Source organism: Pontibacter sp. H249, assembly GCF_037892465.1.
Lineage (GTDB): Bacteria > Bacteroidota > Bacteroidia > Cytophagales > Hymenobacteraceae > Pontibacter.
In genome coordinates this window covers 1-50,184 of sequence record NZ_JBBKTR010000024.1, presented here as the reverse complement: position 1 = coordinate 50,184, position 50,184 = coordinate 1, and the positions used below count along the sequence as shown (strand labels likewise).

Below are 50,184 nucleotides of genomic sequence, written 5' to 3'. Positions count from 1 at the left end.
TACAACATTAACAAAAGAGCCACTCCAAGGAGTGGCTCTTTTGTTAATTTCTTCTTTTTTGACGTTTCTTCAACTGCTTCTTATCACGTTTGTGCTTTTTCATCATCTCCTCTTCCTTCTTGAGGATATCCTTCATCTTCTTGCTCTTCGCAATTTTTCTCTTATCAAAAGATTTGCGGCGGCTGCCTCTTTCCTCATATTCATTAAATCTTTTATCGAGGCCCTGCCCTCTCCTACCCACAGCATCCACGGAGCTTCCCTTTGTCTCTACTTTAGAAGTACCCCAAAATTCATCTTTAGAATTACTGCTGCTCTGTGCAGAAGATTGCGCCTTTGCCTCAGAAAAAGCCAAGAAACAACCAAAAGTCAATATCAATAAGCACAATTTCTTCATACTAACTGCTTGTGTTTTGTATTACAACGCATAAAAGCTTGTAAGGTATATATTAATCAGCAAACAAAGTATAAATCACCAAAAGTTCAGCTATTTAAAACTGTAAGATAAACCGATACCTAGTGTTTGCTTTACCTGCAGGCGTGGTCCCTTTTTATCGGGCAGCCCTGCTTCTTCCTGTGGTATATTGATATTGATATCATCATCATAGATCATGTGCACAAACAAGCTGGCAGAAATTAATTTATTCACTTTAAAGTTGACTAAGTTCTCCCAGTTAACGTCTACATTTTGTGGGTTGCGAAGGTAATTTGAGAACAGGTCTAGCTTAGACTGAAAAATAACGTTTTGTAAGATTTCTTCTCTGTACCGAATGTTCACAAAGCCGCCAAACTCTTTACGAAGTCGCTCACCGGTACCAGGTATACGTCGCCCTTCTACATCAATAGCAGCAGGCTCCACACCAAAAGCACCGAGGTCAGCGAGGCGCTGGCTACGCACTATTGTAAACTTACCTGTTACCGGCGAAATAAAAATGGATAACTTATCATTGGGTTTATAGTCCATACCTAAAGAGGCAAGCACAAAAGCAGGAACGAAAAAATCTGAAAGTATACTGTCTCGCTCAGGAGTGTATGTTGGGCTTAACTGTGTTCTCAAGTTTAGCTGCCCGGTATAAAACCATTTTTCTGAAGCTTGATGGCCGTACTTTAAATTTAGCTCAAGTTTATCATCACTTTTTCGGAAGCGCTGATTCTCCAGTTTAAGCGTACCATAGGTAATATCCAGAGAGTTATTCCAAGTGTTATGCCCTTTAGAATAATTTGCAAAGACGTTGGCAATACCTAACACTGACACAGAACTCTGTCCTCCAGCTGCCCAATTGCTTAAGCTTACCTGACTAAAGTTTACAGTGCCGGTTCCGCCAAAATTCCAATCTTTAAGAGTATCGGTTGGTGCTAAATCCTGAGCAAAGGAAAAAGGAAGTATAAAAAAGAAAAGTATAAGGGTATTAGGAACAAGCTTGAGTAAAAATCTTATCATATAAATAAACGTTGTATTGCTGCTTCAACAGCAGTATTAAAAAAATTAGAGTTGGTTTATACTTGCTTTGGCGCTGGAGTATTCACAGAATCATCATTTTTAAGGATATCGCGAATCTCGGCTAACAGCACCTCTTGCTTATTAACAGGCGGAGCCGGCTTGGCTGCTTCTTGCTCACGCATACGGTTAATAGTTCTGACAAGCAGGAAAATGGCAAAGGCAATAATCATAAAGTTTACCACAGCCTGAATAAAATTGCCGTAGTTTATAGAAACAGCCTGCTCCACAACAGTACCATTTTCAACTACAGCTTCTTTAAGCACTAGCTTTAGCTGCGAGAAGTCTACCCTGCTTATAAGCAAGCCAAGAGGAGGCATGATCACATCATCAACCAATGATTTTGTTACTCCGCCAAATGCAGCACCTATTACCACACCAACGGCAAGATCAATTACATTACCCTTAACGGCAAATTTCTTAAACTCCGAGAGAAAACCCATTAATTAAATTTATTTAGAAGTGAATAAAACTTTAGACATACATTATACATATACACAGGAGCAAATTCAGCACTATCCGCACCTTACGTAGCAATATGTTTAGATGGCTAATTTGCTACCCGGTGATTTAACTAAATTACTATATTTGTGCTGAAAATTAAGAATAGAAAAGGCGAAAAACCTATGGCTACATACGAAAACCTGCTGCTTGACCTGAACAACGGCATCCTGACAATTACGATTAACAGAGCAGATAAGCTTAATGCACTAAATATCGAAACCATTCGTGAGATCAAAAACGCTATACAGCAGGTGTATGACGACGAGGATGTAAAAGGTGCTATTTTTACAGGAGCAGGCCAGAAAGCGTTTGTTGCCGGCGCTGATATTTCTGAGATAGCAGAGCTAAGCGAACTGAATGCCCGCAGCTTTGCAGAAAGAGGCCAGGAAGTTTTCGCCATGATAGAGCGCTGCAATAAACCTGTGATTGCAGCAGTAAATGGCTTTGCCCTTGGCGGCGGGTGCGAACTGGCTATGGCGTGCCACATGCGTGTAGCCAGCGAAAATGCACGCTTCGGTCAACCGGAAGTAAACCTGGGTGTAATACCTGGCTATGGTGGCACACAACGCATGACTCAGCTAATTGGCAAAGGCAAAGCTATGGAGCTGATGATGACAGGCGACATGATTACGGCAGAAGAGGCTAGAGCTCTAGGGCTTGTAAACCATGTAGTACCGCAAGAAGACCTGCTGCTAAAGTGCAACGAGATACTTGGTAAGATTATGGGAAAAGCACCTCTTTCAATCGGCCTTGTTATTGAGTGTGTAAACGCAGTGTTTAACAAAGACGAGAACGGTTACCAAACCGAGGCAAACTCTTTTGCACGCTGCTGCTCATCAGAAGACTTTGTAGAGGGCACTACCGCTTTTCTAGAGAAACGTAAGCCAGCGTTCAAAGGCTTATAGACATATCAACCTTCAAACCCGACCCTTTTAAAGTATGAGTATAGCCAAGAAATTGGTCGGGCAGACTGCTGCCTATGGTTTGAGCAGTATAGTAGGCAGAGCCCTTAATTACCTGCTTGTTCCAATTTACACCGATGTATTCTTACCGGAGGAGTATGGTGTTTTTTCTTACCTGTATGCTTTTGTAGGCTTTTTAAACGTGCTGTATACTTATGGCATGGAAACAGCCTTTTTTCGTTTTGCCAATAAGCCTGGCGCAGACAAGTATAAATTGTATAACCAGGTTTTGAGCGTTATCCTGAGCAGCAGTGTCATACTTTCGGGTATACTTATGTTGCTCTCCGGGCCAATTGCAGATTATAAAAACTTTACCGCACAGGAGCAGAATTACATTCTCTGGCTAGCAGCCATACTTGCCATAGATGCCATCGTAGCCATACCTTTTGCCTGGCTCCGGCTCCAGAACAAAGCAATTAAGTTTGCTTCTATTAAATTGGCTAACATACTTTTAGTTATAGCTGCAAACTTGTTCTTTCTGGTGCTGTGCCGCGATATTTACAATGGCGACTATCTTCAGTCCCTACGCCCACTTATTACATCCATCTATAATCCTGATCTTGGTATAGGCTACATTATTTTGATCAATTTGGCAGCAAATGCTTTACTGATTCCGATGCTCTGGAGGGAGTTTAAAATCTTACGGTTTGAGTTAAACCCAGAGCTGCTGCGCCCTATGCTGGTTTATGCCTATCCGCTTATGCTGATGGGGATGGCCGGAATGGTGAATGAGCTGATAGACCGTATACTTTTAGAAGAATGGCTCCCGGAGAACTTTTACCCGGGCCATAGCAATTATGCAGCTGTAGGTATTTACAGTGCCTGCTACAAACTTTCTATTTTCATGACACTCACACTGCAGGCGTTCCGTTATGCAGCAGAGCCGTTCTTTTTCTCACAAGCAGAAAATAAAGAATCCCCTAAGACCTTTGCGCTCATTATGAAATGGTTTGTAATTGCCTGTGCCTTTATATTCCTGTTCATCTCGGCAAACTTAGATGTTTTTGCACATTTTTTTCTTCGTAAGCCGGAGTACCACGAAGGTCTAATGGTGGTACCTATATTGTTGTTGGCAAACCTTTTCCTGGGTGTATACTATAACCTTTCGGTGTGGTTTAAGCTTACTGATAAAACAAAGTATGGCACCTACATCAGTTTTGGCGGCGCAGCGGTAACCATTCTTTTCAACCTGCTGCTGATACCCGTACTCGGCTACATGGGCTCGGCTATAGCCACGTTTATCTGTTACTTTGGCATGGCCCTTTCCAGCTACCTTTTGGGCAATCGCCACTACCCTATTCCCTATCCAGTAAAAACCATAGCAGCCTATATTTTATTGGCGGTGGGGCTAGTTTGGTTGGTTTTAGGCATAGAAATCGATAACTTCTGGCTGCGTCACGCGTTCCAGTTGGCTGTGTGTGCTGTCTTCTTGGCAGTAGTATGGCTACGAGAGCGTTCCCGCTTACTTACATTTTAACCTTTTTTTGATAAGATGAACAACAAGAACCTGAAGGTTAACGTCATTAACCAATCTAAGCACGCGCTTCCGTCTTACCAGACCATACATTCGGCTGGCATGGACCTTAGAGCGAACTTAGAGGCACCTGTTACACTTAAGCCTTTACAGCGTGCCCTTTTACCAACTGGCCTTTTTATAGAATTACCAGAAGGGCACGAAGCACAAATTCGCCCTCGCAGTGGCTTGGCATACAAACATGGGATTTCTATCGTTAACAGTCCGGGCACTATTGATGCCGATTACCGTGGCGAGATAAAAGTGCTGTTAGTTAACCTGTCGGACCAGGATTTTGTAGTAGAGGACGGTGAGCGTATTGCCCAAATGGTAGTAGCCAAGTATGAGCGCGTTGAGTGGGCCGAGGCGGAAGCCTTAACCAATACTGAGCGAGGCGCCGGCGGCTACGGCAGTACAGGCACGAAGTAAGTGGTTGCTCGTTGTTCGTTTATGATATAAAGCTTTATACTTTACCAGATCAGCGAGAAGCGAAAACTTAACAATGAAAGATAAATACTGCGGCAGAGGCTGCAATTAAAATTATACTTTGAACCATAAAAAATAGCTATGAGGATAATAATACCGATGGCAGGTATGGGCAAGCGCATGCGCCCACACACATTAACGGTACCTAAACCACTAATCCCTATCGCAGGCAAGCCAATTGTACAGCGCCTGGTGGAGGATATTGCAAAAGTATGCCAAGAGCCTATCGAGGAGGTAGCTTTTATCATTGGTCGCTTTGGCGATGCAGTAGAGGCAGACCTTAAAAGTATAGCCGAACAGATTGGTGCAAAAGGCAGCATCCATTACCAGGACGAAGCATTGGGTACAGCCCACGCCATTATGTGCGCGAAGGATGCTTTAACTGGTAAAGTGGTAGTAGCCTTTGCCGACACCTTGTTTAAGGCAGACTTTAAATTGGACACAAACGCTGATGGCACTATCTGGGTGCAGCGCGTAGATGATCCCCGCCCATTTGGTGTGATTAAGTTAAACGATAGCAACGAGATCACTGATTTTGTAGAGAAGCCGCAGGAGTTTGTTTCTGATCTGGCTATTATCGGTATCTATTATTTCCGTGATGGGGAGTACCTGCGCCAGGAGCTACAGTACCTCCTCGACAACGACATCAAGGACAAAGGCGAGTACCAACTAACCAATGCCTTGGAGAACATGAAGAACAAAGGCACGAAGTTTATACCTGCCGTTATCTCTGAATGGTTAGATTGTGGAAATAAAAATGCAACAGTTTATACTAATCAACGCTATTTAGAGTATATAAAAGATGAAGAGGGACTGGTAGCCTCAACGGCAAAGCTGGAGAACACAGTAATTATACCTCCTGTATACATCGGTGAGAATGCGCAGATCACAAATTCTGTGATTGGTCCGCATGTTTCCATCGGCAACGATACTAGCGTATTAAACTCTGTAGTTAGCAACTCCATTATCCAGGAGAATACTGGCATCAAAAACAGCAACATTGCAAACTCTATGTTAGGCAATTTTGTTGTGTATGAAGGTCGTCAGTCTGATCTCAGCCTCGGCGACTACAATACGCTTATAGACTAGATTACCATGAATACATTCAGAAACATACTGCTTGCCACTTGCTGCTTTACTGTAGTGGCAGCAGCAGAAGCCAATGCACAGTCTTCTAAGAAGAAGGCTAAGGCAGCAAAAGAAGCTGCCGCTGCACAAACCTCGGTGGTTAACGAGCCGTCGGAACAGGAAAGGCAGATAAGCGAGGCTTTGTTTCTGGATGGTCTGAAATATTTTGTGCTGGAGGACTATCAACAAGCCCTCCAGCTTTTTCAGAAAGCCCATAGCTTAACTCCAAATAATGCGGCGCTTAACTATAAAGTAGCTGAAACATACCTCTTCCTGAAAAACCCGGTTTCTGCCGTACCATTTGCTCAGGCCGCTATCGCACAGGATAACAAAAACGCTTATTATTATTTGTTGTTGGCACAGCTGCACACTGACCAAAAACAGTTTGATGCTGCCGCACAGGCTTATAACGATCTGCTTCGCAACGTACCAAAATCTGAGGAATATCTGTTTAACTTAGCCGATTTATACTTGGCACAGGCCCGCTACGATGATGCTCTAAAGACGTATGAGCGTATCGAAAAGCAGTTTGGGGAGTTAGAGCAGCTAACTGTTAGCCGCCAGCAAATTTACCTGCGCCAGAAAAACATGGAGAAGGCTATTCAGGAGGGAGAAAAGTTAATTGCTAACTACCCAACTGAGCCGCGTTACTTCCTGGCACAGGCAGAACTTTATAACGCAAGTCAAAAGACAGACCAAGCAATTGTCGTACTCGACAAAGCCCTCCGTCTGGATCCGGACAACCCGTTTGCACACCTGATGCTTTCCGACCTGTATCGCCAAAAAGGTAACCTTGAAGAATCAGAGAAAAGAGTAAAAAAAGCTTTTGGCAGCGCTGAGCTTGATATAGACACTAAAGTGCGTATTTTGGTTGATTTTATTCGCCAGTTGCCTAACCCTGCTATAGAACAAGTATCGCTTGATCTGGCGAAGCTAACTATAAAAAACCATCCTGAAGAAGCAAAAGCCTATGCCGTTGCCGCTGACCTGCAGACAATTGTCGGGCATCGGGAAGAAGCGCGTAATAATTACTTAGAGGCAGTAAAGTTAGATGATTCTCATTTCAAAATCTGGCAACAGATAGTACTGCTTGATGCCGAACTCGCACAGGCTGATTCGTTGGTGGTACACTCAGAAAGAGCATTGGAGCTTTTCCCAAACCAAGCAGTGTTCTGGTTTTACAATGGCACCGGCCACATGATAGAAAAGAATTTTACCAAAGCAGTAAAAGCTTTGGAGCAAGGCAAACGTTTATCTACCGGTGACCTCGAACTTGTGGCGCAGTTTAACCTGCAGTTAGGTGATAGCTATAACTCGCTTAAGGATTTCAAGAAATCAGATGAGGCATACGAAGCTGTGTTGTCGCATGACGCTAACAATGCGCATGTACTAAATAATTACAGCTATTACCTGTCGTTGCGCGGAGAAAACATGCAAAAGGCAAAAGAAATGTCAGAGCGTCTTGTAAAGCAGCATCCAACTAACCCAACATACCTGGATACCTATGCTTGGGTACTTTATAAGATGGGCGAATACACAGAAGCACGCAAATACCTGGAGCAGGCAGTAGCCATCTCAGATGATGCTACTATTGTAGAGCATTATGGAGATGTATTATATAAACTAGGCAAAAGGGAAGAAGCTTTGAGCCAATGGCAAAAAGCTAAGTTAAAAGGAGAAGCCTCTGCCTTTATCGATAAGAAAATAAAAGACAAAAAACTTTATGAGTAAACACCTTCTGGTGGGCCTCCTGTCTATACTACTGCTGGCAGGCTGCAAAAAAGAATCGCTTCCATCTACAGCCTCTGAATCTACTGAAACCATTGGTCGTGTTACTGTAAACAACCTGGATTTTACCTACCTTAACTCAAAGGGCCAGATCACCTTCGCAGATAACAATGATAACCTGTCTTCAGGCATTACACTCCGCATGAAGAAGGATAGCATTATTTGGGTTTCTGTACAACCTGGCTTAGGGATTGAGGCAGCTCGCATGAAACTGACCCAGGATTCTGTTTACATGATCAATCGCCTGCATAAAGAATATGCTGCTACTGATTATCGCTTTCTGAGAAGCAAATTAAATGTAGATGTAAACTTTGATGTGGTTCAGTCTATTCTGCTGGGCAATTATCAGGCCCAGGGCACAGAAAAAATAATGGTAGCTGAAAACATGCAGCACATACAGCAAATTCGCCAAAGCCTGCTGTTCGATTATTTCATTGGCCTGGACAACAGTAAGCTACAGCAACTCAACGTGCAGGATAACAGTAACGGTAATTCTATCACAGTAAAGTATAATACTTTTAACAAGGTAGGTGCAGTTCCGTTCGCTCATGATATGGCAGCACAGGTATTACAAAAAGGGCAAGTTACCGACTTTACCCTGAAACATACGCGCATCTCTATTACAGACGCCTCTTTGGAGTTTCCGTTTTCTGTTCCAAAAGATTATAAACGCCTTACTTTTAATTAAATCTGTTTGCCTGTTGGTACTTCAGTTATAGTTTTGCCATATTTGTAGGCTGAGTACAAACCAACCTATAGTTTAATGAAGGCCCTTTACAGAATTATCTTTTTACTGTGTTTCCTGTCTCTCCCCCTGTTTGCTCAGGCTCAAAAAGGGAAATCCAAAGCACAGCTTGAAAAAGAGAAAAAGGAAAACCTTAACCGCATTAAACAAGCCAACAAAATACTCCAGCAAACCAAGAAGGAGAAAGCAGCTTCTATTGGCCAACTTAATGCCATCAAAGAAAAAATTGATGTACAGAAGGGAGTAATAACCAACATTTCTAAAGAAATAACTTTTATAGAGTCTGATGTACAGACAACCGAGGGAATAGTGCAGGCTCTGCAAAAAGACCTTGAACAGTTGAAGGCAGAATATGCTACTATGGTTTATGCTGCCTCTAAAACGGCTAATAGTTATAACAAGCTAATGTTCCTGTTCGCATCAGAGTCTTTTAACCAGTTTGCTATGCGCCTGCGCTATCTGCAACAATATTCAGAAGCACGACAGAAACAAGTAGAGCAAATAAATAAAGTACAGACTGCCCTTACTGGCCAAATAAACATACTTGAATCCAAACGAAAACAAAAGCAGGGCCTGTTAAGCAAGCAAATAGCTGAAAGCAAAAACCTACAAACATTAAAAGTACAACAAGATAGTGTGATTAACCGCCTAAGCAAGCAGGAGACAAACCTAAAGCAGGAAGTGGCGCAGCGACAGCAGGCAGTTAAAAAATTGGATAAGTTGATTGCGGATATTGTGCGTGAAGAAATAGCCCGTGCAGCACGTGCCGCACGTGAGGCAGGCAAAGCATCAAGTGGCAGTAGCACCAAAATGACACTTACACCTGAGGCAGCATTAATCTCCTCATCATTTGCCGGAAACAAAGGCAGATTAGCATGGCCTGTAGAACGTGGCTTCATCTCCCAAAAGTTTGGCCGCCATAATCACCCGGTGTTAAAGGGAGTAGTAGTAGAGAATAGGGGGGTTGATATACAAACAGCACAGGGTGCAACAGCTCGTGCCATTTTTGAAGGTACCGTTTTAACAGTTGCCTCTGTACCAGGTATGAACAATATTGTAATGGTGCAACACGGCGAGTACTTCACGGTTTATGCTAAATTAAAGTCTGTAAATGTTACTACGGGGCAAAAGATAAACATCAAAGATGTGATCGGAACAATCTATACTGATGCAGACGGCACGACAGAACTACAGTTCCAGGTGTGGAAAAACAGCAGCAACATGAACCCTGAGGTCTGGCTCTCCAGAAAATGATATTTAGTTAGTCTATTAATGGGAAACTCACGGTGCAGGCCGTGAGTTTTTTGCTTTTAAAGCTGTCAACATAACTTCATACACTTTTTGAAGGGTAATAAATATGCCGCATTAAAAAGTAGCATTAATTAAATATGGGCATAAAACAAAAAAACACCCTACAGTGCAGGGTGCCTTTCCAAGCTATGAAAACAAACTTAATATTTTATATTGAAGTACATCTTCGGGTTTCCAAATCATGTACTCTTATATTCTAACTCTAAATTACAACCTGAAGTTCAAAACTGCAAGTAGTAAGCAAATTATTCAGAAATTTTAAGAATAACTGTATAGCTATACTACTATTTAAGTACTTTTGTTACTAAATTATATATCTTTTTTTTAAGATACTGGTTTCCTTGATTAAGGAAAACATGTATAGCACAGAAAAGCTTATTGATTACCTCTTAGAGGTTTTGCAGGATATAATTTTATCACTAAAGCCGTCTACTTCAAAACTATATTATCAAGCTTGGTGCCAAAAAATACAAAGCACGCCAATACATTAATAATCAACACATAGCGCGTACAGCCACCTTTCGAAATTTCCCAAACAAAGAAAATAACATAACACACATTCCCATATTTGGAAATAATAACAAATTCCAATATGCCCAATTAGAGATTCACAAAAGCCTAAGATCCCTGCTATCTGGCAACGAAAAAATATAATCTATTCATAACTACTTAACTCATAGCTGAATGAAAAACTTATTAGAGCTATTTTAGCTATACACTGCAGTTATTAAACTTATCTCGTCTGTTGTGGGTTTATTTAAAATATTAACCCTAATTTTGCGGTATACATTTTAAATTTAATAACATGGAAATCACTAACATTTTCCTATTTATTGGTGGTCTTGGCGGCACAGAAGTAATCCTTATTTTAGTAGTTATTCTTTTACTTTTTGGCGCTAAGCGTATCCCTGAGCTTGCAAAAGGTCTTGGCCGTGGCATCAGAGAGTTTAAAGACGCTACAAAAGAAGTGAAGAGCGAGATCGAATCTTCTGTAAAAGACGACGAGCGTAAGTAATAGCTACTATTAGCCCTTATTTAAGGCTATGTGCTTAAATACGATATTCCTTTTTCTAGGGGACCTGGGAGGAGGAGAATTGCTTGTTGTAGTAACAGCAATCTTAGTATTGTTTGGCGCAGATCGCATACCCGGCATTGCCCGCTCCTTTGGCCGCGGCATGCGAGAGTTTAAAGATGCGACTAACGAAATTAAATCTGAATTAGAGCGTTCTTTCGAAGACGAAAAGAAGTCAAAATAGATTGAAACAGTATAACTCGCTACAAGACATTCGCACCAACCTTGCCGATGGGCAACTTACGTGCCGCCAGCTGGTGGACCATTACATCCACAACATCAAAGAAAAGGCTGAACTAAATGCATTTCTGGAAATCTTTGAGCAGGAAGCCTACACACAGGCCGACATCATAGACCATAAGTTAGCTAACGGCACTGCCGGTAAACTGGCAGGCATGGTTATAGGCATTAAAGATGTGTTGGCTTACGAGGGCCACGCCCTGCAGGCATCCAGCCAGATTCTGAACGGATTTAAGTCGTTATACACAGCTACTGCAGTACAGCGACTAATTGCCGAAGATGCTATTATTATAGGCCGCCAGAACTGTGATGAGTTTGCGATGGGTGCTTCGAACGAGAATTCTTCCTTTGGACCTGCCCTGAATGCCGACGATACCTCTCGTGTACCGGGTGGTTCATCGGGTGGTTCTGCAGTTGCTGTCCAGGCTGATTTGTGCCTTGCCTCCATTGGTTCCGACACAGGTGGCTCTGTACGTCAGCCGGCGTCTTTTTGCGGTGTAGTAGGATTAAAGCCTACTTATTCACGCATTTCACGCTACGGCCTTATTGCATATGCCTCTTCTTTCGACCAAATTGGCATTATATCTAAAAGCGTGTCGGATGCGGCACTATTGCTGGAAGTAATGGCTGGCAAGGATGAGTACGACAGCACTGTTAGCCAACGTGAAGTGCCTGCCTACAGCGAACAGCTTTCCTCTAATAAAAAGTATAAGATCGGCTACATCCGTGACTGCTTTGAAAGCGAAGGCTTAGATGCAGAAGTAAAGGATGCCATACTTGGCGTGAAAGACATGCTGAAAGAAGCGGGACATCAGGTAGAGGCTGTGGAATTCCCATATCTCGACTATATGGTGCCTACTTATTATATTCTTACCACGGCAGAGGCTAGTTCAAACTTGGGCCGCTACGATGGTGTGAAGTATGGCTATCGTTCTGAAAACGCCACAGATCTTACTTCTCTTTATAAAAAGACAAGAGCAGAAGGTTTTGGCCCTGAAGTTCAGCGCCGCATCATACTTGGTACATTTGTGCTAAGTGCAGATTATTATGATGCATACTATACAAAGGCACAACGCGTTAGAAGGCTAATTAAGGAGAAGACAGATGAATTGCTTCAGTCTTACGATTTTCTTATCTTGCCTACAGCTCCTACTACAGCATTTAAATTAGGAGAGAATACAGCGAATCCATTGGCTATGTATTTAGCCGATATCTTTACTGTACAGGCCTCTTTAGCGGGCGTTCCGGCCATTTCTATACCAATTGGTCGCGATACCAACGGCCTTTCCATCGGGTTACAACTTATGACCCGCTCATTCGAGGAGCCGCAATTGCTTGCTTTTTCGAATTATATCCTGGATAAGATAACCGTTGAAGCATAAATATTCATGACATATTTCAGACTATTTACTGTAATAGCTACCGTAATTGGCAGTTTGTGTGCTATAGGCACGCAGGCTGCCAATTACGGTTTAAATAAGCCTCATCTTCTTCTGGATACCCTGAAGCCTCAGCTTGATACAAACTTTATAACAGAGGAGGATCTGGCGCTGCTGGTGGAGCTCATTCCCAATGAGCCTGACGAGGTAATTCAGGACCGCTTAAGCTGTATAGAGTCTGACATCCCGCTTGAATTTAACAAAGCTGTAAGAGCACACATCGACTACTTCACGATCCGAAACAGAAAGTATACACGCACCATGCTTTCGCGTGAAAATGTATACTTCCCTATTTTCGAAAAATACCTGGAGAAGCATGATATGCCGCAGGACATGAAGTATCTTGCTATTGTGGAATCAGGATTAAACCCTAAAGCAGCATCATGGGCAAAGGCTGTAGGTTTATGGCAGTTTATACCTGTTACAGGTAAAGAATATGGCCTGGAGCAGAACCAGTACATTGATGAACGCATGGACCCAGAGAAGTCTACAGATGCAGCACTGCGTTTCCTGAAAAGGCTTTACAAAACCTACGGAGATTGGGAACTGGCTATGGCAGCCTATAACTGTGGTCCTGGTAATGTAAATAAGGCTATACGCAGATCAGGCGGTAAACGTACTTTTTGGGAGATCTACCCATACTTGCCACGCGAAACGCGCAACTACATCCCGTCCATGACGGCAGTTATCTATGCTATGAAATATGCCCCCGAGCATAATATTTTCACTGACTCTGTACTCTATACTCCTGAAACTGCTTACCTGGAGCTCAATAAAGAAGTTGACCTGGAAAAGCTTGCAGAAGAACTGCACCTTACAAAAGAAGAGCTATTAGCACTTAACCCGGAGTTAAAGAAAACCAAGATTCCGGAGCACATGCTTAACTATAGAATCAAGATACCTGCTCAGTCTGCTAACTTGGTAGCAAGTATAGTTGATAAAGAGTGTGTACTTATGGCTGCGGCTCCTATAAAGCAAGCAGAACCAGAAGCGCCAGTTCTTGAGCCCGCAAAAACACCAGCACTATTAGCTAACACTACCAGAAGTAAAGAGGAGAAGTCAGAACAGAAAGAAACTGGTTTGTCATCGAAAGCCACTTATACTGTGCGCCGTGGCGATAACCTGTCTGTTATAGCCCAAAATCACAATGTAACCGTGGAAGAGCTTAAAGAATGGAATAACCTTAAGGGCAATAGTATAATGGCAGGCCAAAAACTGGATATCTTGAAGCCTGAACTGGAAGCTGACACAAAACTGCTGGCATCCAATACAGAAACAACGGCACCGGCAAAGGCAGAGAAAGCAGCGACTCCATCAAGAACAATAAAAGTAAAGCAGGAAAGTCTAATCTATCATGTACAGCCCGGTGACACCCTCTGGACTATCTCACAGAAACACAATGGCCTAACAGTAGAGCAGATAAAGAAGCTTAACAAACTTAAGTCTAATGCTATACAGCCAGGCCAGAAACTAATCCTGAGCTAAAGCCTAAGAGAAACTATACTTTAGAGCACCTTTTCGAGCAGAGGGTGCTCTTTTTTTATACTTATAAGTTTTCATCGCAGCAGCAGGTGTAAATAATTGCAATTTCTGCTGCACAATGCCCTCAGAGCATGTATCTTTGAAGGCTCAGTTTTGGATTAACGCAAAAATCTTATGAAATTGGTCTTTAGCAAGATATAATTTGCAAAAAGCCTAAATGTGTTGTCCAAAATTTAGCACCAACAACACAAACAACAACGCATACCATGATCAAAGTAAACAAAGAAGACGCCCTAAACTACCACATGCAGGGTCAGCCTGGTAAAATTGAGGTAGTGCCTACAAAAATGGTAAGCACGCAACATGATCTTGCGCTTGCATACTCTCCTGGCGTTGCAGAACCGTGTAAAGAAATAGCCGCCGATAAAGACAATGTTTATAAGTATACAGCCAAAGGCAACCTGGTTGGAGTAATCTCCAATGGTACAGCAGTGCTTGGTTTAGGTAACATTGGTCCTGATGCATCTAAACCAGTAATGGAAGGTAAAGGCGTACTCTTCAAGAAATTTGCAGGTATCGATGTTTTCGACATTGAAATAGACTGCACCGACCCGGCAGAGTTTGTGCGTATTGTAAAGTCGCTGGAGCCAACCTTTGGGGGTATTAACTTAGAGGATATTAAAGCTCCTGAAAGCTTTAAGATAGAGAATGCACTGAAGGAGCAGATGAATATTCCGCTGATGCATGACGACCAGCACGGTACAGCTATTATTTCATCAGCGGCATTGCTCAACGCCCTGGAGCTTGCAGGCAAAAGTATAGGCGAAATAAAGATGGTAGTAAATGGAGCTGGTGCTGCTGCCATTGCCTGTGCCAAGCTTTATGTAGCCTTAGGTGTAAAGATGGATAACATCGTGATGTTCGACAAGGACGGCATTATACGTCCGGAGCGCGACGACCTTGATATCTACAGAGCTCAGTTTGTAACGCTGCGCAAAATAACTACATTAGAAGAGGCCATGCGTGATGCTGATGTTTTTGTTGGCTTATCGGCTGGAAACGTATTGCCTGCAGAGTATGTAAAGCTGATGGCTCCAAATCCTATTATTTTTGCCTTGGCTAACCCTGATCCGGAAATCCCTTACGAAGTGGCTATGGCTACACGCGAAGACCTGATCATGGCTACCGGTCGTTCAGATCATCCTAACCAAGTAAATAATGTACTAGGCTTCCCATATATCTTCAGGGGTGCTTTGGATGTGCGTGCCACCGAGATTAACGAAGAAATGAAACTAGCGGCGGTAAACGCGCTGGCTGCTTTGGCAAAAGAAGATGTACCAGAAATTGTACACAAAGCTTATGGCGACAATACCATTTCTTTTGGGCGCAAATACCTAATCCCAAAACCGCTAGACCCACGCCTGATCACAACAGTATCTCCGGCAGTAGCGAAAGCAGCAATGGCAAGCGGTGTGGCACGATTGCCTATCACTGATTGGTTAAAGTATGAGCAGGAACTACAAGAGCGCATCGGCATCGACCAAAAGCTGATGACGCGTATTACCAACCAGGCGAAAAAGAACCCTAAAACTGTAGTATTCGCAGAGGCAGACCACTATAAAATTCTGAAGGCTGCTCAAACAGTAAACGATCAGCGCATTGCCAACCCTATACTTTTAGGTAATCGCAAACGCATACAGGCCATAATTGAGGAAACCAACCTAGACCTAGACGGTGTGACGATTATTGACCCGTTTGAGGAAGATGCAAAACGCGAAGAGTTTGCGCAAATGTTGTACATTAAGCGTCAGCGTAAAGGCCTCACCTTGTTTGATGCACGTCGCTTGATGCGTGACAGAAATTACTTTGGCAGCATGATGCTGGAATGTGGAGACGCAGATGCGCTTATCTCAGGCCTAACCCGAGACTACTCTAAGACAATAGTGCCGGCATTGCAGGTAATCGGCGTTGAAGAAGGCATCAACAAAGTGGCGGGTATGTACATCATCCTGAACAAGAAAGAGCCATACTTCTTTGCAGATACCACTGTTAACGTAAACCCGACTGCTGACGAACTAGTGGATATTATTGGTTTGACGGCACGTGCTGTACGTTTTTTTGACCAGGAGCCACGAATGGCGGTGCTATCGTACTCAAACTTTGGTTCGGTGCAGGGCGATATTCCAAATAAGGGAGCTGAGGCTGTAAGAAAGGCAAAAGCAAAGTATCCAGAATTATTGATAGACGGTGAAATGCAGGCAAACACAGCCTTGAACCGCGACCTGCTGCGCGAGCACTACCCGTTCAGCGAACTGGCAGGCAAGGGCGCCAATACATTAATATTCCCGACGCTTACCTCAGGTAACATAGCTTACAAACTACTTCAAGAAATAGGTGGCGCAGAAGCCATAGGTCCAGTTTTGATGGGTATGCGTAAGCCGGTGCACATCCTGCAGCTAGGAAGCTCTATCAGAGAAATTGTAAACATGGTAGCCATTGCTGTCGTAGATGCACAGAACTACAACAATCAACATATATAGACATATATAAATGATAGCCTACATTGATGGCAAGTTAGCCCACAAAGATCCAACCTATGTTATCATCGACGTGAACGGCATAGGCTATCAGATCAAAATATCGCTAAGCACTTATTCTTCGCTGCCAGCTGGTGAACGTTGTAAGCTGCACACTTACCTGCACATAAAGGAGGATGCACATACGCTTTACGGCTTTACCACCGCAGCAGAGAAAGAAGTGTTTCTGCATTTGATATCAATTTCAGGCGTGGGCCCCAATACGGGGCTCATGATCCTGTCTTCCCTTTCTGTTGAGGAGGTGCAACAAGCCATTATCAGAGAGGATGTAAGAACAATACAGCAGGTAAAAGGTATAGGCGCCAAAACGGCTCAGCGAGTTATACTTGAGCTAAAGGATAAAATGAAAAAAGAGGCGCTTCTCTCGGACTCATTTGCTCCTGCTGCTGCACACAATACTAATAGAGCAGAAGCGTTATCAGCATTAGTTACGTTAGGCTTTGCCAAAAACGTTGCCGAGAAAACTTTAGATACCATCATCAAAAGGGAAGGCGGAAATCTAAGTGTAGAGGAGTTAATAAAGTTTGCCCTGAAAACATCTTAACAGGTATACCCAATTTGATCTGGAAAAGTAAAAAGAACAACCTGCTTCTGTTAGCGGTTGCAACTATCTCTATGCTGGCTTGGTTGTCGCAGGCGGGAGAATTGCGCTCAGGAAGCAGATTTAAGTATACTATTCTTAAAAATCTGCTATCCCCTCAGGATACGGTTAAAAAAGATACTGCTTACATCCCAAGCAGAAGACCTACTTTTGTGCCTAGCGACAGGCGCGGCAACCCTTTTAGTACACGCTCAAGCTCCTCTCCCCTGCTGCTGGGGCAGCCAAGTAACCTGCAGTTAAACGTAGAATTTGATGATACCCTGCAGCAGTATAATATAACAGAAACAATAGGAGACCTTAATTACCGTCCACCGTCTTCGATGTCGCTGCGACAGTTTTCTGAGTGGCAGCAGCGCGAGGCTATCCGTAACTACTGGCGTGCCAAGTCTGCAGGCCTGGATGGAGAGAGTGTAGTGAGCAGCAACAGGCTTATACCTAAAATTTACATTAGCCCGGCCTTTGATCGTATTTTTGGAGGCAACTATGTCGATATCCAACCCAACGGTAACGTATCGCTCAAATTTGGCGCGCGCTTTAACCGCAACCAAAATCCTACTATACCACTTAGGCAGCAGCGCACCGGCGATTTCGACTTTGACCAGAACATCTCCCTTAACCTAGTGGGTAAAGTTGGCGAGAAAATGCGCATCAACTTTAACTGGGACAATAACGCCAACTTCGACTTCGAGAACAACATGAAGCTGGATTACACCGGCTACGAAGAAGAAATTATACGTAAAGTAGAAGCTGGTAATGTAAGCCTTCCGCTTAATAACTCGCTTATTACAGGTGCGCAAAACCTGTTTGGTATTAAAACACAGCTACAATTTGGCCGCTTAGGTGTTACAACCATTGCCTCTAACGTGCGTGGCCGTAACGATGAGGTAATTATACAAAATGGCGCACAGAACAAGCCGTTTGAGATACGTGTAGACCAATATGACCGTGACCGGCATTTCTTCCTGTCGCAGTTTTTCCGGAACCGCTACGATCAGGCACTTGCAAAGCTTCCTCTTGTAAACTCGGGTATTGTAATCCGACGCCTGGAACTGTATGTAACCAACAACAACCGCTCAACAGAAAACCTCCGCAACATAGTAGCTTACATGGACCTTGGCGAAGCCGACCCTTACAGGGATAGGTTTGACACAAGGCCGCCTACTGCACCAGCTGATAACGATAATAACGCTTTATATGGCCTGCTAACTAACCGCCAGGCCCGCGACAACAATACCGTAACAGAATATCTGCGCGGGCAGGGGTTACAAAAAACTGTAGACTTTGAACATGTACGCGCACGTAAGCTGGACCCTAGAGAGTATAAGTTTAACCCACAGCTAGGCTACATCTCCCTGAACACAGCGCTGCTACCAGACCAAGTGCTTGGTGTGGCTTTCGAGTATACCTACAATGGCCAGACCTACCAAGTAGGTGAGTTGATTGAGGATTACCAGAACCTGGACGACCAGAAGGTGATCCATATGAAGTTGCTACGCGCCACTAACCCCGCACTGGAGTATCCTACCTGGGACCTGATGATGAAGAACGTCTATAGTTTAGATGCCACCCAAGTAAACCGCCAGAACTTCCAGATGCAGATCATTTACAAGGATGATGAGACTGGTGTAGACATCACAAGTATAAAAGAAGCTAGCCCTATCCAGAACATCCCTTTGGTAGAGGTATTAAACTTAGATAACGTTAACCCGAATAACGATAAACCGAGCGATGGCAACTTTGACTTTTTGCCAGGAATTACCATCGACACAGAAACCGGTCGTATATACTTTCCGCAGGTAGAGCCATTTGGCAGCTACCTGGCCCAAAAGCTGGAAGGCCGCCAGGAATTAATTGATCGTTATGTATTCCAGGAGCTGTACGAGCAAACACAGACGGATGCACAGCAAAATAATGTAAAGGCTAAGTTTTTCTTGAAAGGACGTTTGCAGGCAACCTCTGCCGACGAGATTACGCTACCAGGCTTTAGGATAGCAGAAGGATCGGTGGCAGTATACTCTGGCGGAACCCGACTTGTGGAAGGAACCGACTATCAGGTTTTCTATGACCTGGGCCGTATCAAGATCCTGAACCCAAGCTACATCAGCTCTGCCAGCGATTTAAGGGTGACTTATGAGAAAGCTGAGCTACTTAACATCCAACCACGTTCGCTGCTGGGTGCCAGATTTGATTACAGGTTAAACGAGGAAGTAAACATTGGTGCCACAGTACTGCACTTAGCTGAGCAACCATACATCAACCGCGTAAGTATAGGCGACGAACCGTCTAACAACACCATCTACGGCTTTGATGTAAACATTCAGAAAGAATCACGCTTCCTTACCAGAATGACAGATGCAATTCCGCTGATACAAACTAAGGTACCATCTTTAGTTTCGTTTAGTGGGGAATTTGCGCAGCTGGTACCAGCCAAAACTAAATCGGCAGTGAACGAGGATGGTGCTTCTTATATTGATGATTTTGAAGGAGCAGAAACCCCTTACAGCTTAGGAGGCTTTAACAATGCCAGCTGGCGCTTGGCTGCCACTCCTACCCCACTTGTGCCAGGCCTGGGTTTGGCAAATGCTTATAACCGTGCAAAACTTGCCTGGTATACTATCGATCAGATATTTTATCGGAATGCTGATGGCTTACGCCCTGATAACATCACGCGAGAAGAGCTGGAAAACAATTACGTACGGGGCGTTCAGCGAAACGAAGTATTCCCTGGACGCGACCCTGAGGTAGCTAATACGTTTGAGTATACTTTTGACCTTGCGTACTATCCAAGAGAACGTGGCCAGTATAACTACAATCCAAATCTGACACCGCAGGGCCAACTCGCCAACGACCCACGTGACAACTGGGGAGGTATCAGCCGCGACATCACTTTTGATACAGACTTCGACAATGCCAACATAGAGTATATCGAGTTTTGGTTAATGGACCCGTTCATTACCGGCCCTAAAGGCAGAAAAGACGCAGAAGGCAACTTAATAACAAGTAACGAAGGAGGCCAACTGGTGTTTAACCTGGGTAATGTATCGGAGGATATATTACAGGATGGCCGTTACTCATTTGAGAATGGTTTACCTACCTCTCCCGATAACCTGCAAAACATTCAGGAGTCTATCTGGGGCCGTATTACCACACAGCAGTTTTTAACCGATGCCTTTACAGGAGTTGCCGGTGCGCGCCAGTTTCAGGATATTGGTTTAGATGGTTTGAATGATGCAAGTGAGCGTACTTTCTTCCAGAACTCCTTCCTGGATCGTATTACAGGCACACCTCCTCAAACTGTACTGGATGACCCTTCGGCAGATAATTTTCTGCACCACCTGGATACACGTTACGATGCCCAGAATGCAGGTATACTTGCCCGCTACAAAAACTTTAACGGCATGGAGGGCAACTCTCCAGAGAACAGCCGCTTCTCCAGCTATGCCTTCCCTGATAAAGAAGACCTGAACCGCGACAATGTCATAAACGATGTAGAACAATACTACGAGTATAAAATAGACCTGCAGCCGGGCCAGCTTAACATCGGCCAAAATTATATTGTAGATGCCATTCAAAAAGGCGATGTAACCTGGTATCAATTCAGAGTGCCAATCAGGCAGCCAACGGGAAGTGTAGGCAACATCAATGGTTTCAAATCTATCAGGTTTATGCGGATGTACCTTACGCAGTTTGCCGATCCGGTAGTGATGCGTTTTGTGCAGTTCCAGTTTGTGGCAAACCAGTGGCGCCAGTACCTGCAGCCAATCACCGACGGTAACCCTTGCCTTAACTGTACCGACGAAGCCAGGTCCTTTACCATCTCTACAGTAAACATCGAGGAAAACGGAGAGCAGTTAGAAGGCACAATTCCATATGTGGTGCCACCTGGCATCCAGCGCCTCCGTGATTACGCTTCTACGAACGATCGTCGCCAGAACGAGCAATCGCTGCAGCTTTGCGTGGACGAACTGAAGGACTCTTTTTCTAAAGCTGTTTACAAGAACATCTCCCTGGATATGCTTATTTATAAGCGCCTGAAAATGTTTATACATGCACAGAGCCAGGAACCGGGAATCCGGGATGGGGACATGCAGGCCTTTATTCGTATCGGTACCGACTTTACCCAAAACTATTATGAGTATGTGGTGCCGCTGGAGATAACACCACAGGGAAGCGTTACCCCCGACGCCATTTGGCCACAGGGTAACCAAATAGATATTGCCCTTGAAGAATTTGTAAACGCTAAAGTATTACGTAACAGGCAGCCTGGTTTTGACCGTTTCAGGCCATTTGATGTAAACATCAATGGTAAAACCATACGCGTGGTGGGTAACCCAGACTTTAGCGAAGTACAGGGTATCATGATTGGTATCCGAAACCCATCGGATAACGGACAGCCACACTCTGTTTGCATGTGGGTGGATGAGTTGCGTGTAACAGACTTCCGTAACCAGACTGGTTGGGCTGCTAATGGCCGCCTTAACACGAAGCTTGCCGACTTTGCTAATATTACTGCTACAGGGGCCTATACTACTGTAGGATTTGGTGGATTACAACAGAAGATTGCACAACGTGCCCGTGAAAACACCGCCCTGTTTGACGTTAGTGCCAACATTGTGGCTGATAAATTCTTGCCAGAAAAGCTAGGTATTCGGGTCCCGGTATCGGTGCAGTATGGTACACTTAACAGCGAACCACAGTTCGACCCGCTTGATAAGGATGTGCCGCTGGAGCAGTCGCTGTCGAGGTTTGATGATCAGGATGCGAAGAAAGAATACAGGAAAGAAGTAACTACACGCGAAACCCGCAAAAGCATAAGCCTGCTGAACGTGCGTAAAGAGCGTACCGATCCGGAAGATAAGCCACGTCCGTATGATATTGAGAACTTGTCTTTCTCCTACTCTTACGCCGAACGCCTGTTTACCAACATCGAAACAGACAGAGACTTTACCAAAACTTACAACGGAGCTGTGGCTTATACTTACAACACTACGCCACGCAACATTACGCCGTTTGCCAAAACGGAAAGTATGAAGTCGCCGTACCTGCGCCTAATCAAAGACCTGAACTTTACGCCGCTTCCAAGCAGCTTTAATTTCAGAGCTGACCTGGACCGCCGCTACAACGAAACGTTTCTGCAGCGACGCGATCCGGAAACAGGCCTGATTACAACCAGAGGTATAAACCCAGTATTCCAAAAGTACTTTTACTTTAACCGTATTTACGATCTGAAGTGGGACATAACCAAAAGCTTGGCTCTAGACTATACTGCCACCAACAGAGCCATAATTGATGAGCCGAACAACCGCATTAACAAAGAGGTAGACTCGCTGGCATATAAGAACAAAATTATCTGGGACAACCTGAAAAACTTTGGCCGTAATACAAACTTTAACCAAACAGTTGCTGTGAACTATAAAGTACCACTGGATAAATTCCCGCTGGTAGACTGGATTGGCGCAGACACCCGGTACGCAGTTAATTACATCTGGACGGCAGGATCTACGGCTCTTAACCAAGATACCACCTTCAGGTTGGGTAACACGGTTGAGAACAACACCGAATTTAGCGTGAATGGTAAGTTTGATCTGGTGAAGCTGTACAACAAGGTAAAATTCCTGAAAGCTGTGAACACACCAGCTCCTGCAGGACGCCCTGTTGCACCAGCTGCCGGCGATACTACAGCTAAAAAGCCCGCTTCTGAAATGAAGTTTGCCAAGGCACTTGCCAGAACACTGATGATGACGCGCTCAATTAACTTTACATACCTGCAAAATCGAGGTACTTTGCTGCCTGGCTACCTGCCAAGCACACAGTTCTTTGGTTTTGACGATGACTTTGAAGCGCCAGGCCTGCCATTTATACTTGGCAAGCAGTACGACCTGGACAACCTATACTTTAGAGCAAAAGAGAACGGCTGGTACACTGATAGTAGCCAATACCTAAACACGCCGCTGAGTGGTATACTTACAAAAGATTTCAGGGCACAGGCAAACCTGGAGCCGTTCAGGAGCTTTAACGTTCAGCTGGATGTTCGCCGCAATAAGTCTACCATTGAGGAAATCTTCTACCGCAAAGAGTTTGATGATTTTGGTGATGTAGGAACCGTAGATCAGCGCCAGAACCCGTTCAATACGGGTGCTTTCTCTACTTCGTTTATGGCACTGGGCACCTTGTTCGAGTCTACGAGTGCGGGTACTTCGGATGCATTTGAAAACTTTATTCGCAACCGTTACGATGTGCGCGAGAAACTATCAGCGGCTAACCCGGCAGCAGTAACCGACTCATCTTATACTTTAAACTCGCAGGATGTGCTTATTAAATCGTTCCTGTACGCGTACCAGGGCCGCGATATAAATGGTTACAGTGCCAACGCCGACGAAAACCCGTTCAAGCGACTGCCTATTCCGAACTGGCGATTAGATTACAATGGTCTGTCGCAGCTGCCGTTCTTCCAGCAGTGGTTTAGCCAGGTAAATATTACGCATGCTTACAACTCAAGCCTGAACATTACCAGCTTTACTACCTCACTGCTGTACGACCAGGAGCCAGCCGGCTTCCCTACAGCAACGAACAACTTCGGTCAGCTGGTGCCATACTACATCGTTAACCAGCTAACAGTATCTGAAAGGCTGGCACCGTTGTTAGGCGTTAACTTCCGGACAAAGACAAACCTGACCGGCCGCATAGAGTATAAGGTGGAGCGTAACCTGTCGCTGAACCTGACCAATGCGCAGGTAACAGAAACCAACGTGAAGGACTATGTTTTTGGCTTCGGCTATGCGACTAGCAATTTTAGGATACCTTTCAGGATTGGTGGGCAGCGCCGTGTGCTAGAGAATGAGCTAACCATGCGCCTGGACTTTTCGGTGCGTGATAACCAGACAGTGCAACGCGCCATTGCTACCGACGAGGATGGCTTTGAAGTTAGCCAGAACCAGATCACGAACGGTACACGCCAACTACAGCTGCGCCCTACAATAGATTATGTGTTAAGCCAGCGCGTGAACATACAGTTTTATGTGCTCCGCACTGTTTCAGATCCTAAGATTTCTACGTCGTTCCGTAACAGTGTAACCGAGGGTGGCGTTCAACTACGAGTTAGTTTACAATAAAATTTTAGCATTGCGAAAAAGACTGTATTTTTGGGCAGCAATCTTAAACAGATATATCAAATGAACTTACCAGAAAACTTAAAGTATACCAAAGACCACGAGTGGATACGCATTGAAGGCGACGTAGCATATGTAGGCATCACTGATTTTGCTCAGAGCGAGCTTGGCGATATTGTTTATGTAGACATCGACACAGTGGACAAAGACATTAACCAGGAAGACGTATTTGGTACTGTAGAGGCCGTTAAAACTGTTTCTGATTTATTCAGCCCACTAAACGGTACAGTACTTGAGTTTAACGAAAAACTTGAAGGCAGCCCTGAGCTGGTAAACTCTGATCCGTATGGCGAAGGCTGGATCATTAAAATGTCTATTGCTGATGCAAGCCAGGTAGAAGGCCTTTTAACAGTAGACGGCTACCGCGAAGTTATCGGTCAGTAGTTAAAAAGTAAAGATTGAGCAGGTTTGATACTACGCTATAATCTTTTTACCATCATGTGGGCAGTAATGATCATGTTAACGACATTACTGCCCTCTTCTTCTATGCCCTCGCTCTCTATATGGGAGCTTTTTTCTTTTGATTCTTTTGCCCACGCTTTCCTGTTCGGGGTGCTAACCTTCCTGATGATCGTAGGGCTAACAAAGCAGTTTTCATACATCAAGCTTCGCCTTTATGCCATCAGAGCCAGCCTAATTATCAGCTTTCTGTTTGGGGTATTTGTGGAGCTAACCCAGCATTTCTTTATTCAAGGGCGACAGGGCGATTTACTGGATGTACTCGCCAACACCATTGGCTGCTTACTTGGTGTAGTGTTGTTTAAGTGGGTATACATCTGGTAGTCAAAACTCTACTTCTATTTTAAGAAATACCTGCTCAGGCAAAGTATACTTTTGCTGTGGTTCTTTTGGAGCAAGTAGCAATAAATAGTATCTTTCGTATACTACCTTATAAAGCAATCGCCTATGAAAACACTCAGCTTTACTTTTATACTTTTCCTTTTCTCAGCAGCAGGGTTTGCACAGGCACCTCAAGAGCCACTAAAACACCTGCCACCAATCAAGAAAAAGCCACTTAACCTAAAGTATCTAGGTAACGACTCCGGCTCTGTAATGGAACGTTTAAAAGATGTGCCTCCTAAAGCAAATTCTACGTTAAGGCCATCAAGTATAATTAAAGGGGAAGAAAAAAATACCCAAGCTTTAGCATTGAGTATGCCCATTGTAAAAGCTAACCCTGAAGTAAATCTTCCGATTTTGGTGGCAAAACCAGATAGCACTATACATTATTACCTGCAGATTAAGAAACCTTAATAAAAACATTGAACAACCCTGTTCCTGCTTTATAGTTAAATGAAGCTACTTTATACTTTCCTGTTTATACTTTTTGTAGCATCACCTGCTACTGCACAAAACATGCACCGTGTACGCCAAACAGTAGATACACTGGCAGGTCCATACTTTCATGGCCGTGGCTATATCTTTGATGGTGATACCAGAGCAGCAACCTATATCCGGGACAGGTACAAACAAATGGGCCTGCAAACGCTAGGAAAATCATACTTCCAGCACTTCAGTTTTCCGGTAAACAACATAACAAAAACTCCGCGCCTCGAGGTAAACGGCAAAGCGTTGACACCCGGAAAAGACTTTGTAGCACGAGCAACTTCAGGCTCTGGTACAGGCAAAGCTAAAGTAGCCATACTAGATTCACTTTTATTAACAGATGCAGCCACAGTACACCGTTTCTTTTCCGAAAGCTTAAAAGGTAAAGCAATTGTATACCGCCAGCAGGATGCAAAGCTGATTAGCCAGCTGCCACAGCCTTACCAGCTTAAGCTTCAACAAGCAAGTCTCCAGATCGTACTGCAGCCAAAAACCCTTTTAACAACTGTCGCACATCACACTGATCCAGTTCCTGTGCTGGAAGTGCTGGCTACAGCATGGCCAGCTGGTGCCCAAAGTATAAAGTATAGTATCAAAAGCAGCTTTAACCCGAATCACCAAACACAGAATGTGATCGGCTATGTAGAAGGCTCTACAAGGCCCGATTCAGTTCTTGTTTTCACGGCACACTACGACCATTTGGGCGGGCAGGGCAAAGAAGTATATTTTCCGGGGGCAAACGACAATGCCAGCGGTACTGCCATGTTACTGGAGTTGGCAGAATTCTACAGCAAACCAGAGAATAAGCCAAAATACAGTATTGTTTTTATAGCCTTTGCCGCCGAAGAAGCTGGATTGATGGGCTCTAGTCTTTATGTGCATTATCCACTTTTCCCTTTAGCCAACATCAGCTTTCTGATAAACCTAGACTTATTGGGTACCGGTGATGAAGGCATGATGGTAGTGAACGGGCAGGTGCATAAGCAGCAGTTTGCGTTACTGGATTCTATTAACAGGCAGCACAGTTACCTGCCACAGATCCGGAGCCGCGGCAAGGCAGCCAACTCCGACCACTACCCATTCTCAGAACAAGGTGTACCGGCTTTCTTTTTCTATACTTTAGGAGGTACTCCTGCTTACCATAACACCCATGACTATGCCGATCAGTTGCCGCTTACAAAATTCCCGGAGGTGTTTAAACTGATCACAGCTTTTGCTCAACAACTTCAAGCTAAGGCTCAGCATCCGTAAAGTATAAATCCGGGAAACATACAACGTACTGCAGCCAGCGTATGTATAAATTCTTTCACCGGCAGCAAAGTATAAATCCCTAAATTTTGTTGTGTTAAAGCCCTCAGGAGCTATTGTGTTATTAGCTGTAATTAAGTAGCTTTAGTGTTACTATGATATTCCCGCCAAGGGCAAGTCTTTGTTTCTTACTAGTTACGTATGCAGCACTTTTACACGCGTTACAAATGCTACTGGCCTGTTTTGCTTTTTGCATTGATGCCCTTAACAGTTTTTGCCCAAGCAAAAGAAGATGCTTTACTGCAGCGCCAAAAAGACACAAAACTGGCTCCTGTGCTACATCAGTCGCTGCAGAAGAAAGCTGCGGCAAATTACAGAATAGCGGTTAAAGATAAGGCTGCTTTTAAAATATGGCTACAGGAACAAAAGTTAAATGTTAGCACTACAGCTATTCAGGGCAATACTCTTTTAATCAGCGGCGTTAAAGGCGCACAACTTAAACAGCTGCTCAACTGCCCCCACGTAACGTTTATAGATAGGGCAAACAGAACTCCCAGAGAAGAAGCTGAGCTAAAAGACACTGATTTTTCCGCCAATAACATTCCTGCACTGCTGGCGCGCTATCCTAACCTGACTGGCGATGGGATGGTGGTATCGGTAAAAGAGGGAGCATTTAACCCAAACGACCTTGACCTGAAAGCACGCGTACTGGCCCCAGAAACTTTTACAGGTGCCTTTACCCAACATGCTACCACCATGGCTACCATTATTGGCGGTGCTGGTAACTCAGGCCCGAGAGGCAAAGGCATTGCATCTAGGGTTATACTTGCCACTTCTAATTTTAAAGAGCTTTTTCCGGATAACAGCAATACCCTTTTAAGTAACAGCATTGGCATACAAAACCATTCTTACGGTGTAGGCGTGGAAAATTATTATGGACTAGAGTCGGCTGCTTACGATGAACAAGTATACCAGAACCCGCAACTACTGCACGTTTTCTCATCGGGCAATAGTGGAGACAAGGCCGAAACAACAGGAAACTATGCAAACCTGCCTGGCTTTGCGAATCTAACGGGTCAATTTAAAACTTCTAAAAATACCTTGAGCGTAGGTGCACTTGAGCCCGGTAACAAGGTAGGTACACTTAGCTCCAAAGGTCCAGCTTACGACGGACGGGTAAAACCAGAGCTAATGGCTTATGGCATTGGCGGCACCTCTGAGGCGGCGGCTGTGGTAAGTGGTGTGGCAGTACTGGTACAAGAAGCTTATAAAAATCAATTTGACGGCAATTTACCCTCTGCTGCACTCGTAAAAGCTGCCTTAATCAACAGTGCCGATGATGTTGGCCGCAAGGCAGTAGACCATGAGTCTGGGTTTGGTAATACGGATGCACTTGGCGCAGTGAGAAGTATACTGGAATCGCGGTTTACAGAGGCAGCTGTGGCACAAGGAGAACACCTATCTTTTACTATTAAAGTACCCGAAGGTGCCAGATTATTAAAAGCCACCTTAGTGTGGCACGACAGAGAAGCAACTCCCAATGCAGCTACTGCCCTCATCAACGACCTGGACCTACATATAAAACAACGCAGCTCCGGCACCAGTTGGTTACCGTGGGTACTAAGTACTTATCCTCATCCGGACTCACTTTCCAAACCGGCCAGGCGCGGCCCAGACCACTTAAATAATATAGAGCAGGTAACCATAGATTTACCCGAAGCCGGAGAATACGAGTTGCTTATATCAGGTTACAAAGTAGAAGGCAAAGCTCAACCATTTAGCCTCGTTTATGAGTACGAAACAGAGTTAGAGTGGCTTTACCCATCGTTGGGGCTAAGCTTAAAGGCTGCAGCCCTAAACAGGCTGCGCTGGCAGGGTGGTGTTGCCTCAGAGCCTGCGCAACTAGAGTATAAACTATCCAACGACAGAGACTGGAAACTTATTAAAGAAATAAACACTTCTGATTTATACTTTGATTGGACTACTCCGGATACAGTGGCGGTAGCTCAGGTTAGGTTGAGAACTACAAATGGAAGTATAGAGTCAGCGCCATTTATACTTACTAGGCAGCTAAAGCTAAAAGTGGGCTACAGTTGCGATGATAATACCATGGTATACTGGCCAGCCCAACCAGGCGTAAAAGAGTACCAACTGCTGCACGTAGACAAAGCTTATACAGAGCCACTATTCACCACCTCAGACACACTTGCCTTGCTAAGCAGAAAACAACTGGAGCATTTAGGAGAGTTTGTACTTGTTGCCCCGATAGTGGAAGGTATACAGGCCGAAACAAGTGATGCCATTGCCTTTGAACGACAGGGCACAGGCTGTTACGTTAAAAGCTTTTTGCCAGAACAGTTCGTGATGGACACCATGCGTTTTAACCTGGAGCTCAGCACACTCTACCAACTTCAATCGGTTACGTTAGAACGCATCCAAAATGGTATTTATCAATCTGTAACAACGGTAAAGCCAACGTCTGCACAAGCCATACTTTTAAACGACCCAACACCTGCACCCGGCAGCAACCGTTACAGGATTAAAGTTGCCACAGAAACCGGCTTGTTTTACTACAGCGATATCGAAGAAGCAATTTATGCAAAAGAGGGATTTGTACAAGTATACCCGAATCCTATAGAGGCAGGTAAAACACTGAACGTTGCTGTAGCAGGCGATGCAGCGCATATTCAGCTTTACGACCAACTGGGCAAGTTATTACATGACTCTGAAGAAGTCGGTATTATAAAAACACTTGATACAACTGGCTTGGTAAAAGGATTATACATACTTCGAGTTAAATCTGAGGCGGGCAAATATATTGCTACAAGGGTACTTATACTTTAAAGCATTCTTAATTTTAGCCTGATAAACTTCAGCTCACATATTTATTCTCGGCACAGTCTTAGCCAATCAATTTTCTTAAAAATACCATCTGCTTTTACTATACCGTGAATGTATACTTTGAAGTAACAGCCTTTACCAAACAGCCAGCGTCATAACATCTTTTTAAGGTTAATACGTAACAATACCTACCCTCTTGCCCTAGTGCTACGGCACAGCATTACCAATCCAAACACTATAAAAAAAGCGGCTCCCGCTTTCGCAGGAGCCGCTTATATTTTACTTTACCTATCAGCTATTAGTATAGGTAACCAAGTGCAATTTTGTCGTTTGAGTTAAACGGACGGTTTTGGCCAGAACCGATGCAAGCTAGCATCCATGAGTTTGGATCGGCAGCAGTTGGCGTACCAGGGATGTGAACTGCACCTACAGAAGAAGCACCTTCGTTAGTATAGCCACCACCGCAGCTATAGCTTCTGTCCATGTAGTCTGTATGACGGAAGCCGATGCAGTGACCGATTTCGTGCGCCAAGATAGTTGCAAACCAGCCTGTGTTTGGATTTTTGCCAATATAACGCTCAGCTACTTTAATGTTGTTATGCGGATTACCCTGCGACGTCGGGAAACCAGCTGATGCCAGGTACTGTGCAGATCTTGGAGCAGCAGTAATGTTAATGTCACCACCTGAAGAAACACGCTGCATTGTAATAGACAAACCTTCTGAATTATAGCGGGCAATAGCCTCGTCTAATGCAGCTATATAGCTAGAAGGAAGTCTAGAGTCCATAGAGATCGTAATCAATCTTGATCCTGACACAGCTACTAAATTTGTAGTGCGGTACTGCTCAGCCTCGCCTACACGTAGTGCTTTAGTGTTATGAGCAGTCTTAAGATCATCCTGAGACAGGAAGATATCTCCTTCTACTACATAGCCACCTTCAACTTTCTGCACATTTTGGTTATTGAAGCCTAAAGTTTTAATCTGAGTAAGTACTTCCTGAGAAGCTTCTTCTTTATTAGAAATCTCCTCTTCCTGCTGGCAAGAAGAAAAACCCAGAGTTGCCACTACGGCAGAGAACAATAATAATTTCTTTGCAAACATAATTTGTAAAATTTTAAGTTAGACATAATTCCAATATAGTAATATATTATTCATTAATGCAAACTATTTATAATCTTTTTTAAACGTTTAAACAACAATATCTAATTATTAGTTCTTCCTAATATTGCAATGCAATAATTATAATTATTCTAACAATACACTAGCCAGCAAAAGAATATCTATTGCAAACGCAACTAAATGGCAATTGCAAAATATCAGAATTTATACCCTTAAATAATTCTAAAATTAAAGAGTACAGCTATTGTTGTTTGTATTGAAACAAAAGCCGGTACTCCTCTATTTCTGAGGAATACCGGCTTTTGTTCATACTAACTTGTTAGTACAGGTAGTTAAGAGCTGTTCTGTCGTTTGAGTTGAAATAGCGGTTAGCACCTGTTCCGATACAAGCCAGCATCCATGAGTTTGGATCAGCGCCTGTTGGCGTACCAGGGATGTGAACTGCACCTACTGTGCTAGCACCTTCGTTGTAGTAAGAACCACCACAGCTATAAGCTCTGTTCATATAGTCAGTGTGGCGGAAACCAATTGTGTGGCCTAATTCGTGCGCTAAAATAGTAGCCAGGTAATTTGTGCCTGGGTTAGAGCCAAGGTAGTTAGAGTTAACCACAACACTGTTGTAAGGGTTACCACCTGATGGGAATCCTGCAGAAGCAAGATAAGAAGCGTTGTTTGGAGCCTTAGAGAATAAAATCTCATAGTTAGAAGATACACGCTGGAATTTAATTCTCAGGTTTTCTGCGTTGTAACGACGGATAGCCTCATCAAGCGCTGTAACATAAGAAGACGGCAAGCTAGTTGTGATAGCTACTCTGATAGTGCGGCTCGTGCCAACATTTACCAGGTTATTGGTGCGGTATTGCTCCTCATCACCAACACGTAACGCCTTGTGATCATGTGCTGCTTCAAGATCTTTCTCACCCATGAAGATATCCCCTTCTACAATATAACCTCCATCAACCTTCTGCACATTTTGGTTGTTGAAGCCCATTGCTGAAATCTGATTTAGTGTTTGCTCAGATACTTCAGCTTTAGAAGTGATTTGCTCTTCTTCTTGCTGGCAAGAAGTGAATCCGAAGGCAACTGCCATTGCAGCTACTGCAAGTAAACGATTTACTTTCATAAACATTAATAATTAAAAGTTAGACATATAGGTTAATAAAAAACGAAAATCAAGGTTGTATACCCGCTATAGTTTTGGCTACCATACACAAGGGCACCTGAAACTAAACCGGACTGATTAAGTCTGTTAAAAAGGGTGGAAGGTGGAAACCGGTAACTGCCCTAAAGAGCCTTACCGAGAAATAATTTTGCAGTAGGCAGTCATTCAGTATATCAAATGTATTTGATAACATCCTGTAAAAACAGGAATAATTGCAATACAAGGTAACATAGCCTGCATGAACAGAAAATGGGCTACAACAGAAAAAATGCGACAAAAATTAATAAAAGTCTCTTAAAAAGCTTTCGAAAAACAGCAAAAGGTAACAGATTTACTTTGCTAAAAAATTAATTTCGAACTCATTTACAGTATATTACAATAGCTATATACATAAAAAAGCCCCTGTAAAACATCTGCTTTACAGGGGCACTTGAAATTTAGCTACTACTTAAAGTATGTTATTTATCTGCTCTTTTATCTTTTCTAGTTCTTCCTTCATCTCTACTACATAATGCTGTATGGTGGCATCATTAGCTTTAGATCCGATCGTATTAATTTCGCGGCCAATTTCCTGCGAAATAAACCCAAGCTTTTTACCGGTTGGCTCTGGCAGGTAAACTGTTTCAGTGAAATAATGCAGGTGGTTAACTAATCTTACCTTTTCCTCGGCAATATCTAGTTTCTCCATAAAGTATATCATTTCCTGCTCAAAGCGGTTTTTGTCGAAGCTTTCAGAGTTTGATATTTCTGTTAGGTGCCCCTTTATCCTATTGCGGATGTTCTCCATACGTACCGGATCATGCTTTTCGATCTCAGCCAAAAGAATCCGGATCCTATCGATGTAAGACATAATCTCAGCAGTAAGTGCTTTGCCCTCATCGGCTCGAAAGGTATTTATATTTTTAAGTGCATCTTCCAACAACGGCTGCACAATGCTCCAATCCGCGTCGCCACTTTCTTCGTCCTGGTCCTGCTGCAGCACTTCCGGCATGTGTAATGCTAACCGGAACAGGTCTTGCTTAGAGGCGCCTACGGCATCTGCTGCCTGGCTTAGCTCATTGTAATACACCTGCAGCAGGTCGCGGTTAATGTTATTCTTTGCCTTCTGCGATTTGTTTTTTGTGTAATCAATGCAAACAGACACTTTACCTCTCACCAACGCTTTGGTAAGCATGTTTCGAATCTCGTACTCCTTATCGCCTAGGTAACGTGGTGTACGCACGCTCAGGTCCATCCCTTTAGAGTTAAGAGACCTAATTTCAACGGAAATAGTATACTGGTCAGAATCAAGTCGGGCACTGCCGAAACCTGTCATGGACTGCAACATAATCTTTCTAAAAAATGATACTTTGGCAAATTAAGTATAATTATTCACTTTTGCGTTGCTGGCAACACCTGACCTGCTAAAAGCCTGCCTTTTATGTGCGGGTTTATATAGTTCAACTCCATTTTTTGCACTAAATCTAGTACAGCAATTTTTACCGAAATTTAGCTGCAGTGTAGACATTGCAGATGCTGCACAATGTGCCCGGCATTAGCAACGAAAAGAATAACTTGAGCTTGCAATTTAGAAATCGTACTTTTGCACCCACAATGAGAAAAGCTACACCATTTATTACACAAACTCCACCGTGAGTTCCTGCCAATTAAAACCTGTAGTTCTCTAATGCCTATAACAAGGTGTTAGAGAGAGCTTGTGCATGCCTATCCTTACATGGTTATAAAACAAACATGTAGCCACAGCCATGCACTTGGCACTGTTTTCTTATTCTACATTATTTTCATTTTTATAGATGCAGCCTTTATTACGTCTATTCGACTTTAGTAAGAAAGTCGATTATAAAATTGAGGTTTTGGCCGGACTTACTGTTGCCATGACCATGATCCCAGAATCCCTTTCATTTGCCATTATTGCTGGTTTCCCGCCTTTGGTTGGTTTGTATGCTGCCTTTATCATGGGCCTGGTTACTGCTATATTTGGCGGCAGACCGGGTATGATATCGGGTGGTGCGGGAGCAACTGCTGTTGTGCTTATTGCCCTTATGCAGTCTCATGGCCTGGAGTATGTATTTGCAGCCGTAGCCTTAGCTGGTGTTTTACAAATTATTGTTGGCGTGTTTAAACTTGGCAAGTTTATCAGGTTGGTGCCGCAGCCAGTTATGTATGGGTTTGTAAACGGCCTTGCGGTAATTATATTCATGTCGCAGATAGAGCAGTTTAAAACGGTTGTTAACGGAGAGTCTTCGTGGTTATCTGGTAGTGCCTTGTACATTATGGCTGGTCTGGTTGCCTTAACTATTGCCATTATTGTACTGCTGCCCCGTCTAACAAAAGCAGTACCTCCCTCTCTGGTTGCCATTATCGTAGTGTTCTGTATTGTGCTTGGTTTTGATATAGATACCAAGATGGTTAAAGACATTGCGGCTGTAAGCGGCGGCCTCCCTCCCTTCCATGTTCCGGAAGTACCATTAACCCTTGAGATGCTACAGGTAATTTTCCCTTATGCTTTGATCATGGCTGGTGTTGGCCTTACAGAGAGTTTACTTACCCTTAATTTAGTAGATGAAATTACAGGCACCCGCGGACATGGCAACAGAGAAAGTATAGCACAAGGCAGCGCCAACCTATTAAACGGTTTCTTCTTTGGGATGGGTGGCTGTGCCATGATAGCTCAAACACTGGTTAATCTTTCTGCTGGGGCACGGGCTCGTTTGGCCGGCATTGTAGCAGCGGTTACTATTCTGGTTATTATACTTGTTGGAGCACCAATTATAGAACTAGTGCCTATGGCAGCCTTAGTTGGTGTTATGATAATGGTAGCTGTTGGCACTTTTGAATGGATCAGCTTTAGGATCATCAACAAAATGCCAAAACATGATGTGTTTGTAGGAATTCTGGTTGCCGCTATCACAATCTGGTTACATAACCTGGCGCTTGCTGTACTAATAGGTGTAATTATTGCGGCCTTAGTCTTTGCCTGGGAAAGTGCTAAACGCATCAGAGCCAGAAAGTATACTGATGCCAACGGTGTGAAGCATTACGAACTGTACGGCCCATTGTTCTTTGGCTCAGTGGCTGTGTTTACAGAAAAATTTGATGTATTAAACGATCCTAATGAGGTTATCATTGATTTCAAGGAGAGCAGAGTAGTGGATATGTCTGGTATAGATGCTCTTAACAAGCTAACCGAACGCTATGCTAAAGCTGGCAAAACATTACATCTAAAACACCTTAGCCCAGACTGCCTGGTTCTACTTAAGAACGCTGACAAAGTGATTGATGTAAATATTGTAGAAGACCCTAATTACGCTGTCGTTACAGATAAGCTGGCATAAGTATAAAAGTATAAAATAAAGGAGGCTGTACTGCAAAGTATGGCCTCTTTCATTTTAAATAAGGCCGGATGCCAGTCCCAAAGCAACAAGTATAAGCATAATGGCTACTATAACCTGCAGCGCCTGTATAGTTACTTTCTTCAAAAGCCTGATTCCTAGAAGCGCACCTGCAAATGCCGAGGCTGTAGCGGCAGCCAGTAACATATAATTTATACTTTGCTCCGGTGAAAAGATAAGTTTAGCATACACGCTTATACGTGTAGCATCTATCAGGCAGGCAATAACCACACCGGTTGCTATAAAAGCCTCTTTACTCAGGCCAAGCTTAATTAGAAAGGCGCTGCGTAATGCGCCTTGGTTACCTGAAAGCCCCCCAAAGAAGCCACTGAGCAAACCGCCGAACGGCAGATACTTCGGATCGAAAGATAGTTTAGCTAGACGCGGCAGCAGATCAAACAGCGCAAAGCCAATCATCAGGAGTGCCACAATTAGCTTTACTGGCGTAACATAGAATTCCTTTACACCCAAAGTATAACTTGCCAACGGCTGCCACTCCGATATAAGCGCCAACAAACCAGCCCCTGCAAAAGCAGCCACCACAGAGGGTAACCCAAATTTAAGCACTACAGTTAGTTGGGCATGCCGGCCTACCAGTGTCAGCTTAAAGAGGTTATTAAGGAAATGTACTACGGCAGTAAGCGCTATAGCCACATCTATTGGAAAGAAAAGGGCAAAAACAGGAACCAGAAGCGTACCTAAACCAAAGCCAGAAAAGAAAGTTAACCCGGAAGCCAGAAATGCAGTGGCACAGATAAGCAGGTAATCCATTTGAACTAAGCCTCGCTATGGCACCAGTTTATTGGCAGCGTCGATCATGGCCAATACTTCTCCAGGGTGCTTGCCCACACGGCCAGCCCTTTCTTTACCCAGGCGTACCATTATGATGTCCTTCTCCGGAATAACAATGATATACTGCCCTAGTATACCACGGGCATAAAACACATCCTGCCCTTTATAATCTGGGATAAGCCACCACTGATAGCCATAGAAGTTTACCTTCTCGTTATCGTTGGCATCAATTAAACCATTTGGCGTGAGAGAGGATTTAACATAAGCAGGAGGCACAATAGTATCGCCGTTCCAGATGCCATTGTGCAGGTAAAGCTTGCCAATACGTGCAAAGTCGCGGGCATTGGAGTAAAAGCAGCAGTAGGCTTTCTCTACACCTCCGCGCCTGTCCAGGCTCCACTCCGCGTCTTCCTCAGCTCCCAAGGGCTTCCAGAGTTTTTCTTCAACCAATTTACTAAGACTTTTACCAGTAGCAGCCTCTAGCACAAGCCCCAGCACCTGCGTGTCGCCGCTTTTGTAACTAAATTTTTTGCCCGGTGCCTCTACAGCCTTAAGTCCGCTGATTACTTTCTCTAAGTCTGTTCCATAGTAAGCCTCTGTTGTAACAGAAAGCGGGCTGCTGTACGATTCATCCCAGTTAAGACCAGAACTCATCCATAGTAAATGTTTTATTCTGATTTTTGCTTTATTGGCTTCTCTGAACTCAGGCAGGAAATCGGCTACTGGTTGCTCTACGCTTCTAATATGGACTTCTTTAATAGCGACGCCTACCAGCGTGCTGACTATACTTTTAGCCATTGAAAAAGAGTTGCTCTTAGACTCACTAGAATATCCGCCCCAATATTGTTCATAAAGTATAGAGTCGTTGTGGATAAGCAGAAAAGCAACAGATTCAATGTCCAGGTGCAGCTGCACAAGTTCGTCGGGGAGGCTTACTTTGTTGTATTTACTAGCTAGCGGCCAAGGCTGTGATCTTCGGGGTGCATCTATTTCACGCTGGTCAAATATATCATGATCGTCTATATCAGCAAAGTTGTAAACAACTGCCTTATACAGGTAATTTTTATCTGCCATGTGTATCCAGGATACACCTAAGACTAACAAAAGTATAGCGCCTAGGCCGAAGCGCTTTGTTTTTCTATTCATGCAACGATGTTAGAAGTCGTAACCTAAGGTGATGTAGAATTTAGGTCCCCTGCGTTCATAATCTTCCTCGCCCCAGGCAATGTCTAGTTTGCCATAAACCCCAAGCAACGTGGTACGGGCACCAAAACCATAGCCTACCAAAAATGGGTTGCGGTAGTTGATTACTGTTATCTCAAAGGGATCTACTTCTGTTGGGCTGGTTCGGCCTCCTATTACACGTGTGTTGATAGAATTGTTGCCTGTAAAGGGGTTTGAGCCATTATAAGCCGACCCTGCATCGGCGAAGGCTGTAAGCTGCAGATTACGGAAAAAACCCGACGGTATCGGACCGCTATACAAGTACTGTACTATTGGCACACGTAGCTCTGCATTTGCCAGCAAGTATTTGGTACCGTTGCGTGTATTAAAGTTAAACCCTCGGAGCGGTGTGGCATATTCCAGGTAAAAAAGATCTGCTGGGCCTTGCACCAGTATATCATTTTGCTCTGTTTCCTCATCGTCCTGAGCCAGCAGCCAGTTATCCATACCCCCGATCAGGAACTGTTTAGGTGAATTACCGAAGAAAGAGCCATAGCCAATTCTGGCAGCCAATACAATCTGTCGGTGCAGTTTTTGATAATGGCGCAGGTCAACATAAAATTTGCTAAAATTACCAGCAGAGCCATCAAATCCTCTGAGCGAAAGTATACCAGCCTTCATACGAGTACCTTCACGCATATTTACACCCGTAGATACAGAGTTGTCATATACCAGCTCCAAATTGGCTCCACCAAAGTTCACAACACTATCTGGTGTGATAAAGCTGTTAACGAAAGTAAACCGGGTGTTCACAAACTTTGGCTGAGCTCTGAGGCTGGTGCTATGGCTAAGTGGGTAAACTAATGTTGGAGAGAACTCATTTTTAGAGAACCTTAACCTTGCCCCTGTTTCAGAAACCTCTGTAAGTATAATATCTCTGCGAAACTGCATGCCCAGGTCTACCCGGTTCTTCAAGTTCATGTATTCAGCCCAAACACGACTTGTTTCCAGATCAGTTCTAATAAAAGCATTGCCCCTGATATGATGGTTTTCAAACAGATCACTCATATTTACACCGGCAACAATACCAAAGCCCAATTGCGGATCAGCGTATACAGAAGTAACAATTTCGTGCACACTAAACCGCAGATCGTAATCCAGAGGCCCGGAAATCTGAAGATTGGATGCCACTGTAGCAGGGCGCTTTACTGCAGCAGCAGAAGCCGTTTTGGTTGTATCTGTCCGAGTACCGTCTGTATCGAACTGGTAATTTTCAATGTCTATTTCGCCTTCTGCCCTAACAGGCTTTTTCTTCTGTTTTTCCGCCTCCAGTAGCTTTCGTGCTGTGGCTGCTTGTTGCGGTGCGCGTACTCTTGCCTCTAGTATGATCTGGCGTGATGTTTTGGGCAACTCCTGTAACGTGGTAGGAGCGTAGTTAGGCAGCAGGTACACAAAGTCACGTGAGCGATCCTTTGATACAAAAGCAAGCGTACTATTGCTACTTACGTAATCATAATCTTCGATGCCCTGCGTAAAGTTAGTAAGCGGCGTGCTTGTTTCTGTGCTCAGATTATACCGATACAGGCTACGGATACCGCTTTCCTCGCTCAGGTAAATAAGATTACCATCTTCGGTGGCGCGGGGCCTTAGTTCACTGGCAACAGAAGAGGTAAGCTGGCGCACGTTCACACCCTGCGGATCCATCAGGAAGATATCATAATTGTTGACCACACTCCCAAATGTAGCCGCAGGAGTAACACCTGTGGTATCTACCCAACGGTTAGAACTGAATACGATGCCTTTGCCCCCACGTAAGAAAGCAGGCTGTACATCGTCGTAAATATCTTTAGTAAGCTGCTTTTGCAGGCGGCCATTGGCACTTAACAGGAAAATATCTGTCTGCCCATCTTTAGAAGCACTTACTACAAAGTTTTGCCCATCTTCTGAGTAGCTCATGTCATACACCTGCGTAAACTGGTCTAATGTAGCGGCAGCTGTGGTCAGGTTCTCGTAAAATGGCAACAGTGAATAACGATCGCGGGCATCAACCTGGCGCAGTGTCATCTTGCCACGGCGTGCCTCTATAAAGCCTAATTGGTTATTCGATCGCCATGCCAGCACCGGTATATCATAATCGATCATCTGGTCCAGCGTCTTGTAGCCGCCACGCCACACAACCCTGTCTTTACCGGTTCGCACGTCCTGCACAATAATCCTAAAGTTACCGTTATCTATCTCGGCATAGGCTAGCAAAGTACCTGCAGGGTTTAGTGTAGGCTCAGTATATCGATGTGCATGCTTGTTTTTGTTAGACAGCCTGGCTGTTTCAGGCACAGGTATCAGCGGGTTTTCGGCGCTGGTATTTATCTGTGCATAATAATTTCTCCAATCCTCCAGAAAGCGTTTGTAAGGGATGTTTAGGCTACTTGTGATACCAATCTCTACATCGCGGGTAATGCGGGTGAGGTTAAGTATGTTTTGGATAGAAGTATAGCCGTAACGCTCCGCAATATAATTCCAGATAGACTGCCCTGTAAGCTCCGGGTCGCGGGTAAAAAACACCTGCGGATTTTGCTTTGACTCCTGCAGCATGTCGCGCATAAAGTTATCCATCCGGATGCTCCAGCCCTCTGCTGTATAGCCTGCCACACCACTTATAAACCAATCTGGCAAGCGCAGCAGGTAGCTACTTTGCAAAGCCTCTTTCAAGCTGCCGCCATACATCATATCGTTTAGCAGCAGTTCGGTAAGGGTAAAGCTAAGATCGCGCTTAAATTTTGTCTGGGTTCCTTCATAGGCCAGCTCGATCTTATTTTTCATAAACAGCGTTTCGCCGCCGGTTTGGTACTGATCGCGGTCCAGGCCGATGTTGCTCTGGCGCAAATCAGTGGTGGAGTTGTAAAGTATAAGCGTGATCTTGGAGTAGGGGTAATACCCTATAAGGCTGGTAATGCGCTTCAGCTCTTTTTCAGCGTATTCGGCAGCGTTAAGGGCTGCTTCGTTGCCTCCACTGTAAAAGTAGATATTAAAGTTCTGGGTGCTGTATAGCTGCCAGTCAAAGTTTTTATATTGGATGCGGCTCTTACCGAAAACATCCCGGCCAGGCTGTGCCTGCACAATGTTTACGTTTAGAGAGCACAGCACAAAGAGCAACAATAACCTTGTATAAAAACGCATGCGCTTAGGTTTGATGGTTCTGGTGTTTTATGTAGTCGTAATATAACGAAAAATATCTCGAAATGTGTATCTCTGGCAGTAGGTCGGTTTTACCTTCTAACGCCTCAGCAAAGTTATTTGCCAGAAAAGGCGCCATCAGCACACCCTTAGACCCCATGCCATTAAACACACTTAGTTGCTTATACTTTGGGTGTACGCCTGCCAATGGGCGTCTGTCGCGCACAGCTGGCCTTATACCTGCCCATTGGCCTGTAACCTTAAATTCTTCTGAGGTGATCTGGCTAAATCGCTCACTCAATTCTTCCTCCCCCTGCTTTGTTATCTGCTCATCGGGTTGTCGCCAGTTATAGGTTGCCCCAATTATCAGGCGTCCTTCTCCTTCAGGAACAACGTAAACGGCTTTGTTATAGATGCACGAAGGGTTAAAATTCTGTGTACGCACCTCCAGCACCTCCCCTTTAGTTGGCTGCAAGGGCAACCATCTAAAATATGGATTGTTTACTACCTGGTATCCTTCGCAAAAGATCAGGTGATTTGCCTCGATATCTTCTCTATACTTTACTCCGCTCTCTGTTAATGTAAGCTGTTCAATATCAAACCGCTCCGGCAACAACAGCCCTTTTGCTATTAATTCTTTTGTAAGCAGGTTTAATGTTGGCGCTACCTTTAAGTAGCCCCCGTGTTTAATCACGATGCCACCAAAGGGATCCTGCACAGTAGGCTGATTTATACTTTGCGTATAGGTGGCTTCAATATACTTGTTCCATCCCTCTCCGGCACTCTTTGCCATCCAGGTATTCTGCTCCTCTATCGATGAAAATATTTTATAAATCGGTTTATGTACAAACAGTTCCTGCCCGAAATGCTTCTCCAACTCATCGTAGAAGGCATCAGCAGCAGGTATAAACTCATCAGCCATCCATGATTTAGCAAAGCGTTTCCCGGCAACTGGGTTTAAGAGTCCGGCAGCCACGTTAGAGGCCGAGTTCGCTTTTGGCTCATCTATTACAAGTACACGGTGCCCCCTTTTGCGCAAAGTATAACTTAAAATGGCACCGGCCAGACCATGGCCAACAACTATAAAATCGTAATTCATAGAGGCAAGTTACGAGATGTACAGGTGAAATTCGTAACTTAGAACCCGATTTTGTGGGCCAGAAAGTAAAAACTATTAGCAATGAAAGTTACCTGCCTTACCTTTAACCCTTTTCAGGAAAACACTTACCTGCTGCACGACGATACCAACGAGTGCGTAGTAGTAGACCCAGGGTGCTATGACAAACACGAACAGGAAGAGCTGAAAAAGTATATTGCAGACAATAACCTGAAGGTAGTTCGCCTACTAAACACACACTGCCACATAGACCATGTGCTGGGAAATAAGTTTGTAGCCGATACTTACAACGTAGAGTTAGAGATACACCCAGACGATGAGCAGACTTTACGTTCTGTGCCTGCCTATGCCCCGGTTTATGGTTTCCCCATGTACGCGGAGCAGCTTCCGGCTAAGTTCTTAAAAGAAGGTGATGCAGTTAAGTTTGGCAATACTAAGTTAGAAGTGATCTTTGCACCTGGCCACGCCCCCGGACATGTGGTGTTCTACAACAAAGCCGACAAAACTGTAATAGGTGGCGATGTGCTGTTCCAGGGAAGTATAGGCCGCACCGATTTACCTGGCGGCGATTTCGACACCTTGATCCAAAGTATAAAAACAAAGCTTTTCACACTACCCGATGAGGTAACAGTTTATCCCGGTCACGGCCCGGAAACCACCATCGGCTACGAGAAAAAGTATAACCCTTTTCTGCGGTAGTATACTTACCGCCACCCTTGCATGAAAAAACATATACCAAACGCCATAACCTGCCTTAACTTGTTTTCGGGTTGCCTGGCATTATACTTTGCATTTCAGGACCAGTTGGTGTACACTGCTTACTTAGTGGGCATTGCAGCTGTCTTAGATTTTCTGGATGGCATGGTGGCACGCGTATTAGGTGCTTACTCTGAAATTGGCAAGCAGTTGGACTCACTGGCCGACATGGTTTCTTTTGGCGTTGTGCCAGGCACAGTTATGTTTAAGCTGCTGCTCAGAACCGGAGATAGCTTCTTGGGCCTCCCGATTGAAACAGTAGCTTTCCTCGGGTTTCTGCTTACCATATTTTCGGCGCTGCGCCTGGCTAAGTTTAACATAGATACCCGCCAGACCACTTCGTTTATTGGGCTGCCGACACCAGCCAACACCATTTTTATAACATCGCTGCCACTTATACTAGCCCACGGCGACCTGATGCATTACGCAGTTATACTTAACCCATGGGTACTAATTATAATAACCATACTTTTCTCATACCTGCTGGTGGCAGAGCTGCCGCTTTTCGCACTTAAATTTAAGAACCTAAGTTGGCAGGATAATTCTGTGCGGTTTATTTTCCTGATCCTCTCGGTTATCTTAGTAGTTCTTCTTCAGTTCGCAGCCATACCGTTAATTATAGTATTGTACATACTTTTATCCTTCTTCAAAAGAACACCCATCTCAGAAAGTTAACTGTAGAAAATGATATAGCATCTCGTCTGGAGCTACTTGGCCGATGATGTAAAATTACTTTATTTAACTTGCCCATACATCTAATGCTCGCATTGGTGAGCGCATGACCTTTAATTCAAAAGCAATTGCAGAGGAGCGCCTTTGAGAAAACATTCAAGACTTATTTTATGTTATTAGCTAACCCAGTAATGGAGCTTTATAACATGCCTTAAAACAGCTACTAAACCCTACTGAAATACAATAAATTAACCTTATATTTGTTACAAAGTAAAAAGAGGCTAGTTGTAGAGTTTACAGCATCTTTTTTTAAAACATTACGGTCATCAGATGGGGCAATTTCGACTCGTTTTTGCTAGCGCGTTTCTGCTTTTAAGCTTGTTAACTTTTCGCACCAATGCTCAGCAAAGTGTAAGCATAAACTGGGTAGGCTACGAAACGGTACTACCTGTAAATAATCTCCCTGATAAAGTACCTGCCTTTGAGGGTGCTACCGTAGACCCTACTGAACGATTACCTTACTACAGGTTTCGCCTTCCGCAGCACATTGAAAACCTTGCCCTTTCAGATGCAACTTACCAACCCTTCTCTCCTGAAGATCAAAAGCTATTCGGAAAGTATACATTTTCTGCTGCCGCTGAGGTGCATGTTGTAAACAGTACCGAAAACAAATCTTCGGTAGCTGTAGTAACCATTCTGCCTATTAGGCGCAACCCACAAACAAACCAGCTCGAAAAACTTACTTCCTTTAGCTACAAGTATAACCAGGCATCAGCTAGGGTAACCAATGCACGAACAGGTACTACAAACTTTGCCAGCAATTCTGTTTTAAACAGCGGCACTTGGTACAAACTGGCAGTTACAGCATCAGGAGTACATAAAATAGACAGAAGCCTGCTGCAAAGTTTGGGAGTAAATATGCAGGGTATCGATCCTAAAACTATACAATTGTACGGTAACAGTGGCGGTATGCTGCCCCAGCCAAACAACGTTAGCAGACCCGACGATTTAGTAGAAAATCACATTACGGTGACAGGCGAGGCAGATGGCCGTTTCGATGACAGCGACTTTATACTTTTTTATGCACGGGGTCCGCATACCTGGCAGTATGATGCCGCTGAGCAGCAATTTAAACACAGCTTTAACGTATACTCAGACACCGCCTTTTACTTTTTAAGAGTAGGATCTGCACAGGGCAAACGCATTAGCAGCCGCGCACAGGCAGCGGGTGCCACTCAAACCATCACCAGCTACAACGAATATCATTTTCATGAGCGCGACCTGAAAAACATGGTATTCTCGGGCCGGGAATGGTACGGCGAAGAATTTAACTCTTTTGTTTCGTCGCATACCATCAGCTTACCTGTCTCAGATATAGTAGCAGGTTCTGAAGTTAAGCTCACGGCTTTTCTGATGGCGAATGCACCTACAGAAACATCCTTCAGTATAAAAGTAAATGGCCAGACAATCGGTAGCCAGTCAATTCCATCGCGAGGCACTTATAGCTATCACCCTCAGGGCACAAATAGTTTAAAAACTTATACTTTAAATCAGCAAACGCTAGGCTCTCCGACTGCACTGGAAACTAACCTGGCTTTTAACACTGGCGGCAGTTCCACCTCGTTAGGTTACCTGAACTACCTGCAGCTTAACTACCAGCGTCAGCTCAGATTCAAAGGAGATCAAACCAGCTTCAGGTCAGTGGCAAGTATGGCTGCGCCAGTTAGTACATTCCGGATAGCCGGAGCACCAGCTGGTGCCATGGTATGGGACATAACAAACCCGGTAGCTCCTGAGCTACAACAGGCAGATGCCGGCTCAGAACTTAGCTTTAATACTGCTACCAGTACACTGCGTGAATTTGTTGTGCTGCATCCAGCTAATATTACCGTTAAGCCAATTGCAGCAGGCAAAGTAAACAACCAAAACCTGCATGCCCAGAACCTAGATGGGAACCTTGATCTGGTTATTATTACCAATCCACGTTTTTTGCAGGAAGCAAACAAGTTGGCAGAACACCGGCGCAAGCACAACGGGATGCAGGTATTAGTAGCCACAACCACACAGGTATTTAATGAGTTTTCGTCGGGTGCCCAAGATGTAACGGCTATCCGTGACTTTATGCGTATGCTGCACAAACGCAGTAACAAAAGCGGACACAACCATATGTACCTGCTGCTGTTCGGCGATGCTTCATATGATTACAAAAACCGGTTGAGTAATAATACTAATTTCGTTCCTATTTACGAATCCAGGCAGTCGTTGCACCCAATCTCCAGCTACTCTTCAGAAGATTATTTTGGCTTCCTGGATGATGATGAAGGCGAATGGATAGAATCTACATTAGGAGATCACCTGCTGGACATTGGAATTGGCAGACTACCTGTTAAAACAGTTACCGAGGCTGCTGTTGTAGTCGATAAGATAATAAATTACGATAGTCCAACACATTTCGGGAAGTGGCGTAACAGAGTAACTTTACTGGCAGATGATGGTGATTATAACGAACACCAGAATGACGCAGAGTTTCTTGCTAATTTCCTGCAGTCTAATGCTGCTAATTACAATTCCAACAAAATATACCTGGACCTTTACCGCCAGGTTTATGAGTCTAACGGTCAATCGGTACCAGATGCTGTTGCCGCTTTAGATAAAGCCATCGAGCAAGGCTCTGTTATTACTAATTATACTGGCCACGGCAATGAAGTAAGTTTGGCATCTGAGCAGGTAGTAACTATACCACGCATAAAAAGCTGGACAAACAGGGATAGATTAACTTTTCTGCTTACAGCTACCTGCGAGTTTGGCCGCTACGATAATCCGTCAGGCGTATCTGGTGCCGAGATAGCCTTGCTACACCCAGATGGTGGAGCTGTAGGTATGATTACAACAACCCGCCCTGTGTACTCAAATGGCAACCGGGTACTTAACCGCAACTTCTTTAAAAGTTTCTTTACACCTGCAGTGGGCACCAATACACGCCTCGGCGACCTAGTGCTAAGCACCAAAAATAACAGCATTACAGATAATGTGAGTGGTTCTAAAGGAGTCAATAACCGTAATTTTTCTTTACTGGCAGACCCATCACAGCAGCTGGCATCTGCAGCTCTAAGCACTGAAATAACACACATCAATAACCAACCTGTAGCTACTGACACTTTAAGTGCACTTGGCAAGATAAACTTGAAAGGCCATATAAAAGATGCATCAGGGAATACGTTCTCAGCATTTAATGGCGAGGTGCAGGTTACAGTTTATGAAAAACCAACAACATTACGCACTTTTGGAGATGAAGGAGCACCGCCTGTATCAGTAAACGTACGTGAAAGCGTGATCTACGATGGCAAAGCTACCATAAGCAACGGCTTGTTTGATTTAAGTTTTGTTGTACCCAAAGACATTGCCTACAACTATGGTAAAGGTAAAATTTCACTTTATGCCACTAACCAGGTGCAGGATGCTATGGGAGCTAACCAATCGGTAATTATTGGAGGATCAGCTAAAAACATAACTGCCGACAATACCCCTCCTACACTGCAGTTGTTTATGAACGATGAGTCTTTCGTATTTGGTGGAACAACTGACAAAGATGCGGCGCTTCTAGCTAAAATATTCGATGAAAATGGCATTAACACAGCAGGACTTGGCATAGGCCACGAAATAACTGCTATCATAGACGATAACATAAACAACCTGCTCGTGCTTAACGACTTTTATACTTCTGATCCAGACAGCTATCAATCTGGGCGTGTAAAATTCCATTTAAAAGATTTAGAACCTGGACCACACTCGGTTAGGCTAAAAGCATGGGATACCCACAACAATGCCGCAGAAGAATATATAGAGTTTGTTGTATCTAATGATAGTAAAATTGCGTTAGAGCATGTGCTGAACCATCCAAACCCATTCTCTACTAAAACCACTTTTCACTTTGACCACAACAGAGTTGGGGAAAACCTGGAAGTTCAGATTCAGATTTATACCATTTCGGGTAAATTAGTAAAAACATTAGAAACAACTAGTTATGCAAGCCCCTCACATTTGGCAGAAATATCTTGGGATGGAAGAGATGAATACAATGATGTACTAGCAAAAGGCGTTTATATTTATAAAGTGAATGTAAGATCGCAGCAGGACGGCTCAAAAATATCTAAATTCGAAAAGCTTGTGATATTAAACTAAAAACTAACTCAATATTCCTATATTTGATATAGCATTATCAACAGACACATATGTATAAAAGAAGTACTTTATTAAAAGCAGTTGCGTTCGTCTTGGCGTTTGCTTCAGCTCCTTTTGCTTTCGCACAGTCTACGGTTGGTAGCAACGCAGTAACAACTGCTGTTCCCATACTTACAGTAGCCCCTGATGCACGTTCTGCTGCCCTTGGTGATGCGGGCGTAGCAATTAGTCCTGACGCTAATGCTCCGTTCTGGAATCCTGCAAAACTTGGCTTTGTAGAGAACGACCTTAGTGTTAGTTTCTCTTATTCGCCTTGGCTTCGTAACATAGTAGATGATATGTCACTGAGCTACTTATCTGGTTACAAGAGGCTAAGTGAAACTTCAGCTTTATCTGTTTCACTTTTATACTTTGACTTAGGTGAAATACAGTTTATTGATGAAAACCGTATGCCTATACAAGATTATAATCCTAAAGAATATACCGTATCAGTTGCATATGGTCAGGCATTAAGTGAAAATTTTAGCTTAGGTATTGGCGCACGTTTTATACATTCTAACTTAGCTGGTAACGTGAATGTAGGTGGCTCTACGCAGTCTTTCGAATCTGAGCCAGGTAATACAGCAGCTGTAGATGTAGGCGTATACTATAACAAAGATCTTGGACAGTCGCTTAATCTGGCCTTGGCGGGTAACATCTCAAATATTGGCGGTAAGATATCTTACACAACTAAAGATGAAAAAGACTTTTTGCCAACAAACCTAAAGTTAGGTACTGCAGTTACATATAACTTAGATGCTTACAATAAACTTACTCTCGCAATAGATGCAAATAAATTATTAGTACCATCTCCTGGAGCAGACAGTACGCAAAGTGTGATAAGTGGCATCTTTACATCATTTGGTGACGCCGAGGGCGGATTTAGTGAAGAGCTACAAGAAGTAAACTTATCAACTGGCCTTGAGTACTGGTATAATGACTTATTTGCTGCAAGAGCAGGCTATTTCTATGAGCATCCGGAGAAAGGTGGTAGAAAATATTTCTCTCTTGGCTTAGGCCTGCGTTACCAGAAGTTTGGTATAGATGCTGCTTATCTTATACCAAATGATCAAAACAACCCATTAGCACAAACCCTACGATTCAGCATTGCGTTGAATCTAGATTAAAGAACTATAACATAAGCATGCTTGATAGAACAAAAGCTCCAGAAATACACGAAATAGATGCAGTAACTCTACAAATTGCTGAAGTAACTCATTTATCTAACGGAGCAACATTACATAGTATAATAAGCGAAACCCAGCCTGTCATCAGGCTGGATTTTGTTTTTAAGGCCGGTAAATGGTATGAGCATGAGAATGGCATATCAGACATGAGCGCCAAAATGCTTTTAGAAGGAACCGTTAACCATACTGCGAAGCAAATTGCTGAGAAAGTGGACTTTTATGGTGCTTCTCTTGATGTGAATCATGGCTATGATCGAACTGAGATAACGCTCTATTGCATGGCAAAGTATGTGCAGGAGTTACTTCCAATTGTATTGGATGTGATAGAAAATCCATCATTCCCAGAAAATGAATTCAACCTGCTGAAACAGCGCTCACAGCAAAACTTAAAGGTACAGCGGCAAAAAAACAGCTATCTCGCAACACATGCTTTTACCAAACTGATCTACGACGACAGTCACCCATACGTTTTTGGATATGGCGAGCATGATCTGGATAAGGTAAACCGAGAAAAGATCCAGCAATTTTACCAAGACCGTTTTTTAACTCAGGATTTAGAAGTATTTGCATGCGGAGCTATTGATCGATTGACGCATCAGATGTTGTCTTCTAAAATAGAAAAGTTGCAGTTAAATAATTCTACTAAAGGAGTAGAAAGAGAAAAAGAAACAAATAGATTAACAGCAAATAAGGAAGCTAAAGTTGAACTAGTGGAAATGCCCGAGAGCCTTCAGTCTTCAGTTAGGATTGGTAAAAGATTTCCACTAATGGATACCCAAAACTATCAGAAACTACTAGTGATGAATGAATTACTAGGGGGATATTTTGGATCTAGGCTAATGAAGAACATCAGAGAAGATAAAGGCTATACCTATGGCATCTACTCAGCAATGTCTCCTAAAGAAAATGACACATTGTTTTTTATCGGAACAGATGTAAAAAGTTCTGTCACTGAAGATACAATTAATGAAGTTAAGAAAGAGTTAGCAAACTTAAGAAATGAAGAAGCACCAGCAGAAGAGCTCGAAACAGTAAAAAATTACATGCTAGGTAAATTCCTTAATGATATCAATACCATTTTTGAGCAATGTGATAAATATAAGCGCATCACACTACATGGCCTTCCTCAAGATTACTATAACAACTATATAACAACTATACGAACTATTACACCTCCAGAAGTAAGAGCAATGGCACAAGAATATCTACAAGAGCAAGATTTAACAATAGCTGTTGCAGGTAAGTACTGTTAGAAATAAAAGAGAAAATTAATATTTAATAAGGAGCCTATAAACGAGGCTCCTTATTTTTTTGCAAAACATTCATTGCAGTTATGATTATGAATGAATGTTCCCAATGAATATCTAGTCTATATTTTAACTAAGTAATAGCTACTATTGAATATAATTAAATATATACTGTTGCAATAGCAAACGATTTAAAGTATATAAAAATATATTCAAATTACAGAAGGCATAAC

The 50,184-nt window shown here is 43.7% G+C and carries 35 protein-coding genes; 25 read left to right on the top strand and 10 right to left on the bottom strand.

Going from position 1 to position 50,184, the window contains the following annotated elements; all coding sequences use genetic code 11:
* Nucleotides 1–43: 43 nt before the first annotated feature.
* The 3 genes from WG943_RS20545 to mscL form a co-directional block, all read right to left on the bottom strand.
* The gene (locus WG943_RS20545; protein WP_340411855.1) at nt 44–394 is read right to left on the bottom strand and encodes a hypothetical protein; all 351 of its coding nucleotides are present in this window, start codon (nt 392–394) and stop codon (nt 44–46) included.
* Nucleotides 395–484: 90 nt separating this feature from the next.
* On the bottom strand, nt 485–1,438 hold the full coding sequence (locus WG943_RS20540) for a DUF3078 domain-containing protein (protein ID WP_340411854.1): 954 nt from the start codon (nt 1,436–1,438) through the stop codon (nt 485–487).
* Between the two features lie 56 nt (nt 1,439–1,494).
* Complete coding sequence (mscL, locus tag WG943_RS20535; RefSeq protein ID WP_340411853.1) at nt 1,495–1,938, bottom strand: large-conductance mechanosensitive channel protein MscL; 444 nt, start codon at nt 1,936–1,938, stop codon at nt 1,495–1,497.
* Nucleotides 1,939–2,121: 183 nt separating this feature from the next.
* Between mscL and WG943_RS20530 the strand changes: the two genes are divergently transcribed.
* From WG943_RS20530 to WG943_RS20440, 19 genes are all read left to right on the top strand, one after another.
* The gene (locus WG943_RS20530) at nt 2,122–2,904 is read left to right on the top strand and encodes an enoyl-CoA hydratase/isomerase family protein (protein ID WP_340411852.1); all 783 of its coding nucleotides are present in this window, start codon (nt 2,122–2,124) and stop codon (nt 2,902–2,904) included.
* A gap of 34 nt (nt 2,905–2,938) precedes the next feature.
* Nucleotides 2,939–4,438, top strand: a complete 1,500-nt coding sequence (locus WG943_RS20525; protein ID WP_340411850.1) for a lipopolysaccharide biosynthesis protein — start codon at nt 2,939–2,941, stop codon at nt 4,436–4,438.
* Nucleotides 4,439–4,453: 15 nt separating this feature from the next.
* Nucleotides 4,454–4,903, top strand: a complete 450-nt coding sequence (gene dut, locus WG943_RS20520; RefSeq protein WP_340411849.1) for a dUTP diphosphatase — start codon at nt 4,454–4,456, stop codon at nt 4,901–4,903.
* Between the two features lie 138 nt (nt 4,904–5,041).
* On the top strand, nt 5,042–6,049 hold the full coding sequence (locus WG943_RS20515) for a sugar phosphate nucleotidyltransferase (protein WP_340411848.1): 1,008 nt from the start codon (nt 5,042–5,044) through the stop codon (nt 6,047–6,049).
* A gap of 6 nt (nt 6,050–6,055) precedes the next feature.
* Complete coding sequence (locus WG943_RS20510) at nt 6,056–7,819, top strand: tetratricopeptide repeat protein (protein WP_340411846.1); 1,764 nt, start codon at nt 6,056–6,058, stop codon at nt 7,817–7,819.
* Nucleotides 7,812–8,564 (top strand): DUF4292 domain-containing protein, encoded by a 753-nt coding sequence (locus WG943_RS20505; RefSeq protein WP_340411844.1) that lies wholly within the window; start codon nt 7,812–7,814, stop codon nt 8,562–8,564. Before WG943_RS20510 ends, WG943_RS20505 begins: the two co-directional genes overlap by 8 nt.
* A 75-nt stretch (nt 8,565–8,639) precedes the next feature.
* Nucleotides 8,640–9,875, top strand: coding sequence for a murein hydrolase activator EnvC family protein (locus WG943_RS20500; RefSeq protein ID WP_340411842.1), 1,236 nt, complete (start codon nt 8,640–8,642; stop codon nt 9,873–9,875).
* 862 nt (nt 9,876–10,737) lie between these two features.
* Entirely contained in the window at nt 10,738–10,947 is a 210-nt protein-coding gene (locus tag WG943_RS20495) for a Sec-independent protein translocase subunit TatA/TatB (RefSeq protein WP_340411841.1), read from the top strand.
* A gap of 28 nt (nt 10,948–10,975) precedes the next feature.
* Nucleotides 10,976–11,188 carry a Sec-independent protein translocase subunit TatA/TatB gene (locus WG943_RS20490; RefSeq protein ID WP_340411839.1) on the top strand — a complete coding sequence of 71 codons (213 nt, stop codon included), beginning with the start codon at nt 10,976–10,978 and terminating at the stop codon, nt 11,186–11,188.
* Nucleotide 11,189: 1 nt separating this feature from the next.
* Nucleotides 11,190–12,626, top strand: coding sequence for an Asp-tRNA(Asn)/Glu-tRNA(Gln) amidotransferase subunit GatA (gene gatA, locus WG943_RS20485; protein ID WP_340411837.1), 1,437 nt, complete (start codon nt 11,190–11,192; stop codon nt 12,624–12,626).
* A gap of 6 nt (nt 12,627–12,632) precedes the next feature.
* The gene (locus WG943_RS20480; RefSeq protein WP_340411836.1) at nt 12,633–14,168 is read left to right on the top strand and encodes a lytic transglycosylase domain-containing protein; all 1,536 of its coding nucleotides are present in this window, start codon (nt 12,633–12,635) and stop codon (nt 14,166–14,168) included.
* 263 nt (nt 14,169–14,431) lie between these two features.
* Nucleotides 14,432–16,705 carry an NADP-dependent malic enzyme gene (locus WG943_RS20475; RefSeq protein WP_340411834.1) on the top strand — a complete coding sequence of 758 codons (2,274 nt, stop codon included), beginning with the start codon at nt 14,432–14,434 and terminating at the stop codon, nt 16,703–16,705.
* 10 nt (nt 16,706–16,715) lie between these two features.
* Nucleotides 16,716–17,306, top strand: coding sequence for a Holliday junction branch migration protein RuvA (gene ruvA / locus WG943_RS20470; protein ID WP_340411832.1), 591 nt, complete (start codon nt 16,716–16,718; stop codon nt 17,304–17,306).
* A gap of 14 nt (nt 17,307–17,320) precedes the next feature.
* A complete protein-coding gene (sov, locus tag WG943_RS20465) occupies nt 17,321–24,475 on the top strand; it encodes a T9SS outer membrane translocon Sov/SprA (RefSeq protein WP_340411830.1) in 7,155 nt (2,384 codons plus the stop codon).
* A 60-nt stretch (nt 24,476–24,535) separates the two neighbouring features.
* The gene (gcvH, locus tag WG943_RS20460; RefSeq protein ID WP_340411828.1) at nt 24,536–24,916 is read left to right on the top strand and encodes a glycine cleavage system protein GcvH; all 381 of its coding nucleotides are present in this window, start codon (nt 24,536–24,538) and stop codon (nt 24,914–24,916) included.
* Between the two features lie 72 nt (nt 24,917–24,988).
* Nucleotides 24,989–25,315, top strand: coding sequence for a VanZ family protein (locus tag WG943_RS20455; RefSeq protein ID WP_340411826.1), 327 nt, complete (start codon nt 24,989–24,991; stop codon nt 25,313–25,315).
* A gap of 123 nt (nt 25,316–25,438) precedes the next feature.
* Complete coding sequence (locus WG943_RS20450; protein WP_340411825.1) at nt 25,439–25,786, top strand: hypothetical protein; 348 nt, start codon at nt 25,439–25,441, stop codon at nt 25,784–25,786.
* Between the two features lie 39 nt (nt 25,787–25,825).
* Nucleotides 25,826–27,109, top strand: a complete 1,284-nt coding sequence (locus tag WG943_RS20445) for a M28 family metallopeptidase (protein WP_340411824.1) — start codon at nt 25,826–25,828, stop codon at nt 27,107–27,109.
* A 255-nt stretch (nt 27,110–27,364) separates the two neighbouring features.
* Nucleotides 27,365–29,950 carry a S8 family peptidase gene (locus WG943_RS20440; protein WP_340411822.1) on the top strand — a complete coding sequence of 862 codons (2,586 nt, stop codon included), beginning with the start codon at nt 27,365–27,367 and terminating at the stop codon, nt 29,948–29,950.
* A gap of 295 nt (nt 29,951–30,245) precedes the next feature.
* Here the strand turns inward: WG943_RS20440 and WG943_RS20435 are convergent, their stop codons facing one another.
* The 3 genes from WG943_RS20435 to WG943_RS20425 form a co-directional block, all read right to left on the bottom strand.
* A complete protein-coding gene (locus WG943_RS20435; RefSeq protein ID WP_340411820.1) occupies nt 30,246–31,049 on the bottom strand; it encodes a M57 family metalloprotease in 804 nt (267 codons plus the stop codon).
* A 337-nt stretch (nt 31,050–31,386) separates the two neighbouring features.
* Entirely contained in the window at nt 31,387–32,190 is an 804-nt protein-coding gene (locus WG943_RS20430; RefSeq protein WP_340411819.1) for a M57 family metalloprotease, read from the bottom strand.
* A gap of 487 nt (nt 32,191–32,677) precedes the next feature.
* Nucleotides 32,678–33,556: a YicC/YloC family endoribonuclease gene (locus tag WG943_RS20425; RefSeq protein ID WP_340411818.1), complete on the bottom strand. Its 879-nt coding sequence runs from the start codon at nt 33,554–33,556 to the stop codon at nt 32,678–32,680.
* Between the two features lie 466 nt (nt 33,557–34,022).
* Here WG943_RS20425 and WG943_RS20420 point away from each other — a divergent pair, with 466 nt between their 5' ends.
* Nucleotides 34,023–35,564, top strand: coding sequence for a SulP family inorganic anion transporter (locus tag WG943_RS20420; RefSeq protein ID WP_340411817.1), 1,542 nt, complete (start codon nt 34,023–34,025; stop codon nt 35,562–35,564).
* Between the two features lie 54 nt (nt 35,565–35,618).
* Here WG943_RS20420 and WG943_RS20415 read toward each other — a convergent pair whose 3' ends face one another.
* Genes WG943_RS20415 through WG943_RS20400 form a run of 4 tightly spaced genes read right to left on the bottom strand, consistent with a single transcriptional unit; the run spans nt 35,619 to nt 41,850 of the window.
* Entirely contained in the window at nt 35,619–36,392 is a 774-nt protein-coding gene (locus tag WG943_RS20415; protein ID WP_340411815.1) for a TSUP family transporter, read from the bottom strand.
* A gap of 15 nt (nt 36,393–36,407) precedes the next feature.
* Nucleotides 36,408–37,559, bottom strand: a complete 1,152-nt coding sequence (locus tag WG943_RS20410) for a serine hydrolase domain-containing protein (RefSeq protein ID WP_340411813.1) — start codon at nt 37,557–37,559, stop codon at nt 36,408–36,410.
* Between the two features lie 9 nt (nt 37,560–37,568).
* A complete protein-coding gene (locus WG943_RS20405; protein WP_340411812.1) occupies nt 37,569–40,754 on the bottom strand; it encodes a hypothetical protein in 3,186 nt (1,061 codons plus the stop codon).
* 4 nt (nt 40,755–40,758) lie between these two features.
* Nucleotides 40,759–41,850: an NAD(P)/FAD-dependent oxidoreductase gene (locus WG943_RS20400; RefSeq protein WP_340411810.1), complete on the bottom strand. Its 1,092-nt coding sequence runs from the start codon at nt 41,848–41,850 to the stop codon at nt 40,759–40,761.
* Nucleotides 41,851–41,931: 81 nt separating this feature from the next.
* Between WG943_RS20400 and WG943_RS20395 the strand changes: the two genes are divergently transcribed.
* The 5 genes from WG943_RS20395 (at nt 41,932) to WG943_RS20375 (ending at nt 49,957) form a co-directional block, all read left to right on the top strand.
* Nucleotides 41,932–42,567 carry an MBL fold metallo-hydrolase gene (locus WG943_RS20395; protein ID WP_340411809.1) on the top strand — a complete coding sequence of 212 codons (636 nt, stop codon included), beginning with the start codon at nt 41,932–41,934 and terminating at the stop codon, nt 42,565–42,567.
* Nucleotides 42,568–42,588: 21 nt separating this feature from the next.
* Nucleotides 42,589–43,299, top strand: a complete 711-nt coding sequence (gene pssA / locus WG943_RS20390) for a CDP-diacylglycerol--serine O-phosphatidyltransferase (protein WP_340411808.1) — start codon at nt 42,589–42,591, stop codon at nt 43,297–43,299.
* A gap of 327 nt (nt 43,300–43,626) precedes the next feature.
* Nucleotides 43,627–47,478 (top strand): type IX secretion system sortase PorU, encoded by a 3,852-nt coding sequence (gene porU, locus WG943_RS20385; RefSeq protein WP_445323658.1) that lies wholly within the window; start codon nt 43,627–43,629, stop codon nt 47,476–47,478.
* A gap of 92 nt (nt 47,479–47,570) precedes the next feature.
* On the top strand, nt 47,571–48,644 hold the full coding sequence (gene porV / locus WG943_RS20380; protein ID WP_340411806.1) for a type IX secretion system outer membrane channel protein PorV: 1,074 nt from the start codon (nt 47,571–47,573) through the stop codon (nt 48,642–48,644).
* A 17-nt stretch (nt 48,645–48,661) separates the two neighbouring features.
* Complete coding sequence (locus WG943_RS20375) at nt 48,662–49,957, top strand: M16 family metallopeptidase (RefSeq protein ID WP_340411804.1); 1,296 nt, start codon at nt 48,662–48,664, stop codon at nt 49,955–49,957.
* Nucleotides 49,958–50,184: the final 227 nt, after the last annotated feature.

Coding starts and splice junctions, on each gene's coding strand:
- WG943_RS20545 (WP_340411855.1), bottom strand. CDS start 394: ATGAAGAAATTGTGCTTATTGATATTGACTTTTGGTTGTTTCTTGGCT.
- WG943_RS20525 (WP_340411850.1), top strand. CDS start 2,939: ATGAGTATAGCCAAGAAATTGGTCGGGCAGACTGCTGCCTATGGTTTG.
- WG943_RS20415 (WP_340411815.1), bottom strand. CDS start 36,392: ATGGATTACCTGCTTATCTGTGCCACTGCATTTCTGGCTTCCGGGTTA.
- WG943_RS20500 (WP_340411842.1), top strand. CDS start 8,640: ATGAAGGCCCTTTACAGAATTATCTTTTTACTGTGTTTCCTGTCTCTC.
- porU (WP_445323658.1), top strand. CDS start 43,627: ATGGGGCAATTTCGACTCGTTTTTGCTAGCGCGTTTCTGCTTTTAAGC.
- WG943_RS20430 (WP_340411819.1), bottom strand. CDS start 32,190: ATGAAAGTAAATCGTTTACTTGCAGTAGCTGCAATGGCAGTTGCCTTC.
- WG943_RS20505 (WP_340411844.1), top strand. CDS start 7,812: ATGAGTAAACACCTTCTGGTGGGCCTCCTGTCTATACTACTGCTGGCA.
- WG943_RS20425 (WP_340411818.1), bottom strand. CDS start 33,556: ATGTTGCAGTCCATGACAGGTTTCGGCAGTGCCCGACTTGATTCTGAC.
- WG943_RS20480 (WP_340411836.1), top strand. CDS start 12,633: ATGACATATTTCAGACTATTTACTGTAATAGCTACCGTAATTGGCAGT.
- WG943_RS20440 (WP_340411822.1), top strand. CDS start 27,365: ATGCCCTTAACAGTTTTTGCCCAAGCAAAAGAAGATGCTTTACTGCAG.
- mscL (WP_340411853.1), bottom strand. CDS start 1,938: ATGGGTTTTCTCTCGGAGTTTAAGAAATTTGCCGTTAAGGGTAATGTA.
- WG943_RS20510 (WP_340411846.1), top strand. CDS start 6,056: ATGAATACATTCAGAAACATACTGCTTGCCACTTGCTGCTTTACTGTA.
- WG943_RS20455 (WP_340411826.1), top strand. CDS start 24,989: ATGTTAACGACATTACTGCCCTCTTCTTCTATGCCCTCGCTCTCTATA.
- WG943_RS20405 (WP_340411812.1), bottom strand. CDS start 40,754: ATGCGTTTTTATACAAGGTTATTGTTGCTCTTTGTGCTGTGCTCTCTA.
- ruvA (WP_340411832.1), top strand. CDS start 16,716: ATGATAGCCTACATTGATGGCAAGTTAGCCCACAAAGATCCAACCTAT.
- WG943_RS20450 (WP_340411825.1), top strand. CDS start 25,439: ATGAAAACACTCAGCTTTACTTTTATACTTTTCCTTTTCTCAGCAGCA.
- WG943_RS20540 (WP_340411854.1), bottom strand. CDS start 1,438: ATGATAAGATTTTTACTCAAGCTTGTTCCTAATACCCTTATACTTTTC.
- pssA (WP_340411808.1), top strand. CDS start 42,589: ATGAAAAAACATATACCAAACGCCATAACCTGCCTTAACTTGTTTTCG.
- WG943_RS20490 (WP_340411839.1), top strand. CDS start 10,976: ATGTGCTTAAATACGATATTCCTTTTTCTAGGGGACCTGGGAGGAGGA.
- WG943_RS20495 (WP_340411841.1), top strand. CDS start 10,738: ATGGAAATCACTAACATTTTCCTATTTATTGGTGGTCTTGGCGGCACA.
- WG943_RS20410 (WP_340411813.1), bottom strand. CDS start 37,559: ATGAATAGAAAAACAAAGCGCTTCGGCCTAGGCGCTATACTTTTGTTA.
- WG943_RS20475 (WP_340411834.1), top strand. CDS start 14,432: ATGATCAAAGTAAACAAAGAAGACGCCCTAAACTACCACATGCAGGGT.
- WG943_RS20530 (WP_340411852.1), top strand. CDS start 2,122: ATGGCTACATACGAAAACCTGCTGCTTGACCTGAACAACGGCATCCTG.
- dut (WP_340411849.1), top strand. CDS start 4,454: ATGAACAACAAGAACCTGAAGGTTAACGTCATTAACCAATCTAAGCAC.
- WG943_RS20400 (WP_340411810.1), bottom strand. CDS start 41,850: ATGAATTACGATTTTATAGTTGTTGGCCATGGTCTGGCCGGTGCCATT.
- WG943_RS20445 (WP_340411824.1), top strand. CDS start 25,826: ATGAAGCTACTTTATACTTTCCTGTTTATACTTTTTGTAGCATCACCT.
- WG943_RS20420 (WP_340411817.1), top strand. CDS start 34,023: ATGCAGCCTTTATTACGTCTATTCGACTTTAGTAAGAAAGTCGATTAT.
- WG943_RS20435 (WP_340411820.1), bottom strand. CDS start 31,049: ATGTTTGCAAAGAAATTATTATTGTTCTCTGCCGTAGTGGCAACTCTG.
- WG943_RS20375 (WP_340411804.1), top strand. CDS start 48,662: ATGCTTGATAGAACAAAAGCTCCAGAAATACACGAAATAGATGCAGTA.
- WG943_RS20515 (WP_340411848.1), top strand. CDS start 5,042: ATGAGGATAATAATACCGATGGCAGGTATGGGCAAGCGCATGCGCCCA.
- WG943_RS20395 (WP_340411809.1), top strand. CDS start 41,932: ATGAAAGTTACCTGCCTTACCTTTAACCCTTTTCAGGAAAACACTTAC.
- gcvH (WP_340411828.1), top strand. CDS start 24,536: ATGAACTTACCAGAAAACTTAAAGTATACCAAAGACCACGAGTGGATA.